The sequence below is a fragment of the Bradyrhizobium sp. LB14.3 genome (assembly GCF_040547985.1).
Lineage (GTDB): Bacteria > Pseudomonadota > Alphaproteobacteria > Rhizobiales > Xanthobacteraceae > Bradyrhizobium.
The window spans coordinates 57,672-113,797 of sequence record NZ_JBEPQT010000007.1 but is presented as its reverse complement, the minus strand read 5'-3'; the positions used below and the strand labels follow the sequence as shown (position 1 = coordinate 113,797).

Annotated in this window: 50 protein-coding genes and 3 pseudogenes (2 of these 53 cut by a window edge); 25 read left to right on the top strand and 28 right to left on the bottom strand. The window is 63.8% G+C overall.

The genetic code is table 11. The annotated features are described in order from the left end of the window. Both ABIB00_RS16260 and ABIB00_RS16255 read right to left on the bottom strand, forming a co-directional pair. Positions 1–495, bottom strand: partial view of a M20/M25/M40 family metallo-hydrolase gene (locus tag ABIB00_RS16260; protein ID WP_354105041.1) — the beginning only. The gene continues 699 nt to the left of window position 1, outside the view; 495 of the gene's 1,194 nt are visible here — the first part of the coding sequence; the start codon lies at positions 493–495; its stop codon lies off the left edge, out of view. Positions 496–519: 24 nt separating this feature from the next. Next, positions 520–1,773, bottom strand: a complete 1,254-nt coding sequence (locus tag ABIB00_RS16255) for an MFS transporter (RefSeq protein ID WP_354105040.1) — start codon at positions 1,771–1,773, stop codon at positions 520–522. 140 nt (positions 1,774–1,913) lie between these two features. Here ABIB00_RS16255 and xylB point away from each other — a divergent pair, with 140 nt between their 5' ends. The 4 genes from xylB (at position 1,914) to ABIB00_RS16235 (ending at position 7,193) form a co-directional block, all read left to right on the top strand. Continuing rightward, the gene (xylB, locus tag ABIB00_RS16250) at positions 1,914–3,359 is read left to right on the top strand and encodes a xylulokinase (protein WP_354105039.1); all 1,446 of its coding nucleotides are present in this window, start codon (positions 1,914–1,916) and stop codon (positions 3,357–3,359) included. 217 nt (positions 3,360–3,576) lie between these two features. Next, on the top strand, positions 3,577–5,100 hold the full coding sequence (locus ABIB00_RS16245) for a sugar ABC transporter ATP-binding protein (protein ID WP_354046098.1): 1,524 nt from the start codon (positions 3,577–3,579) through the stop codon (positions 5,098–5,100). Further along, the gene (locus ABIB00_RS16240; RefSeq protein ID WP_247348171.1) at positions 5,093–6,148 is read left to right on the top strand and encodes an ABC transporter permease subunit; all 1,056 of its coding nucleotides are present in this window, start codon (positions 5,093–5,095) and stop codon (positions 6,146–6,148) included. The genes ABIB00_RS16245 and ABIB00_RS16240 overlap by 8 nt, the downstream gene beginning before the upstream one ends. Before the next feature lie 97 nt (positions 6,149–6,245). Continuing rightward, on the top strand, positions 6,246–7,193 hold the full coding sequence (locus ABIB00_RS16235; RefSeq protein WP_354105038.1) for an ABC transporter substrate-binding protein: 948 nt from the start codon (positions 6,246–6,248) through the stop codon (positions 7,191–7,193). 121 nt (positions 7,194–7,314) lie between these two features. Here the strand turns inward: ABIB00_RS16235 and ABIB00_RS16230 are convergent, their stop codons facing one another. The 3 genes from ABIB00_RS16230 to ABIB00_RS16220 form a co-directional block, all read right to left on the bottom strand. Next, entirely contained in the window at positions 7,315–7,572 is a 258-nt protein-coding gene (locus ABIB00_RS16230) for a YjiS-like domain-containing protein (RefSeq protein WP_354105037.1), read from the bottom strand. A gap of 479 nt (positions 7,573–8,051) precedes the next feature. Beyond that, positions 8,052–8,240, bottom strand: a complete 189-nt coding sequence (locus ABIB00_RS16225; protein WP_354105036.1) for a hypothetical protein — start codon at positions 8,238–8,240, stop codon at positions 8,052–8,054. A gap of 64 nt (positions 8,241–8,304) precedes the next feature. Further along, positions 8,305–8,475 (bottom strand): hypothetical protein, encoded by a 171-nt coding sequence (locus ABIB00_RS16220; RefSeq protein ID WP_354105035.1) that lies wholly within the window; start codon positions 8,473–8,475, stop codon positions 8,305–8,307. A gap of 434 nt (positions 8,476–8,909) precedes the next feature. Between ABIB00_RS16220 and ABIB00_RS16215 the strand changes: the two genes are divergently transcribed. Together ABIB00_RS16215 and ABIB00_RS16210 are read left to right on the top strand one after the other, a co-directional pair. After that, positions 8,910–11,378, top strand: a complete 2,469-nt coding sequence (locus tag ABIB00_RS16215; protein WP_354105146.1) for an arylsulfatase — start codon at positions 8,910–8,912, stop codon at positions 11,376–11,378. A 233-nt stretch (positions 11,379–11,611) separates the two neighbouring features. Further along, positions 11,612–12,079, top strand: coding sequence for a nuclear transport factor 2 family protein (locus ABIB00_RS16210; RefSeq protein ID WP_354105034.1), 468 nt, complete (start codon positions 11,612–11,614; stop codon positions 12,077–12,079). Positions 12,080–12,308: 229 nt separating this feature from the next. Here the strand turns inward: ABIB00_RS16210 and ABIB00_RS16205 are convergent, their stop codons facing one another. The 4 genes from ABIB00_RS16205 to ABIB00_RS16190 form a co-directional block, all read right to left on the bottom strand. Further along, positions 12,309–12,578 carry an HGGxSTG domain-containing protein gene (locus ABIB00_RS16205; RefSeq protein ID WP_354105033.1) on the bottom strand — a complete coding sequence of 90 codons (270 nt, stop codon included), beginning with the start codon at positions 12,576–12,578 and terminating at the stop codon, positions 12,309–12,311. Beyond that, complete coding sequence (locus tag ABIB00_RS16200; protein WP_354105032.1) at positions 12,575–13,231, bottom strand: hypothetical protein; 657 nt, start codon at positions 13,229–13,231, stop codon at positions 12,575–12,577. Before ABIB00_RS16200 ends, ABIB00_RS16205 begins: the two co-directional genes overlap by 4 nt. Before the next feature lie 477 nt (positions 13,232–13,708). Next, positions 13,709–14,170 carry an NUDIX hydrolase gene (locus tag ABIB00_RS16195; protein WP_354105031.1) on the bottom strand — a complete coding sequence of 154 codons (462 nt, stop codon included), beginning with the start codon at positions 14,168–14,170 and terminating at the stop codon, positions 13,709–13,711. Positions 14,171–14,233: 63 nt separating this feature from the next. Next, positions 14,234–15,190, bottom strand: a complete 957-nt coding sequence (locus ABIB00_RS16190) for a transglycosylase SLT domain-containing protein (protein WP_354105030.1) — start codon at positions 15,188–15,190, stop codon at positions 14,234–14,236. Positions 15,191–15,383: 193 nt separating this feature from the next. Here ABIB00_RS16190 and ABIB00_RS16185 point away from each other — a divergent pair, with 193 nt between their 5' ends. Continuing rightward, positions 15,384–16,382, top strand: a complete 999-nt coding sequence (locus tag ABIB00_RS16185; RefSeq protein WP_354105029.1) for a L,D-transpeptidase family protein — start codon at positions 15,384–15,386, stop codon at positions 16,380–16,382. A 227-nt stretch (positions 16,383–16,609) separates the two neighbouring features. On the opposite strand, the gene ABIB00_RS16180 is transcribed toward ABIB00_RS16185, so the two are convergent. Then, the gene (locus ABIB00_RS16180; protein ID WP_354105028.1) at positions 16,610–17,467 is read right to left on the bottom strand and encodes a VOC family protein; all 858 of its coding nucleotides are present in this window, start codon (positions 17,465–17,467) and stop codon (positions 16,610–16,612) included. Between the two features lie 147 nt (positions 17,468–17,614). Beyond that, the gene (locus tag ABIB00_RS16175) at positions 17,615–18,805 is read right to left on the bottom strand and encodes a urate hydroxylase PuuD (RefSeq protein WP_354105027.1); all 1,191 of its coding nucleotides are present in this window, start codon (positions 18,803–18,805) and stop codon (positions 17,615–17,617) included. Positions 18,806–19,040: 235 nt separating this feature from the next. Between ABIB00_RS16175 and ABIB00_RS16170 the strand changes: the two genes are divergently transcribed. Then, positions 19,041–20,381, top strand: coding sequence for a PQQ-dependent sugar dehydrogenase (locus ABIB00_RS16170; RefSeq protein WP_354105026.1), 1,341 nt, complete (start codon positions 19,041–19,043; stop codon positions 20,379–20,381). Positions 20,382–20,433: 52 nt separating this feature from the next. Here the strand turns inward: ABIB00_RS16170 and ABIB00_RS16165 are convergent, their stop codons facing one another. From ABIB00_RS16165 to ABIB00_RS16155, 3 genes are read right to left on the bottom strand one after another with little or no spacing between them, the layout of a single operon-like run. Next, positions 20,434–21,234, bottom strand: a complete 801-nt coding sequence (locus ABIB00_RS16165) for an SDR family NAD(P)-dependent oxidoreductase (protein ID WP_247348203.1) — start codon at positions 21,232–21,234, stop codon at positions 20,434–20,436. A gap of 1 nt (position 21,235) precedes the next feature. Continuing rightward, positions 21,236–21,790: a carboxymuconolactone decarboxylase family protein gene (locus tag ABIB00_RS16160; RefSeq protein ID WP_354105025.1), complete on the bottom strand. Its 555-nt coding sequence runs from the start codon at positions 21,788–21,790 to the stop codon at positions 21,236–21,238. Positions 21,791–21,804: 14 nt separating this feature from the next. Continuing rightward, entirely contained in the window at positions 21,805–22,617 is an 813-nt protein-coding gene (locus ABIB00_RS16155) for an SDR family NAD(P)-dependent oxidoreductase (protein WP_354105024.1), read from the bottom strand. A gap of 234 nt (positions 22,618–22,851) precedes the next feature. On the opposite strand from ABIB00_RS16155, the gene ABIB00_RS16150 reads away from it, so the two are divergent. Genes ABIB00_RS16150 through cyoD form a run of 4 tightly spaced genes read left to right on the top strand, consistent with a single transcriptional unit; the run spans position 22,852 to position 26,702 of the window. Further along, the gene (locus ABIB00_RS16150; RefSeq protein ID WP_247441204.1) at positions 22,852–23,685 is read left to right on the top strand and encodes a cytochrome ubiquinol oxidase subunit II family protein; all 834 of its coding nucleotides are present in this window, start codon (positions 22,852–22,854) and stop codon (positions 23,683–23,685) included. After that, a complete protein-coding gene (gene cyoB / locus ABIB00_RS16145) occupies positions 23,675–25,675 on the top strand; it encodes a cytochrome o ubiquinol oxidase subunit I (protein ID WP_354105145.1) in 2,001 nt (666 codons plus the stop codon). Before ABIB00_RS16150 ends, cyoB begins: the two co-directional genes overlap by 11 nt. Continuing rightward, positions 25,675–26,316: a cytochrome (ubi)quinol oxidase subunit III gene (locus tag ABIB00_RS16140; RefSeq protein ID WP_354105023.1), complete on the top strand. Its 642-nt coding sequence runs from the start codon at positions 25,675–25,677 to the stop codon at positions 26,314–26,316. The genes cyoB and ABIB00_RS16140 overlap by 1 nt, the downstream gene beginning before the upstream one ends. Beyond that, on the top strand, positions 26,313–26,702 hold the full coding sequence (gene cyoD / locus ABIB00_RS16135; RefSeq protein WP_247348214.1) for a cytochrome o ubiquinol oxidase subunit IV: 390 nt from the start codon (positions 26,313–26,315) through the stop codon (positions 26,700–26,702). Before ABIB00_RS16140 ends, cyoD begins: the two co-directional genes overlap by 4 nt. Positions 26,703–26,921: 219 nt before the next feature. On the opposite strand, the gene ABIB00_RS16130 is transcribed toward cyoD, so the two are convergent. After that, complete coding sequence (locus ABIB00_RS16130) at positions 26,922–27,710, bottom strand: thermonuclease family protein (protein WP_354052359.1); 789 nt, start codon at positions 27,708–27,710, stop codon at positions 26,922–26,924. Positions 27,711–27,908: 198 nt separating this feature from the next. Here ABIB00_RS16130 and ABIB00_RS16125 point away from each other — a divergent pair, with 198 nt between their 5' ends. Genes ABIB00_RS16125 through ABIB00_RS16115 form a run of 3 tightly spaced genes read left to right on the top strand, consistent with a single transcriptional unit; the run spans position 27,909 to position 31,044 of the window. Next, positions 27,909–29,507, top strand: a complete 1,599-nt coding sequence (locus ABIB00_RS16125; protein WP_354105022.1) for a GMC family oxidoreductase — start codon at positions 27,909–27,911, stop codon at positions 29,505–29,507. A gap of 7 nt (positions 29,508–29,514) precedes the next feature. Beyond that, positions 29,515–29,964 (top strand): gluconate 2-dehydrogenase subunit 3 family protein, encoded by a 450-nt coding sequence (locus tag ABIB00_RS16120; RefSeq protein WP_354105021.1) that lies wholly within the window; start codon positions 29,515–29,517, stop codon positions 29,962–29,964. Positions 29,965–30,024: 60 nt separating this feature from the next. Next, positions 30,025–31,044, top strand: a complete 1,020-nt coding sequence (locus tag ABIB00_RS16115) for a S1C family serine protease (RefSeq protein WP_354105020.1) — start codon at positions 30,025–30,027, stop codon at positions 31,042–31,044. A 465-nt stretch (positions 31,045–31,509) separates the two neighbouring features. On the opposite strand, the gene ABIB00_RS16110 is transcribed toward ABIB00_RS16115, so the two are convergent. Next, complete coding sequence (locus ABIB00_RS16110) at positions 31,510–34,986, bottom strand: indolepyruvate ferredoxin oxidoreductase family protein (RefSeq protein ID WP_354105019.1); 3,477 nt, start codon at positions 34,984–34,986, stop codon at positions 31,510–31,512. A 164-nt stretch (positions 34,987–35,150) separates the two neighbouring features. Here ABIB00_RS16110 and ABIB00_RS16105 point away from each other — a divergent pair. The 3 genes and pseudogenes from ABIB00_RS16105 to ABIB00_RS16095 all read left to right on the top strand — a co-directional run. Next, a pseudogene (locus tag ABIB00_RS16105) lies at positions 35,151–35,581 on the top strand (hypothetical protein); the annotation flags it as partial. A gap of 221 nt (positions 35,582–35,802) precedes the next feature. Then, positions 35,803–36,522: a cysteine hydrolase family protein gene (locus ABIB00_RS16100; RefSeq protein WP_354105018.1), complete on the top strand. Its 720-nt coding sequence runs from the start codon at positions 35,803–35,805 to the stop codon at positions 36,520–36,522. Continuing rightward, positions 36,483–36,917: pseudogene (locus ABIB00_RS16095) on the top strand (regulator); the annotation flags it as partial. The gene ABIB00_RS16100 and the pseudogene ABIB00_RS16095, both read left to right, overlap by 40 nt. On the opposite strand, the gene ABIB00_RS16090 reads toward ABIB00_RS16095, so the two are convergent. The 10 genes from ABIB00_RS16090 to ABIB00_RS16045 all read right to left on the bottom strand — a co-directional run bounded on the left by ABIB00_RS16090 (position 36,918) and on the right by ABIB00_RS16045 (position 46,061). Further along, a complete protein-coding gene (locus ABIB00_RS16090; RefSeq protein ID WP_354105017.1) occupies positions 36,918–37,742 on the bottom strand; it encodes a carbohydrate ABC transporter permease in 825 nt (274 codons plus the stop codon). Continuing rightward, positions 37,739–38,677: a carbohydrate ABC transporter permease gene (locus ABIB00_RS16085; RefSeq protein ID WP_247348229.1), complete on the bottom strand. Its 939-nt coding sequence runs from the start codon at positions 38,675–38,677 to the stop codon at positions 37,739–37,741. Before ABIB00_RS16085 ends, ABIB00_RS16090 begins: the two co-directional genes overlap by 4 nt. Next, entirely contained in the window at positions 38,674–39,996 is a 1,323-nt protein-coding gene (locus tag ABIB00_RS16080) for an ABC transporter substrate-binding protein (RefSeq protein WP_247348232.1), read from the bottom strand. Before ABIB00_RS16080 ends, ABIB00_RS16085 begins: the two co-directional genes overlap by 4 nt. 78 nt (positions 39,997–40,074) lie before the next feature. After that, positions 40,075–40,857, bottom strand: coding sequence for a sulfur oxidation c-type cytochrome SoxA (soxA, locus tag ABIB00_RS16075; protein WP_354105016.1), 783 nt, complete (start codon positions 40,855–40,857; stop codon positions 40,075–40,077). Beyond that, positions 40,854–41,171 (bottom strand): thiosulfate oxidation carrier complex protein SoxZ, encoded by a 318-nt coding sequence (gene soxZ, locus ABIB00_RS16070; protein ID WP_247441222.1) that lies wholly within the window; start codon positions 41,169–41,171, stop codon positions 40,854–40,856. Before soxZ ends, soxA begins: the two co-directional genes overlap by 4 nt. After that, positions 41,171–41,638, bottom strand: coding sequence for a SoxY-related AACIE arm protein (locus tag ABIB00_RS16065; RefSeq protein WP_354105015.1), 468 nt, complete (start codon positions 41,636–41,638; stop codon positions 41,171–41,173). The genes soxZ and ABIB00_RS16065 overlap by 1 nt, the downstream gene beginning before the upstream one ends. A gap of 4 nt (positions 41,639–41,642) precedes the next feature. Then, a complete protein-coding gene (gene soxX, locus ABIB00_RS16060; protein ID WP_354105014.1) occupies positions 41,643–42,095 on the bottom strand; it encodes a sulfur oxidation c-type cytochrome SoxX in 453 nt (150 codons plus the stop codon). After that, on the bottom strand, positions 42,088–43,359 hold the full coding sequence (locus tag ABIB00_RS16055; RefSeq protein ID WP_354105013.1) for an FCSD flavin-binding domain-containing protein: 1,272 nt from the start codon (positions 43,357–43,359) through the stop codon (positions 42,088–42,090). The genes soxX and ABIB00_RS16055 overlap by 8 nt, the downstream gene beginning before the upstream one ends. A 54-nt stretch (positions 43,360–43,413) precedes the next feature. Then, positions 43,414–45,600 carry a xanthine dehydrogenase family protein molybdopterin-binding subunit gene (locus ABIB00_RS16050; protein WP_354105012.1) on the bottom strand — a complete coding sequence of 729 codons (2,187 nt, stop codon included), beginning with the start codon at positions 45,598–45,600 and terminating at the stop codon, positions 43,414–43,416. Between the two features lie 11 nt (positions 45,601–45,611). After that, on the bottom strand, positions 45,612–46,061 hold the full coding sequence (locus ABIB00_RS16045) for a (2Fe-2S)-binding protein (protein WP_247348246.1): 450 nt from the start codon (positions 46,059–46,061) through the stop codon (positions 45,612–45,614). Between the two features lie 262 nt (positions 46,062–46,323). Between ABIB00_RS16045 and ABIB00_RS16040 the strand changes: the two genes are divergently transcribed. After that, positions 46,324–47,943: a B12-binding domain-containing radical SAM protein gene (locus ABIB00_RS16040; protein WP_354105011.1), complete on the top strand. Its 1,620-nt coding sequence runs from the start codon at positions 46,324–46,326 to the stop codon at positions 47,941–47,943. A gap of 4 nt (positions 47,944–47,947) precedes the next feature. Here the strand turns inward: ABIB00_RS16040 and ABIB00_RS16035 are convergent, their stop codons facing one another. Continuing rightward, positions 47,948–49,336, bottom strand: coding sequence for an MFS transporter (locus ABIB00_RS16035; RefSeq protein WP_354105010.1), 1,389 nt, complete (start codon positions 49,334–49,336; stop codon positions 47,948–47,950). 163 nt (positions 49,337–49,499) lie between these two features. Here ABIB00_RS16035 and ABIB00_RS16030 point away from each other — a divergent pair, with 163 nt between their 5' ends. Beyond that, the gene (locus ABIB00_RS16030; protein ID WP_354105009.1) at positions 49,500–50,561 is read left to right on the top strand and encodes an isocitrate/isopropylmalate dehydrogenase family protein; all 1,062 of its coding nucleotides are present in this window, start codon (positions 49,500–49,502) and stop codon (positions 50,559–50,561) included. 360 nt (positions 50,562–50,921) lie between these two features. Here the strand turns inward: ABIB00_RS16030 and ABIB00_RS16025 are convergent, their stop codons facing one another. Continuing rightward, complete coding sequence (locus ABIB00_RS16025) at positions 50,922–51,665, bottom strand: SDR family NAD(P)-dependent oxidoreductase (protein WP_354105008.1); 744 nt, start codon at positions 51,663–51,665, stop codon at positions 50,922–50,924. A 156-nt stretch (positions 51,666–51,821) separates the two neighbouring features. Here ABIB00_RS16025 and ABIB00_RS16020 point away from each other — a divergent pair, with 156 nt between their 5' ends. The 5 genes and pseudogenes from ABIB00_RS16020 to ABIB00_RS16000 all read left to right on the top strand — a co-directional run. Beyond that, positions 51,822–52,592, top strand: coding sequence for a methyltransferase domain-containing protein (locus ABIB00_RS16020; protein WP_354105007.1), 771 nt, complete (start codon positions 51,822–51,824; stop codon positions 52,590–52,592). A gap of 211 nt (positions 52,593–52,803) precedes the next feature. Next, entirely contained in the window at positions 52,804–53,817 is a 1,014-nt protein-coding gene (locus ABIB00_RS16015) for a DctP family TRAP transporter solute-binding subunit (RefSeq protein WP_354105006.1), read from the top strand. Positions 53,818–54,152: 335 nt separating this feature from the next. Then, positions 54,153–54,398 (top strand): annotated as a pseudogene (locus ABIB00_RS16010) (TRAP transporter small permease); the annotation flags it as partial. Positions 54,399–54,701: 303 nt separating this feature from the next. Beyond that, on the top strand, positions 54,702–55,943 hold the full coding sequence (locus ABIB00_RS16005; protein WP_456664519.1) for a TRAP transporter large permease: 1,242 nt from the start codon (positions 54,702–54,704) through the stop codon (positions 55,941–55,943). A 124-nt stretch (positions 55,944–56,067) separates the two neighbouring features. Then, positions 56,068–56,126, top strand: the 5' end (the start) of a protein-coding gene (locus ABIB00_RS16000; protein WP_354052320.1) for an alkyl/aryl-sulfatase. 1,873 nt of this gene lie beyond the right edge of the window; 59 of the gene's 1,932 nt are visible here — the first part of the coding sequence; its start codon is at positions 56,068–56,070; the stop codon falls past the right edge of the window.

The following is a 56,126-nucleotide window of genomic DNA, read 5'->3' as shown; positions in this document are numbered from 1 at the left end:
CGAGCCGAGCTCGTCGAGCTTGACGTGGCGCGCGCCATAGAGCCCGCTCTCCTCGCGCACGCAGAACAGAAGCGTGATCGGCGGATGATCGAGATTCTGCTTTTCGAGCTCGGCAGCCAGCGTCACCAGCACGCCGCAGCCGCAGCGGTTGTCGCCGCCGAGCGCGGTCTTGGCATCATTTACGATCTTGCGCTTCGCGAGCTTCGGCTTGGCGCCGGCGCACAGCGGCACGGTGTCCATGTGGGTCATGAACATGATGCGCGGCTGGTTGTGCAGCGCGCCCCGGCCGGGCAGGTCGACGATGAGGTTGCCGGTCTCGGTCGGCACCGGAATGCGCGTATTGGCGTCGTCGAGCCGGATCGGCTTTGCCGGCACGCCGCTCTCCTTCAGCGCGGCCGTGAGCTCACGCCCGATCGCCGCCTCCTGTCCGGTGACGCCCTCGACGGCGAGGAAGCGCATGAGACGGTCGGTAGCGGCTTTGGTATCGACAGGCATGAGATGTCCCCTTGATGCAGGGCCTTACTCTATCGCCGGTCTTGGCGAGGTATAGACCAAAAAGATCAGCGCGCCGATGCCGAGCATGGCAGCCATGAACAGCAGCACCGCCGGCAGCCCCGCGAAGGCCGCGACCGCGCCGGTGATCGACTGCATCAGCGCCGCGCCGAGGAAGAAGGCGAGGTTGATCGCCGCAAGCGCCTTGCCCGCAACTTGGGCGTCGACCAGCTGACGCGACATGCCGAACAGCAGCGGCTGCGCGGAGGTGGCGAGCCCGATGAGCACGAACAGCACGAGGTCGTATTGCGGCGGCATCACGGGCACACCACACAGCACGGAGACTGCGTAGTGCGGCGCCCCTAACGCCATCAGCCCCAGCAGCAATGCACCGGCCAGGTGCGTTCCCGCCACCAGCTCGCGGCGGCGACTGAGCTTGCGGTCGATCATGCCGATGAGAAGCGGGCCAGCAATCATCGCCAGCGTGAACGCGCCGAGCTGGTTGCCGGCCTCGACCCGCGACAATCCCTTGACCTGCATCAGCCACGGTCCGCCCCACAATCCGCGCAGCACAAGCGAGGTCGCAAGCGACACCAGCGCCAGCGCGATCAGGCCGCGCAAGGGCCGCGACAATCCGAGTCTGAGCACCTCGATCATCTGCGACAGCGGCGAGGATTCATCCTTGTGCTCGGCCGGCTGGCTCGGCACCAGCATGAACACGGCAAACGCGACCACGACGCCGCCGAGTGCCGAGATCCAGAACCCGGCGCGCCAGCCGTAGGTGTCGACCACGAAGGCGAGCGGGCTCGACGACAGCAGCATGCCGATATTGCCGATCGAGAGGATCGCGCCCGACCACAGCCCGAAGCGGGCGGCCGACAATTGCTTGGCGGCCAACGTCATCGGGCACATCAGCATGCCGGAGGTGGCGATGCCCAGCAGCACTTGCCCGACCGCGAAGCTTTCGGGTCCAGTCGCGAACCCCGACGCGATGGCGCCGACCACGGTTCCCGCGAGCAGGCTCAGTGACACCGGCCGCACGCCAAAGCGGTCCATCGCCGCGCCGACCGGGATCTGCGCCGCCGCAAACGCGAACGGGTAGACCGAGGTGAGGCTCGCCAGCGCCTGTGGTTCGATGCCGAAATCCGCTGCCATCAGGTCGAGGCTGACCGCCGGAATGGTGCGCAGCAAGGTCGAGAGCATGTGCCCGCAGGCCAGCGCGAGCAATGCAAGGATCAGCGCGCGGGTGGCTCCCGCGTCGTTGGTGGCGGCGATGGTCATGGGCATTGCGTCCCGACAAGGTTTCGGGTGGGGGTTACATGATTGGTGGGTGCATGCCAACATCGGGAACGCCATGCCCGCAATGTCATGGACACGCAAGATCCTGGACGCGCAAGGCAACGCGCAAGGCAAGTGGCATCATGTATCTCGGCATCGATCTCGGCACCTCTGCCGTCAAAATCGTTCTGGTCGACGACGCGCAGCGCGTGGTGGCGAGCCGCAGCCGGTCGCTGACGGTCAGCTCGCCGCATCCCGGCCATAGCGAGCAGGACCCGGCGCAGTGGATCGAGGCCATTTTCGCGACGCTGGATGCGCTGAAGGCGGATCACGCGCGCGAATTGGCCGGCGTCGAGGGCATCGGCCTGTCGGGCCAGATGCACGGCGCAACACTGCTCGACGCCGGCCTCGTGCCGTTGCGGCCCTGCATTCTCTGGAACGACGGTCGGTCTGTCGCGGAATGCGCCGAGCTGGAGCGGCGCTGGCCCGCCTTGCGGACGACGACAGGCAACAAGGCGATGCCGGGATTCACCGCGCCAAAACTGCTATGGGTCGCCAGACACGAACCGGAGATTTTCGCCGCCACCAGGCTCGTGCTGCAACCAAAGGCCTATCTGCGCCTGGTGCTGACGGGCGAAACGATCGAGGATGTCTCGGACGCCTCGGGTTCGCTGTGGCTCGATGTTATCAGCCGCGATTGGTCGGATGAGGGGCTCGCCGCGTCCGCTCTGTCGCGCCGGCAGATGCCGCGTCTGGTCGAGGGCTGCGCGCCGTCGGCACGGCTGCGGAGCGAGATGGCGCAGCGCTGGGGCATGACCGGGCGGCCGATGATCGCCGGCGGGGCCGGCGACAATCCTGCGGGAGCCGTCGGCATCGGCGCCATCAATCCCGGCGCGGCCTTCATTTCGCTCGGAACCTCCGGCGCATTGCTGGTGCCGACCGACACGATCGCGGCCAACCCGGAGCGGGTCGTGCACACCTTCTGTCACGCCGTCCCCGACAGATGGATTCAAGCCGGCGCGATCCTCTCGGCGGCATCGTGCCTGGCCTGGATCGCGCGGTTGTTGGGGACCTCCGAGGCCGACCTGCTGGCGCCGCTCGGGTTGCACCCAAAGGCGCCGTCGTCCGTCAGCTTCCTGCCGTACCTCTCCGGCGAACGCACCCCGCATGATGACCCGGATGTGCGCGGCATGCTCGACGGGCTCAGTCACGCCACCGATCGTGACGCCATCGTGCAAGCCGTGCTGGAAGGCGTCGCCTTCGCGCTTGCGGATTGCCGGGACGTGCTTGCCGAGACCGGATTGGTGATCGCTGAGGCCGATGTCATCGGCGGTGGCTCGCGGTCGCGGTTCTGGCTGTCGGTGCTGGCCAATGTCCTGAACGTTCCCGTGCATCGCTTTGCCGACGGCGAGACGGGCGCGGCGTTTGGTGCGGCGCGGCTCGGCCGCCTCGCCGTCACCGGGGAGGCGATCGATACCGTCTGCACCGCGCCACGGCGCGTCGAGACGTTCGAGCCCGACCGCGCGCTTGCGCAGGCCTATGCCGAGCGACTTCCGGAATGGCGCCGCCTGTACCGGCCGCGACGCTGATCGCGCACCAGATGGTGCGCGACGATGTGGCGAAGAAAAGGCATTGCGTTCGAGATCGGTTCCGCCCGGAAAAGATAAATGCGGCGCCGGACCGTTCGTCGGCATGCGGGAGCTATTGCCCTGCGCCGCGGCCTTTTGTTTAATGCGCCACGCGCCAGGGACCGAACGAGACGCGGGTGAGATTACGATGCCGCCGTCGGCGCGCCGGGGAGGTGTGATGAGCGAGCCCATCCTCGAGATGCGCCGGGTCTCCAAATCGTTCTTCAGCATCAAGGCGCTGCGCGACGTCGACCTCACCGTCTACGCTGGCGAAATCCACGCCTTGATGGGCGAGAACGGCGCCGGCAAATCCACCCTGATGAAGATCCTGTCGGGCGCCTACCGGCCAGACACCGGCAGCGAAATCCGCATCGACGGCCAGCCGGTGCAGATCAGCGGCCCGCACGGCGGCCGCGCGGCCGGTATCGCGATCATCTATCAGGAACTCTCGCTTGCGCCCAATCTGAGCGTTGCGGAGAATATCTATCTCGGTCGCGAGGTCTCCCGCGGCGGCTTGCTGGCGCGCGAGGCGATGCAGGCCGGCGTCGGTCCGATCCTTGCGCGGCTCGGCGCGGATTTCACGGCGCAGACTCTGGTGGCCAATCTCTCGATGGGCCAGCGTCAACTGGTCGAGATCGCGCGCGCGCTGCATGCCCGCTCCAGGATACTGATCATGGACGAGCCGACCACCGCGCTGTCGGCCGGCGAGAGCGAAAGGCTGTTCGCGCTGATTCGTCAGCTGCGCGCCGAAGGTCTCGCCATCATCTACATCTCGCATCGCATGGACGAGGTCTATGCGCTCGGCGACCGCGTCACCGTGCTGCGTGACGGCACGCTGGTCGGTTCGCTCGACAAGCCGGACATCCGCGCCGACGCCATCGTCCGGATGATGGTGGGACGCGACGTCTCGTCCTTCTACAAGAAGGAGCATGATCTCAAGGCGCGGCCGGGAGCTCCCGTGCTTGCGGCCGTCGACATCGCGGACAACAGGCGCGTCAAGGGATGTTCGCTGACGGTGCATGCGGGCGAGGTCGTCGGTCTCGCCGGCCTGGTCGGCGCCGGCCGCACCGAGCTTGCGCATCTGATCATCGGCGCCGCGCCCATGATCTCGGGCCATGTCGAGATCGAGGGCCGCGCGGTCCGCATCCGCACGCCCGGCGAGGCGCTGGACGCGGGCATTGCCTATCTCACCGAGGACAGGAAGGCGCTCGGCCTGTTTCTCGACATGTCCTGCCTCGACAACATCAATCTCGCTGTGCTGGGACGCGATGCGAAATTCGGCGGCATCCTCGACCGAGACAAGGCTCGCGACCGCGCCAAACGCGCGTTCGCGGCGCTCGGAATCCGCGCTGCCAATGTCGGCGTTCCCGCCGGCGGGCTCTCCGGCGGCAACCAGCAGAAGGTGCTGCTGTCGCGGTTGCTCGCGATCGGTCCGAAAATCCTGATCCTCGACGAGCCGACGCGCGGCGTCGACGTCGGCGCCAAGTCCGAGATCTATTCGATCATCGACAATCTCGCGAAATCGGGCGCCGCGGTTCTCGTCATCTCGTCCGACCTGCCCGAGATTATCGGCATCTGCGACCGCGTCGTCGTGATGCGCGCGGGGCGGATCGCCGGGCAGATCCGGCGCGACGCGAAATCGCCGCTCAATCAGGAGGAGATCATGGCACTCGCCACCGGAACGGAGCAGCTCGATGCCTGAGAACGGCGCTTCCTCCAACACCGTACCTGCAAAGGCCGCCCCAGCCGGATCCGGTGTTGCCGCCGCGCAGGAGACGAAGCGGCAGCGTACGCGGATGATCATTCGCGCGGTCGGCATGCTGCCGGTGCTGCTGTTGCTGTGCATCGGCTTTCATGTTCTGTCGGACGGCCGCTTCTTCACCGGCCAGAACATCGGCATCGTGGTGCAGCAATCCGCGGTCAATACCGTGCTGGCCGCGGGCATGACCTTCGTCATCCTCACCGGCGGCATCGACCTCTCGGTCGGCTCCATCCTGGCGGCGTCGGCGATGGCCGGGTTGATCGTCTCCAAATTCCCCGATCTCGGGGCGCTGTGGTTGCCGGCCGCGGTGCTCACCGGCGCCGTTTTCGGCATCCTCAATGGCGCCTTGATCGCGCTGTTGCGCCTGCCGCCCTTCATCGTCACGCTGGGGTCGTTGACCGCCGTGCGCGGTGCGGCGCGCCTGCTCGGCGCCGACACCACGGTGTTCAATCCGTCTATACCCTATGCCTTCATTGGCAACGGCGCCGTGACTCTCATTCCCGGTGTCGTGTCGATACCGTGGCTCTGGGTGATCGCGTTGCTGGTCATCCTGGTGTCGTGGCTGGTGCTCAAGCGCACCGTGCTCGGGGTGCACATCTACGCGGTCGGCGGCAACGAGAGCGCCGCGCGGCTCGCCGGCATCAAGGTCTGGGCCGTGCTGATCTTTGTCTATGCAGTGTCTGGCCTGCTCGCGGGCCTCGGCGGCGCGATGCAGGCGGCGCGCCTCTACGCCGCCAACGGCCTGCAGCTCGGCCAGTCCTACGAGCTCGACGCCATCACCGCCGTGATTCTGGGCGGCACCTCCTTTGTCGGCGGCATCGGCTCGATCTGGGGAACGCTGGTCGGCGCGCTGATCATTGCCGTGTTGTCGAACGGCCTGATCCTGATCGGCGTGTCCGACGTCTGGCAATATGTGATCAAGGGCCTGGTGATCATCGGCGCGGTGGCGCTGGACCGCTATCGGCTGCAGGGCTCGGCCCGCACTTGAGCGCGGGAGAGATGCAGCCGGAGCCGCGCCCTCATGTCCATTCCGTCACGGCAACTGGTCGCCGTGCCGGAGATTCAACAGACCAGGGAGGAAGCCAATGTTGAAGACGATCTCGCTTGCCGGCGCCGCGATGGCGCTCGTCCTGAGCTCTGCTCCGTCCTTCGCCAAGGAACTCAAGTCGGTTGGCATTTCGCTGGGCTCGCTCGGCAATCCGTTCTTCGTCGCGTTGTCGAAGGGCGCCGAGTTCGAGGCCAAAAAGACCAATCCCAACGTCAAGATCACCACCGTCGGCTTCGAGTATGATCTCGGCAAGCAGGTGACCCAGATCGACAATTTCATCGCCGCCGGCGTCGACCTGATCCTGCTCAATCCCGGCGATCCCAAGGCGGTCGGCCCGGCGATCAAGAAAGCGCAGGCCGCCGGCATCGTCGTCGTTGCCGTCGACACCGCAGCCGAGGGCGCCGACGCCACGGTGACCACCAACAACGTCCAGGCCGGCGAGATCTCCTGCCAGTACATCGTCGACAAGCTCGGGGGCAAAGGCGACGTGATCATCGAAAACGGCCCGCAGGTTTCCGCGGTGATCGATCGCGTCGTCGGCTGCAAGAACGTGCTCGGCAAGAACCCCGGCATCAAGGTCCTGTCCAACGACCAGGACGGCAAGGGCTCGCGCGAAGGCGGCCTCACGGTGGCGCAGGGTTATCTGACCCGCTTCGCCAAGATCGACGCCATTTTCGCCATCAACGATCCGCAGGCGATCGGCACCGACCTCGCGGCGCGCCAGCAGCACCGCACCGGCATCGTCATCACCGCGGTCGACGGCGCGCCCGACATCGAAGCGGCGCTCAAGGACCCGCAGGCGGCGCAGATCCAGGCCTCCGCCTCGCAGGACCCGTTCTTCATGGCCCGCCGCGCCGTGCAGGTCGGCGTCAGCATCCTCAACGGCCAGAAGCCGGCGTCCACAGTCGAACTGCTGCCGTCGAAACTCGTGACGCGCGACAATGTCGGCGAGTACAAAGGCTGGACCTCGGACCGGACGCAGTAGCGGGCGAGAAACGGCCGGCGCCGGATGTGGCGCCGGCCTCTCGCGGAGTGCGAACCTGCCGCCCGTACCAACCTCGGCTGCGGCCGCCTAACTGCAAGGCCTGCCAGACAGATGGCAGATGTCATCGGCTGTCGCGCCACGCAATGAGATACAACGGGGACCTGCGCACCTCTCCAATGGTGGTCCTCGAAAGGCCCATGTCGGCAAGCAGCCGATCATCAAGTGCGAGAAGTTCCTGGTACTGCCGTCGTCGTTCCAAGGCGCACGCTAGTTCAGCCAGCCACGCAAGCGGATTCTTCCACCGTCTAACGTCCGAAAGAGACAGCGCAGTAGGGGTGATGGTACAAGTCGAATTGGAAGTCGTGCTGCCGCAAGACATGTTTCACCTCCGTATTGGAGCGAAACAACACTTGGCTACGGGAGCTCATCGGGCGGTTGTCGAATGTCCCGAGTCGTTTATGTACCATGCTGGGCTCTGGTGCTCAAGTGATACCGCGCCGAGCGTTCCTCATGGCCCACCGCGCCGTGCAGGCGGCTTCCACACTCGATCTGCTGTCCGTGAGGATAAGGGCTGGATCTCGGAGCGGACGCAGTAGGGGGCCAGGGGGTAAAAGGCGGCCGGCGCCGCGTGCGGGGCCGCCGACGCGCGTGGGGAACTGTTTACGAAGGCCTGGAGAGGTTGACGGTGGCCGGGCTAACCCGCGAGCTCGTTACGATCATGAGGTCTTAAATTCTGTCCCAAACAAATCCGCAGATTCTTGTTGAGCGAAGTCTGCTTTTTGACGTGAACCGGGCCATGCGCTTCACTAGGTTTCATCTCTGCCTTTGACCCGAAGAAGACATAGAGAAATCGCGATATTAGATGTTTTCTTTGCTTTCTGCTTGCTGTTGTTTCCGTACCATCGCTATGCAGAGCCTGATCCACAGACGGCGGTTTTCGCCGGGTGGGATATGATTGAGTGCGATGTTCAAGCCTTTCGGGTCATGCTCCCTGAGAAAAGCAATGTCTTCGTCTAAGCCATCGGCCCAATCGGTATCGTTGGTCATGTATTCTCGTCGCGTGGACAGTCAGGAGCTGCATCTGACGCGATAGCGGCGCGAACAGCGTTACCTAAGCAGGGTAGCGCCATTTCAACGCGCGGCGCAGGAAAAGCAAAGCCACAATGATTGCGACGGCGGCGAGCCAGAGGAAGGCTGGCACGGGCGATTGATTGTGAATGTGGGCGATGTACAGCACGAGGGCCAACAGAATGGCAACTAAACCGTTCGACACCCAATACAACGGCGAGCGCCCAATTCCAGTTGCTGCGAGTTCTGTCGCCCGTTCAGTCGCGTCGCCCGCCTAGTGAGCCACCAATAAAAGGCGAAAGAGGGGAGGGCAACGATCCAGGACATTCCCAAGCTTTTCTCATGCAACCTTGTAGATGACCCTATTGGGAATACTCAAATTGAATGGATCAGTTTAACGCAACCGACCGCAGCCCAGCACGTCGCCTACTGGCCCGTCGCCGACCTTCGCTTAACAGGGCCGCTATGTCTGCTTTGAGGAGAGAAGCCGACCTACGGCACCTCGGTGCGGGAGTCAGCCTGTGACCCGGAGCGGACATCTGCGTCCAAATCTTCCGAAAGTGCATAGACGTGGCCGGTGATCGGCATAGCCTACCTAAGGCGAACATTATTTCCTCGCGGCTACCGGGAGCGAGCATCGTGATCAAAATCGCGAGTTTCCTTTCATCATCAAGTATTCTCCTTTGCATATCGCTCGCACCGGGGTCGGCCCAGCAGATCACGGGCACGCCAGGTTCGCCCAGCGCGACTATGACCCTTGATGGCAAGCAACTTCCGCCTGAGCCTCCGAAGTTTGGCGGCGAGATCAACGAGGTTGCGAAGGATTCCAAGCCGTACTGGCCCCCATCGGTGGTGCCGCCCAAGGGCACGCCCAACGTGCTGCTGATCATGACCGACGACCAAGGTTATGGCGTGACTGGCACCTTCGGTGGCGTCATCCCGACCCCAAACATGGATCGCATCGCCGAGACGGGTCTGCGCTACACGCAGTTTCACTCGACGGCGCTTTGCTCGCCGACCCGAGCAGCGCTGATCACTGGCCGCAATCACCATTCGGTTGGGTTCGGCGTGATCGGTGAATTGTCGACCGGCTACCCAGGCTACGATTCCGTCATCGGACCCGAGTCCGCAACGGTCGGGACCATTCTGCGTGACAACGGCTTTGCCACCTCATGGTTCGGCAAGAACCATAACACTCCGACCTATCTATACAGCGCGGCCGGACCATTCGATCAATGGCCGGTCGGCATGGGGTTTCAGTATTTCTATGGGTTCATGGGCGGCGAGACCGATCAGTGGACGCCATATCTTTACAAAAATACGACCCAGATTTTTCCGTGGATCGGTAAGTCCAGCTACAATCTCACCACCGACATGGCGGACGAAGCCATCAACTACATGAACAGCTTAAACGCGGCCGCACCGGACAAGCCGTTCTTCCTCTATTACGTTCCTGGCGGCACCCACTCGCCGCATCAGCCGAAGAAGGAATGGATCGACAAGTTCAAAGGCAAGTTCGACATGGGCTGGGAGAAGCTGCGCGAGCAGATCTTCGCCAACCAGAAGCGACTCGGGGTCATCCCGGCGAATACCCAACTCACTGCCTGGCCGGATACCCTGCCGAAGTGGGATTCGCTCTCATTGATCCAAAAGAAAGTGTACGCGCGGGAGGCGGAGGTGTTTGCCGCTTACGCAGCCTATACCGACAACGAGATCGGCCGCGTCATCCAGGCGGTCGAGGACATGGGCAAGCTCGACAACACGCTGATCATCTATATCAGCGGCGATAACGGCACCAGCGCCGAAGGCACGCTAGAGGGCACCCCGAACCAGATGACGGCCTACAACGGCGTGCTGAAACTCCCTGAAGCCGAGCTAATGCTGCACTACGAAAATTGGGGCTCCGACAAGACCTACCCGCATATGTCGGTCGCTTGGTCGTGGGCGTTTGATACGCCGTTCAAATGGACCAAGCAGGTGGCATCGCACTTCGGTGGGACCCGGCAAGGCATGGTCATGTCGTGGCCTGGCCACATCAAGGACGTTGGCGGCATTCGCAGTCAGTTCCACCACATCATTGATATCGTGCCGACGATCCTTGAAGCCACCGGGATTCAGGCGCCAGCGACGGTCAATGGCATCGCTCAAAAGCCGATCGAGGGCGTGAGCATGGCCTACACATTTGATCAAGCCAACGCCAACGCACCGTCAAAGCGCGACACACAATATTTCGAGATGTTCGCCAACCGCGGCATCTACTCCGATGGCTGGTATGCGTGCACGACGCCGCCCGAAGCACCTTGGCTTATGGGCACGGCAAAGATGCCTGACATCAACGAGTACAAGTGGGAACTCTATAACATTGCTGACGACTTCTCGCAGAACAACGACGTCGCGGCCAAAAACCCTGACAAGCTAAAGGAGCTGCAGGCACTCTTCCTAAGCGAGGCGACGAAATACCAGGTCTTGCCGCTGGACAATTCCGTGTTGCCGCGCCTCGTCACGCCGCGGCCTAGCGCGACCGCTGGAAAAACTGTTTTCACCTACACGGGAGCGAACCCCGGCATTCCCGCCGAAAATGCGCCCAGCATCATGAACAAGGACTACAAGATCACTGCCGACATAACCGTTCCGGCTGGCGGCGCGGAGGGAATGATCGTCACGCTCGGCGGCCGGTTCAGCGGCTATGGCCTCTATTTGCTGAAGGGCAAGCCGGTCTTCGTTTACAATATGCTGGATCTGAAACGATACCGCTGGGAAGGCGGCGTAGGCGCGCGCGACTGGTTGGGCTCTGCGCTCAAGCCGGGCAAGCACACCATCGTATTCGATTTCAAATATGACGGTCCGGGACCGGCCAAGGGTGGCACCGGGGTACTCTCGGTTGATGGCAGGGAATATGCCCGCCGGTCGATTCCGCACTCTATTGGGTTCTTGATGGCCATCGACGAGTCCTTCGACATCGGCGTCGATAGCCGCACGGGTGTGGATGACAGCTACAAGCTGCCATTCCAGTTCACCGGAAAGATTGACAAGCTGACATTCAACCTCGGTCCGACGCAGATGACCGGCGATGAACAGAAGTCAACACGGCACGCACTTGAAAGAATGCGCGACTGAGCCGGCAGGCTCAATCACGCGTTTTCCGCTGTTGGCCCAAAAACGGACAGGTTTTCCGCCGCGATCAGTGTCCGCTTGCGGTCCGAAAGTAGACGTTCACATTGAGCGCGCGCGAGTCGGGGAATGCCCGTCGATCACGTCGCGAGTAACCGTGGATGCTGACATAATGCTGTCAGCAGCGGGTCGTTACATATGACCGCCCGAACCGGCACGACAAGCCAAGGAACCCCACGATGGATCATCCAACTACGCAGGGTTCGCTCCGCGACGGCTTTCTGGCGGATTGCAAGCGGATTCACCGCGAATGGGATGCGCGCACCAAGTCGCTAGATACTGACGGACTGATCTCTCTCTATGCCCAAGATGCCATTCTCGAAACGCCTCTAGTGCCGGCAATCTTTGAAGGGCGCAGCGGCGTCCTTCGTGGGCATCGGGAGATTCGTCCGTTCTTCGAAGAGGGCGCGCGCCGCCGGCCGAACGAACTCGTACGGTGGTACAGAAACGACAATTGGTTCACCGACGGTAAACGGGTTCTGATTTGGGAGTATCCCCGGCAAGCCCCCGACGGAGATCAAATCGAACTCATGGAAGTCATGGAAATCGAGCATGGTCTCATCCAACATCATCGAATTTACTGGGGATGGTTCGGCGTTAACCAGCTTACACAGAACGCGGTACGTAAGCCGACCATGACGACATAGCGGCAGGATTTCTTGCGCTGAACTGAGTCTGCTTCTGGCCCTTAGCCGACCTCTAGCCTGGCGCCGAGCATGTCCGCTCTTGACGGCGTAGCCGACTAAATCCCTCACAGACTTAAGGGAATGATCAAGGGTGCAAGTCTGTGGGGCGTCTGCTGCGTGTCCCCGCCACCGTGTTCGGCAACAACAATTGCGATTTTCGCTGGCTCGCCTTCAAGGTCTATCCGGCAACTCACGACAGCTCCCTAAGTAGCTTCCGCGCGTCTTCCAGCACGGCCCGCACCTGCTTTCGTTCAGCGGCCGCATCACGGGTGAATGCGCCATGCCTCCACGCATTCTGATTTCCTTTCGGCGCGCCCGATCTTCGCGCGCCGCCGTGCATGCGGCAGCGGGCCCTGCTTTGCACGGCCGGCGCGCGACAGGCGGAGCCGCTGCGCGTCTCGGCGCCGCAGCGCGGGCTCGTCATCATCGCGCGCGTGTTGCGGATGTGATCGCCGGTCATGCGCCGGCGCCTTGTCTGGATTCAGCCTGTTCGCATTCGCAGGTCTCGCGCGGCGGGACCGGTCCTGCATCTGTCGCAGCGCCCGGCTCCGCGACGATCATGCTCGCGTGTTGCGTGACGTTGCCCACGATCGCCCTGCCGCCGTCCTGCACCGACAAATTCCGGACCGTGATCGCGCGCTCGCCGTTGTTGCGGTGGCGGCTGAGTGCCTCGATCTGGCTTGCGAAGGTGCGGGTCAGCCGGGTCAATGCGCGTGTGATGCTTTCCTGCTGCTGGACGTCGCCGCTGCAGGCGAGGCGGCAGGCGGAGCGCATCGCCGCCGTGTGAACGGACACCATCTGCACTGCGAGCATGGCTTCGATCGAATCCTTCGGTGCGATGCTCTTCACCATCGAGATCATGAAGGCGAGATTGGCTTCATCGGGCTCTCGTCCGATCGCGCTGGCCTTCACCAATTGCCTGAGCAGACCATGTAGCGCGTCGCGGTCGGCGGCGCCGAGCGCCTCGGCGAGCAGGCGTTCGCCGGCTTGCGGGTCGGTATGGTGGATCACAATCCGCCGTTTGTAGAGTTTGATCCGCGGGTTGGCGGCAAGGCCGCTGAGATCGTTTGCCGCAACCGGCAGCATGCCGTGGCGTTTCGCTGATGTCGTCATGTGTTGTCCTTTGCCGGCGCGGGCTCATGGCGCGCGAAATCAATCGCTCGCTTGCTGCGCGCTTGGGCGATTTTCGAGATGTCGATGAAGGGCTTACGCGCAATCGCCGCTAGGCGCCCCGTGGTCGGGCGGTGTGACGCTGGCGATTGTTGCGATGATGCCATCATGCCGGTGTTTTGCCCGACGAGTCAAACGGCTTTGCGTGCTGCGCAATCCCTGTCACTGCAAGTTCTCGTCCGTGCAAGTCCTTGTTCTGACAGGGAGCGGCTACTGTGCATGGGGTTGTTTTCGCGTTTTCTGTTTCGATGCTGCCCTGACGTGCCGCCGCGCCGGCGCCAACGGCACGATCGCCTGCCGTTGGTGAAGGCCGGCAGGCTGCGCGCGCTCGCGGTGTCATCAGCCGAGCGGCTGCCATCGCTGCCTGACGTGCCGACCGTCGGGTGCGCAGTTTGCACGAAATGCCGGAGTGGCCGATCCCTATCCGATGCCGGCCATCTGAGCTAACCGCTCGAGCAGCGGCCGCTGTCCCGCGTTGATCTTCTTGTGCGCTGCTTCGAGCGTGAACCATTCGGCACGATCGACCTCGGGGAAGGTCTGTCGTTTGCCGCTACGTGGCGGCCATTCCATCTCGAACATGTTGCTGCGAATGCTGCGCACGTCGATGTCGAATTCGGCAGCGAACGCGGTGACGACCTTGCCGCCGCGCTGCTTGACCTGCCCAAGCGAGGTCAGCGGCATGGACAATGCGAAGCCGAGCTCTTCGGCAAACTCCCGCCGCGCTGCAGCTTCCGGATCTTCCCTGTCCGTATGCTCGCCCTTCGGGATTGACCATGCACCGAAGTCCTTGTTGCGCCAGAACGGCCCTCCGGGATGAACAAGGAGAACCTCGACTTCCCGCCGCTTTCGATATGCGAGGATCCCGGCACTGGTCGACGGCATGGCTGATTCCCTGCAGGCGGACCAACGGAAGCCGTTCCATCGAGCGGCTTGCGGATTTGTGCATCAGCCGGCAGATCGCTCGCGCGCGGCGAGACGGATGGCTCGGGTTTTCGCGCTCTTTCCGGCCGCGCGCGCTTCAATCATGCTGCGCCTCTTGGCGTGAGTCGAGGCGTTCTTCCGGAGCAGGGTTGCGATCCGCTTGCGTGCACGGCTGGTATTCAACCGGGCGGCCAGTTCCTCGGCCTTGCGAATGATGGTGGCGGCCGAGGGCGTCAGGTTGACCGGAACCCAGGCGACGTCTTTCGTCTTGGACAGGCTGCCGATGCCCTCGCAGGGAGCTTCGCGTGGCAGGTCGATCCGGATCGCGAGGGCCTCCGTGCGTTCGGTCCAGTCCTCGGCCTTGGTGCCCGTGATGATGCGGACATAGTCGCGCGTCTCGCGCGGCAGCTCGCTCTCCTTGGCGAGCCATTTCTGGATCCGGCCGGGACCCGCGTTGTAGGCGGCCGCGGCCAGGCCGAGATTGCCGAAATCGTCGCGCAGCTTGCGCAGGAATTTTGCGGATGCCGGCAGCGCCTTCATCGGATCGAAGGGATCATCTAACCCGACCTCCGCCGCTGTTTCCGGCATGAATTGAGCGACGCCCTGTGCGCCGGCCTGGCTGACCTCGTTGGACCTGAAGCGGCTCTCCTGCCAGATCAGGCGGGCGAAGAATGGCACCGGAATGCCGCTGGCCTCGGCTGCTCCACGAAGCGCGTGGCAGAATCGTTCCGTCCGCGAAACCGGCGCCTGCGTGACAGGCTCGTTCGCAAGCGGCTCGGGTGTCTCCTCATGGGCCGCACGTGCATTGGCGAACTCGAGGGCCTGCACGCTTGCGAGGAACAGTTCAACCACCGGAACAAGTGACGAGGCTTGCGTGTTTTCAAGAACAGCGCGTTCGAAAGCTGATGTCTGGCGGGACGCCGGATCGAGGTCGCACATCAGAATCATAAACGCGGCGCAGGCCGCGACGACAAATCGCATTGCGTGGACAACCTCGAACTGTGGGTGAACGGCCGGCGCTGCGCCGACGATGATAAGGAGTTCTTAGACGATAAGGAGTTCTTAACCGTGTGATTGCGGCAAAGCTGCGGTCTCGTCGGTTCCGCCGGTGCTACTACGGTGTTCCCGCCGGGAAGCTCTCCGCCGTTTTGCGGGACATATTGGGACGAGCGACATGATGCGATGGATTATTGGCGCGGCGATCTCACTGTCGGTGATCTGTCCGGCGCTTGCAGGGCATCTCGATGCAGCGGCGGTGAACGATGCTGTGCGTCCTGCGAAACAGCGGGCTACCGACAAGATCAGCGCGTCCGTTGTGAAGCTTCAAATCATGCTGGACCGTGCGCAGTTCTCGCCCGGCGAAATCGACGGCAAGTTCGGCGAGAACGCGCAGAAGGCGTTGAAGGCATTTTCCGAGCAGAGCGGTATCGCATCCGACAAGACGATCGCGCCGGAGCTTTGGGACAGGCTGAGCGCGGCGAGCGAAGGTCCGATGGTTGTCGACTACAAGATCACCGACGCCGATGTGAAGGGGCCGTTCCTGAAAGAGCTGCCAGGCAAGCTCGAGGACATGAAGGCGCTGAAGGCGCTGAGCTACACCAGCCCGCTCGAGGGGCTCGCCGAAAAATTCCACATGAGCGGCGACCTGCTTCGGACGCTCAATTCCGGCAAGTCGTTCGACAAGGCCGGCGAGACGATCACTGTCGCAAATGTCCCTGCACGAAGAGAGCTGCCACCCGTTGCGCGGATCGAGATCGACAAGAGGAACGGGACGCTGAGGGCGTTCGACGGGGCCGGCCGCCTGCTCGCATTCTATCCCGCGACAATCGGCAGTCCGGACCGTCCGACGCCGAAGGGGACGCTCAAGGTCACCAGCACCGACGAGAAGCCGACCTATCACTACAATCCTGACTACAAGTTCAGCAGCGTCAAATCGAAACAGCCGTTCGATGTCCAACCGGGCCCGAACAATCCGGTGGGGGCATATTGGATCGGCTTGTCGGCGCAGGGTTACGGCATCCACGGCACGGCGGAGCCCGACAAGGTCAGCAAGTCGGCGTCGCACGGCTGCGTCAGGCTGACCAATTGGGACGTGCGCGCGCTCGGTGACCACGTCAAGCGTGGCACACCGGTGGTCTTCCTGGATGCTCCGACGGAGTCGGCGTCCAAGTAGCGGGGGAAGTCCGGCGGCAGACGCGCCTCGAACTGATCCTTGAAACTAATCCTTGGGAAAGTCTTTGGGAAAGTCTTGGCGCAGCGCGATCTCGGCGGCATCGCCGGGCGACAGCACCGTCTGGTCGAACGCTGTTTGCGGTCTCGTCATGATGTCGTAGGGCGAGATGCCCCTTGATGGGCTTGTCCATGAGCTCGCGAACGCAGTCGGCGAGCGTGCCGTTCAAATCAGCCGGCAACGAATGCGAGCAGGGTGCCGTTGGCCTTGGCCGGCGGTACGCAGATCGCAGGTCCGCTGCGCACAGCTGCCGAACCGAGCGCCTTCTCGGTGGCCGCGAGATCGCCGCTCACGAGCACCAGGGCCGCGCCGCCGCGTTCGGAAAGTCCCGCGATCGGCACACCGGGATAGCGCTTGCCGAGCTGGTCCAGCGTCAGATAGACGAAATCGGCACGGTCGCCGCCGGATGGCACGGTCACTGCGCCGTCGTCCCCGGTCTTTGGCGCGCGGTCGATCAGCCGCCCCAAATGCGCGGCTTCCTTCGCGGGCTCGGGCGTCGCGATCAGCGTCTGCTTAATCCGCTTCGCCGCATTGGCGTGCTTCATTAATTCGGGAATCCACACCGTGTCGCGGGTCTTGTGCTGGCAGGCGAAGATGCGCACGCCGCCGGGCGCCTCCGCGGTCGGCCACATGAAGGTGCGGAATTTCGCCGCCGAGACCGTGCCATCAGGCAGCGTCACGGGCCGTTCGAAATCGGTCGGGCCGATCGGCGTGAGACCGCGTGCGCGAATCTGCTCCGCGCCGGCGGCTGAATCGACCGCCGTGAAGGCGATGCGCTCGATGCCCTCTCCCCGCTTGTCGAGGAAGGCGCGCGCGGGCGCATTGTGTTCGGTCGCAATGAGGACGCCGAGCAGCTCCATATAGTCCGGGTCGAACATGATGGTGTAGTTGCCGGTTCCCATATGCGCGCTGTGGGTGCCGCGCGGCGAGAGGGTGAAGCCGAGCTGTTTGTAATTCGCGGCGGCCTTGTCGAGGTCCGGAACCATGACTACGGCGTGGTCGATACCGATGACGTTCTTGAGGGCCACTGTTCTTTCCCCGAATGCAAACTAACTTCAGGCCACGACGGCGGCCACTGCTGCCTGTCTACGCCGGATAGGCGATCAAGTCATTTTCAAATCGGCGGGAAAGGCGGAATTTCATTCCGCGAAATGCTCTCTTGACGCGCGATGGCGTCAGCGAGCCTGCTCGATATAGGCGGCGAGGATGGCGCGCTCCTCGCTGGTCATTTCGGTGATGTTACCCGGCGGCATCGCATTGGACCAGGCTGCGACGCGACCGATCAGGCGGATGTTGCGATGGATATGCTCGGGCGCATCGAGCAATATGCCTTTCGGCGCGGTCACGATGCCGTCCCAGACAGGCTCGGTCGCGTGGCACATGCTGCAGCGGGACATCACGATCTCCTCGACATTGGCGAGCGTCGGTTGCACCGGAAGCACGCTTGTCCTGGCCTCGCGCGGCCCGGCCGCGGAGAGGAAGAGGATCGCGATCACGCCGACCGCTGCGACGCCCCACACCCACCATGGCGATTTGCGTCCGGCATGACTCTCGTTGAAGAAGTGGCGGATCACCGGGCCGAGCGCCAGGATGATCGCGACGATGATCCAGTTGAAGCGCGTGGCGTAGAGCAGGGGATAGTGGTTGCTGATCATCAGCACGACGACAGGGAGCGTCAAATAGTTGTTGTGGACCGAGCGTTCCTTGCTGGTCTTGCCGAGTTTCGGATCGGGTGCTTGCCCCGCGATCAGGGCGGCCACGATCTTCTTCTGGTTCGGGATGATCAACGCGAAGACGTTGGCGACCATGATGGTGCCGATGATTGCCCCGATCTGGTTGAAGGCGCCGCGGCCGCTCAGCACGTGGGTGAAGGCATAGGTCAACGCGACCAGGAACAGATAGCCGCCGATGGCGAACGGGAGTTCGCGCTGCGCAAGCCCGGTGCGGCAGGCGGCTTCATACAGCAGCCATGCCAGCGCGAGGCTGCAAAAGCTGAACAGCCCCGCCTGGAATGGCGTGAGGTCGAGGATCGACTTTTCGACCAGGAACAGATCGGCTTCGAGATAATACACCACCACCATCAGCGCGAAGCCGGACAGCCAGGTGGTGTAGGCCTCCCATTTGAACCAGGTCAGCTCGTCCGGCATCTGGGCGGGTGCAACCAGATATTTCATGATCCGGTAGAAGCCGCCGCCATGGACCTGCCAGGCCTCGCCCTGCACGCCGTCCGGCAGATCGCTGTTGGGCTTGAGGCTGAGGTCGAGGGCGATGAAATAGAAGGAACTGCCGATCCACGCGATCGCTGCCACCACGTGCAGCCAGCGGAGCAGCAGGCTCGCCCATTCCGATATGATGGATCCCCACATGATCACCCCATCAATTGCGGCAGCAATGCCGCAGCTTTGATGACCGCAACCGGCGGCCCCGCCCATACAATGTGTCGCACCGTTCGGCGGCATTTTCCAGTACGATGGGTTGCGGCTGATGCACATCGTGCGGGCATGAGCTGACGTAGGATTCGGCAGGCGTTTGACCTGTCGCAGAACGCTTGCGGGTCGATCGGCGTTGACGCCCCACACGTGAAGGCCGGAAGGAAACGACGTGAAGAACAGGATTTCGTTGGTGGCGATATCCGCGGGGTGGCTGGTCGCGATCGTGACCTGCGCACAGGCCGAGGCGGTGCTGCAGGGCAAGGACGCCTACGGCGATTGGCAGGCCGACAAGCCCGGCACGGTCAGGTTGATCCGGCCGCAGGACCTTGCAAAGCCCCGGGCCACGCCGTCGGTTGCGAGCTTCTCGCGCGTGGTGCCCCGGCCGCCGGAGGCTGCGCTTCAGGTGCCGGCCGGATTCAAGATCGAGCTGTTCGCCGAGGGCCTGCGCGCCCCGCGCATCATCAGGGTTGCGCCGAACGGCGACGTCTTCGTCGCGGAGACGCGCGCCGGCAACATCCGCGTGTTGCGCGCTGGTGAGGGCGGCAAGGTCGCGACCAACGAGGTGTTCGCGAGCGGACTGCGGCAGCCGTTCGGCATCGCCTTTTTCCCGGGCGGCGACAATCCGCAATGGGTCTATGTCGCCAACACTGACAGCGTCGTTCGCATTCCTTATCAAGCCGGTGACCTCAAGGCGCGCGGCAAGGCGGAGACGATCGTGGCGAGCCTGCCGCATGACGGCGGCCATTCCACGCGCGACATCGTCTTCACGCCTGATAACAAGCGCATGCTGGTCTCGGTCGGCTCGCTCAGCAACATCGCCGAAGGCATGGGTACGCCGCCGCGCGGATTGGAAGCGTGGTCGAAAACGCAGCCGCTCGGCGCCGCGTGGGCGAGCGAGACCGAGCGCGCCACCGTGCTCGCCTTTACTCCCGATGGTAAGGAGCGGAAGATCTACGCCACCGGCATCCGCAACTGCGTCGGCCTGGCGGTCCAGCCGCAGACCGGGCTGCCCTGGTGCTCGACCAACGAGCGCGACGGGCTCGGCGACGATCTCGTTCCTGACTACGTCACCAGCGTGAAGGAAGGCGCCTTCTATGGCTGGCCGTGGTTCTATGTCGGCGGCAATCAAGACCCGCGCCATGCCGGCGCGCGGCCGGACCTCAAGGACAAGGTTACCGTGCCTGATGTGCTGGTGCAGCCGCACTCGGCCTCGCTCGGCATGACCTTCTATCAGGGCACGCAGTTTCCATCCGAGTACCAAGGCGATGCCTTCGCCGCCGAGCACGGCTCCTGGAACCGGTCGAAGCGCACCGGCTACAAGGTGATCCGCATCCGGATGAAGGACGGCAAGCCGACGGGCGAGTACGAGGATTTCGTCACGGGGTTCGTGGTGAATGACACCGACGTGTGGGGGCGGCCCGTCGGTGTCGCCGTGGCGAAGGATGGATCGTTGCTGGTGTCGGAGGACGGCAACGGCACGATATGGCGGGTGACAAGCGTGCCGCGATGAAGGTGTACCCTCTCCCACAAGGGCAGAAGGGACAGCAGCGTGCTTGGGATGTCTACCCCCTGCGCACACTCGCGCCGCCATCCACCGGCAGCGTCACGCCCGTAATGAAGTTCGCCTCGTCCGATGCCAAGAACAGCGCGGCATTGGCGACGTCCCATCCCGTGCCCATCTTCCGGCGGAGCGGCACCTTACTGTCGCGCTCGGCTTCGACTTCGGCGCGGGTCTTGTGCCATTCGCGGGCGCGGGTGTCGACGGCCATCGGCGTGTTCATCAGGCCCGGCAGGATGACGTTGGCGCGGATGCCGTATTCGGCGTTCTGGTAGGCGAGCTGTTCGGTGAAGGCGATCATTGCCGACTTAGTCGCCTTGTAGGCGACGTACGGATACGTCGTGATCGCCGCCATCGAGGAGATGTTGATGATCGCGCCGCTGTTCTGCGCGCGCATGATCGGGATCACCTCTTTCGCCGCCAGAATGCAGCTCTTCAGATTGATGGCGACAACGCGGTCGAATGCCTCCTCGGTGATTTGCAGCAACTCGGCATCGCCGCCGGACAGGCTGACGCCGACATTGTTGTGCAGCACGTCGATGCGGCCCCAGCGCGAATGCGCGTCCGCCACCATCGCCTTGATGTCGGCGGACTTGGTCACGTCGGCCTTGAAGGCTGCGGCGGTGCCTTGCTGCGCGGCGATCATGGCGGCGGTTTCCTGCGCCGATTCCAGATGATGATCGACGCAAAGCACCTTGGCGCCCTCGCGCGCGAAGGTGAGCGCGGTGGCGCGGCCGTTGCCCATTCCCTCGCCGGGGCTTTGCCCGGCCCCGACTACGATCGCAATCTTGTCCTTCAAGCGCATGTCAGTTCACTCCGGGGATCGGGTACTGCTGGAGTACCTCTTTGTAATAAGGCTCGTTGTCGATCTTCATGGTGGCGAGCACGCGCACGACGCCGCAATAGAAAGCGATGGTCAGCACGAGGTCGACCATGTGTTCGTCCGAGAGATGCTGCTTGATCTCGGCAAAGGTCGCATCCGGCATCGCGAGCTCGCGTACCATCTCGCGGGCGCCTTTCAGGATCGCCTTGGCGAGCGGCTCGAGCTTCGAGGGCTTTCCGTTGGTCTCGGCCATCAGGCCGGCGATGTCCTCGTCGGTGACGCCGAATTCCTTGCCGATCTTCACGTGATGGGTGAATTCGTATTCCGACTTCTCCATCCAGCCGACCTGGAGGATCGCAAGCTCCCGCAGGCGCGGGTCGAGCTTGCTCTTGAAGCGGATGTAGCCGCCGATGCCGTTGAAGGCGCGCGCCATCTCCGGCGAGTTGACCAACAGCTTGTGCAGATTGGTGTTGCGCTTGAGCATGTCGCGATATTCAGGCGCGACCTGGTCGGCTTCGAGATAGGGTAGGCGGGCCATCCCTGGTGTTCCTTTCAGTGCTCTTGTGATCCACGTTCGGGGGCTTGGAGCGTCACGCCGCCGTCGACCACCAGCACCTGGCCGGTGATGTAGCGCGCGAAATTGCTGAGCAGGAACTTGACGGCATGGCCGACGTCCCAGCCGGTGCCTTCGGTCTTCAGCAGTGAGGCCATGGCGCGCTGCGCGCGCGCCTGCTCGCTCATGCCGCGGGCATAGACCATCGGCGTGTACATCGGTCCCGGGCAGATGCAGTTGACGCGGATGTTGTCGCGGCCGTGATCGACCGCCATCGCGCGGGTCAGCCCGATGATCGCGGCCTTTGATGTCGTGTAGGTCGTGAGCCCACGCGGCCGCAGCGCCGAGATCGAGGAGATGTTGACGATCGCGCCGCCTTTGGCGGTCTTGATCATGGCGGGGATCGCATGCTTCGAGAGCAGGAACATGCTCTCGACATTGACCTGCATGACGCGGCGATATTGCTCGGGCGTCTCGTCGACCACGCTGCCCCGGCTGCCGATGCCGACATTGTTGTCGAGAAAATCGAGCCGGCCCCAGCGATCGAGCGCCGCTTCGACCAGTGCCTTGCAATCGCCCTCGCTGGTGACATCGCCGCCATGGGCTGCGGCAGTGCCGCCCTCGGCTGAGATCATCTCCACGGTGCGCTCGGCGAGCTTGAGGTTGCGGTCCGCCACCAGCACCTTGGCGCCCGCGCGTGCCAGCAGGATTGCAGCAGCACGGCCATTGCCGATACCGTCGCCCGCAGCGCCGCCTCCGCTGACCATCGCTACCTTGCCGCCGAAACCGGCATCGTCCTCGGGGCCCCGCATGTCGTTCTTCCCAATTATTTTCGTGCAGATTAGCAATCGTCCCCGCCGGAGAGAAGGGCGCTCCTCCTGCATTCATGTCATTGACATCGCATGGAATTGCATGTCGCGGCCGGCGCATTGCGCAGGGCTGGTCCTTGCGGCTGAGGAACCGTTTTCCCGCGACTGCGTTTGCTGCCGGAGCCTTTCCCGCGCTAGGCTCTGTCCCGGGGCTTCCCAACCGCCAGTGGCTTGCCGATGAATCTGCTCGATCCACAAGGGCCTGTGGCTGCGGCCAACAGCACGATCCTGGTCGATTCCGTCTTCATCATGCTCGCGATCGTGGTGCCGACCATCATCGCGATCCTCGGCTTTGCGTTCTGGTTTCGCGCCTCCAATCCGAGGGCGCACTTTCAGCCGGACTTCGTCTATTCCGGGCGCGTCGAGATGGTGGTGTGGGCGATCCCCGCGCTCACCGTGATCCTGCTCGGCGGCGTCGCCTGGATCGGCTCGCACCAGCTCGATCCCGCAGCACCCGTGCCCGGCACTGGCAGCCCGGTCCGCATTCAGGCCGTCTCGCTCGACTGGAAATGGCTGTTCATTTATCCCGACCAGCGCATCGCCACCGTCAACACGCTGACGGTGCCGGCCGGCGCCGAGCTGAACTTTCAGCTGACGTCGTCGAGCGTGATGAACACGTTCTTCATCCCGCAACTCGGCAGCATGATCTACACCATGAACGGCATGGTGACGAAGCTGAACCTGCGCGCCGACAGCGAAGGCAAGCTGCAGGGCCTGTCGGCGCATTTCTCCGGCGACGGTTTTCCGGACATGATGTTCGACGTCAACGTGATCTCGCCGCTCGCCTTTCCGGACTGGGTGGCGGCGACGGCGAAGAGCGATGCCGTGCTCAACGAAGAGAGTTACAAGAAGCTGATGCAGCAGGGCATCGAAAAGGGCAGGCCGACCTACCGGCTCGACGATCCCAGGCTGTTCGACCTGATCGCGAGCCAGCACATTCCGCCAGGACCGGGGCCAGAGCTGATCTCCGATGCCGGCCGTCCGCACAGTGGAGGTCATGATGCTCGGTAAGCTCGACTGGTCGGCGATCCCGTTCGACCAACCCATTCCGCTGATTGCGGGCGCAGTCGTGCTGTTCGGGATTCTCGCGGTGCTGATCTGGGTCGTGGTGAAGGGGCATCTGCCCTATCTCTGGCACGAGTGGATCACCAGCGTCGACCACAAGCGGATCGGCGTCATGTACATCCTGCTGGCCTCGGTGATGCTGCTGCGTGGCGGCAGCGACGCCATCATGATGCGGATCCAGCAGGCGGTCGCCTATCAGTCGCAGGGTTATCTGCCGCCGGAGCATTACAACCAGATATTCTCCGCGCACGGCACCATCATGATCTTCTTCGTGGCGATGCCGTTCGTGATTGGGCTGATGAACCTGATCGTGCCGCTGCAGCTTGGCGTGCGCGACGTCGCTTTCCCGACGCTCAATTCGGTCGGCTTCTGGCTGACCGCGACCGGTGCGCTGCTGGTCAATCTCTCGCTCGTGATCGGCGAATTCGCCCGCACCGGCTGGCTCGCCTTTCCGCCGCTGTCGGAATTGTCCTACTCGCCCGGCGTCGGCGTCGATTACTACGCCTGGTCGCTGCAGATCTCCGGCGTCGGCACGCTGGTGGCCGGTATCAACCTCGTGACAACGGTGCTGAAGCTGCGCACCAAGGGCATGAACTATCTGCGCATGCCGATGTTCTGCTGGACCACGCTGGCCTCGAACCTCCTCATCGTCGCGGCATTCCCGATCCTCACTGCGACGCTGGCGATGCTGCTGCTCGATCGCTATCTCGGCTTCCACTTCTTCACCAACGAAGCCGGCGGCAACGTCATGATGTTCATGAACCTGATCTGGGCCTGGGGCCATCCGGAAGTCTATATCCTCGTGCTGCCGGCCTTCGGCATCTTCTCCGAGGTGGTCTCGACCTTTTCGGGCAAAGCGCTGTTCGGCTATCGCTCGATGGTGCTGGCGACCATGGCGATCTGCATCATTTCCTTCATGGTCTGGCTGCATCACTTCTTCACGATGGGCGCAGGTCCCGACGTCAACGCCATCTTCGGCATCGCCAGCATGATCATCGCGATACCGACCGGGGTGAAGATCTACAATTGGTTGTTCACGATGTATGGCGGCCGCATCCGCTTCGAGACGCCGATGCTGTGGTCGATAGGCTTCATGGTCACCTTCATCATCGGAGGACTGACCGGCGTGCTGGTCGCGGTGCCGCCGGCCGATTTCATGCTCCACAACAGCATGTTCCTGGTTGCACACTTCCACAACGTCATCATCGGCGGCGTGCTGTTCGGTGCCTTCGCCGGCTTCGAATACTGGTTTCCAAAGGCGTTCGGCTTCCGCCTTGACGACCGCTGGGGCAAGCTGGCGTTCTGGTTCACGTTCCTCGGCTTCTACGTCACCTTCGTGCCGCTCTATGTCGCCGGCATGCTCGGCATGACGCGGCGGATGCAGCACTATGATGTCGCGGCATGGCGGCCGTGGATGTTCGTGGCGGCCGCCGGCATGGCCGTGCTGACGATCGGGGTGATCTGCCAGATCGTGCAGATCGTGGTCAGCATCCGCAACCGCGATGCCTTGCGCGATCGCACCGGCGATCCCTGGGACGGCCGCTCGCTGGAATGGGCGACCTCGTCGCCGCCACCGGTTTTCAACTTCGCTTTCAATCCCGATGTGCGCGGCGAGGATGCCTACTGGGACATCAAGAGCCGCGCCCAGCAGCAATCGCTCGAGCATGAAGTGCCCGAGTATCATGACATCGAGATGCCCCGGAATTCCCCGACCGGCTTCGTCTGCGCGTTCTTTGCCACCATCATGGGCTTTGCACTGATCTGGCACATCTGGTGGATGGTGATTTTGGGCGGCATCGGGGCGTTCGCGACCTTCGTCGTGTTCGCCTGGCGCGACCATGACGAATACGTCATTCCGGCCGACGAAGTCGCCGCGATAGACCGCGTCAATCTCGAGGAGCGGCGCAGCCTTGTCAGCATGGCGGGGACAGTCTGATGTCAATGACCGCGACGGCCGGCCGTGCGCACGCCGATCCCCATCACATCGGGCTCGTCATCGAGCATCCCGGGCCGGCGCCGAAGCGCATCGTGACCGCCTATGGCTTCTGGGTCTTCCTGCTCTCCGACATCGTGATGTTCTCCTGCTTCTTTGCGGCCTATGCGGTGCTGGTCGGCCAGACCGCCGGCGGCCCGAAAGGTTCGGAGATATTCGACCAGCGGAATGTGGCGATCGAGACTGTCTGCCTGCTGCTGTCGAGTTTTACGTGCGGCATGGCCAGTATCGCGGCCGATGTGCGCAACCGGTTCTGGTTCTACCTCGGCATGGCCGTGACTTGCGGGCTCGGAGTGGTGTTCCTCACCATTGAGTTCCGCGAATTCGCCGATCTCGTCTCCCGCGGCTATGGGCCGTCGCGAAGCGCCTTCCTCACAGCGTTCTTCTCGCTGGTGGGATGCCACGGTCTGCACGTCTCGGCTGGCGTGCTGTGGCTGCTGACCATGATGGCCCAGGTCTTCGCCAAGGGCTTTCGCGCAGACGTCCTGCGCCGGATGATGTGCTTTGCGCTGTTCTGGCATGCGCTCGACATTGTCTGGGTCGGGGTGTTCTCCGTGGTCTACCTGCTTGGGAGTGGCGTATGAGCGATCAGGCGCATGTGCGGACCGAACGCGACCTCGCGCCGGGCGAGGAAGAGCAACACAGTGTCGGCGCACGCATCCTTGGTTACGTGGTCGGCCTTGTGCTTGCGCTGCTGCTGACGGCGACGTCGTTCTTCATCGCCGGCACCGATCTGGTCTGGCAGCCTTCCATTCCCGTTGCGCTGATCGTGCTGGCGATCGCGCAGATGGGCGTGCACCTCGTGTTCTTCCTGCACATCACCACCGGCCCCGACAACACCAATAACGTGCTGGCGCTGGCGTTCGGGCTGCTGGTGGTCTTCCTGGTGGTCGGTGGCACCGTCTGGATCATGGCGCATCTGAATGCGAACATGCCGCCGATGGATCAGATCATGCCAATGCGCCGTTAGCGCATTGTGCAAAAAAGAAGAGCCGCTTGTTGTGACAAGCGGCCCAAGTCTAGGGAGGAAACGCCCGAGCAAAGCAATCGGGCCGGAACCGGATTGCCGCCAAGGAAACGCCCGCGCAAAGCGCTTGCGTACACATTTAAATGCAGCAACTCCCGATAGAGTTCAATTCCGGATGAATACTGTCTCCGGCTACCGCTCACGGCTGCGTGACCGGCTTCCTCATTTCGGCCGGCGGCAATTATAGGCCTTGCGGAAGCCCGCGGCCTGGGCGTCGTCCTCCGAGCAGAACCAGCGATCCGGCTTGGTGGTCGCGGGGTAACTCGGGCAACCCCGTAGATGGTAGATGCCGATATTGCCGGTGACGCGCGCGCGCACCGCAAGCTTACCCTTAATGCTACAGCTCGGCGGCATGTTCAGATCCTCGGGAAACAACGCCGTGCGAATCTCCTTGTCGCGGTCGGCGCGGCAGGCGGCACCCAGGAGCGCGCCGTCCTTCTTGCCAGCGCGGAATTCTTGCGGTGCAACAAAGCAGCCCTTCCAGATCCCGGCCGAGGCCGATTTCGCGTCGGCTGCCGCCGACTTGACGTTCGCCTTGATCGGCTCGCGCGCGATGGCAAAGCCGAGCTTGACTAACTGCTCGTTCAAGCTGGTCTTGTCGCCCTCGGCCGTGCAGATCGCGCGGTGCCGCTTGCCGAAGCTTTTTTCGGGGCCGACATCGTCGCAACGCACGGATCGTTTGCCGATCAGCTTCGCGAGCTGGTCGCGGGCCTCGATGCCGCAGGTCCAGGGATCGGCGTGATCGTCGATACAGACCTGGTCCAGCTCGGGCGCGTCGACGCCGTCGAGGCGGTAGGTGACGTCGCCGAGCTGGATGGCGTTGCCGTCGCGGACCGTCGCGGCGGCGGTCAGTGCAGAGGCGGGGCCGGAGGTGCCCAGAAATCCGGACAAAGCGAGAAAGAAAACCAGCGCGAAAGCGCGAGCGGCGGAAAATGAATTCTCGAAGGACATACGGTCTCGCTATCGATTGGTCTTTCGCCTTGTTCCTAGCATCCGGATGTGGCGATACCAATGGTCTGCGCCCTGCGAAGTGCGACATTCCGGCCCCGCGGCTTTACTCAGCCGTAGCTCTGATCCTATCGTTGCCCGGCCTCGCGGACCGCGGAGGCCGAATCGCCCGTGAAGCGGCGAGGGAGGGAAAAGGTTGCGATGAAAGACCCCGTGGACGTCCTGATCATCGGTGCCGGCGCTTCAGGCGCGGCGGTGGCATGGTCGCTGGCCGAGACCAAAATGCACATTCTCTGCCTGGAGCAGGGTGGCTGGATGAACCCGGCGGAATATCCCAGCACGGGCCGGGACTGGGAGGCCAAGTTCTACGGCGAGTGGTCGTCGAGCCCCAACATCCGCGGCCGGCCCGAGGACTATCCGATCAACGACGACAATTCGCCGATCAAGGTCGTCAACTACAATGCGGTCGGCGGCTCGACGGTGATGTACACCGCGCATTGGCCGCGGCTGCATCCCTCCGATTTCAAGGTCAAGACGCTCGACGGCGTCGCCGACGACTGGCCGATCGACTACGACGCGCTGACCCCGTTCTTCGAAGAGAATGACCGGATGATGGGGACGTCAGGCCTGTCGGGCGATCCGCTCTCGCCGCTGACGCATCCGCCGATGCCGCAACAGCCGCTCGGCCTGTCCGGCGCCATCATCGGCAAGGCCATGAACGAGCGCGGCTGGCACTGGTGGCCGTCGGACACGACGGTCGCGACCATGGATTATGAGGGCCGCGCGCGCTGCATCAATCTCGGCCATTGCACGCCGGCCTGCGCGCAAGGCGCAAAATCCTCGACCGACATCACCTATTGGCCGCACGCGGTCCGCGCCGGTGTCGAGCTGCGCACCCATTGCCGGGTGCGCGAGATCACCACCGACGAGAACGGCTTGGCCACGGGCGTGGTCTACTACGACAAGGATGGCGTCGAGCAGTTCCAGCCGGCGCATGTCGTCATCATCGCCTGTAACGGCGTCGGCACGCCGCGGCTGCTGCTGAACTCGGCATCGAACCGCTTTCCGAACGGGCTTGCCAATTCGTCCGGCTTGGTCGGCAAGAACCTGATGTTCCATCCCTATGCGCAGATCTACGGCTACGTGAAGGAGCCGACCGATAGCAACCGTGCGCCGCCGACCTGCCTCTGGAGCAAGGAGTGGTATGACACGGACTTGTCGCGCGGCTTCGTGCGCGGCTACGGCGTCCAGTTCGTTCGCGGCGCGGGGCCGGTGTTCGAGGCTGTCGTCAGCGAGCAGAAGGGGATCTTGCCGTGGGGCGCCGATCATCACCGCATCTTCCGCAAGCTCAACGGCCACCGCCTCGGGTTTTCCGCGATTTGCGAGGACCTGCCGGAGGCGCATAACCAGGTCACGCTCGATCCGGTCTTGAAGGACTGCCACGGCATTCCCGCGCCGAAGATCGACTACACGATCAGCGAGAACAGCCGGAAGATGATGGAGCATGCGCTGGCGCGCGGCCGGGAGATTCTCGAAACGGCGGGGGCGAGTGACATCTGCGTCAACTCGCCGATCCCGTGGGGCGGCTGGCACCTGCTGGGCACGGCACGCATGGGCGCCGACCCCGAACGCTCCGTCGTCAACGAATGGGGCCGCTCGCACGACGTGAAGAACCTCTTCATCGTCGATGGCAGCGTCTTCGTCACCTCGGGCGGCGTCAACCCGACCTCCACCATCCAGGCCATCGCGCTCTACGTCGCCGACCAGATGAAGCAACGCCTCGCCAATTTGTTCGATTGAGAATGATATGTCCGCAGAAAATCAACTGACACGCGCCCAACGCGACGACCTTCGCACCATCGCCGCGATGATCGTTCCCGCCAGCGACGCGTACAAGGTGCCCGGCGCCGATGATCCCGCGATCCAGGCCGACATGCTGGCGACGCTTGGCCGTGACAGCAAATTGGTGGCAGCGGCGCTCGACCATCTGGCGCGGCTTGTGGGCCAGCCGTTCGCCGAGCTCGATGAGGCAAAGCGCGACGCGGTGGTGCAGGAGTTTCGCAATTCCGGCGGCGCGGCCGCGGTGACGCTCGTCCGCGTGGTGCTGCAATGCTACTACCGCGACGACCGTGTGCTGCACTCGCTAGGGCTCGAGCTGCGCGCGCCGTTCCCCAAGGGTTACGTGCTTCCGGATGGCGACTGGTCCCTGCTCGACCCGGTCAAGGCAAGGGCGGGCTCGCTGCGGCGGGTGCCCTAAGCGGCCACTTGCGCTGGAGGGAACAGGCCACCATCTGTGTGACCCTCAAGGACTCTTGCCATGCTGGATTTTACCTCAGACATCGTCGATGACGCATCGTCATCGCGAGCGACAGCGGCTGCCCCGGACAATGACCGGGTCCTGCTGGACGCCTATTCCAATGCCGTGATCGACGTGACCGATCGCGTCGGCCCTGCGGTGGTGCGCGTCGAAACCGGGCCGAAAGTGCCGAACGGCCGCGAGCGCGGCGGGCTCGGCTCCGGCATCGTGATCTCGCCGGACGGGCTCGTGCTCACCAATAGCCATGTGGTCGGCTCGTCGAAGGAGATCCGGCTGCGGGACGTCGAGGGTAATGTCGGCGAGGCCCGCGTGCTCGGTGTCGATCCCGATACCGACCTCGCGCTGCTGCGCGCCAACGGCGTGCGTGACTTGCCCTATGCCGCGCTCGGCAACTCCCAGAACCTGAAGCGCGGCCAGCTCGTGATCGCGATCGGCAATCCGCTCGGATTCGAGTCGACCGTCACCGCTGGCGTGGTCTCCGCGCTGGGGCGCTCGATCCGCTCGGTCAGCGGCCGCACCATTGAGGACGTGATCCAGACCGATGCCGCGCTCAATCCCGGCAATTCCGGCGGGCCGCTGGTGTCGTCGAATGCCGAGGTGATCGGCATCAACACCGCCATCATAAATGGCGCGCAAGGCATCTGCTTCGCGGTCGCCAGCAACACCGCGCAATTCGTGCTGTCGGAGATCATCCGCCACGGCTATGTCCGCCGCGCCTATATCGGCGTTGCCGGGCAGACCGCGCCGATCCCGCGGCGGCACGCGGTGCTGGCCGGCGTCGAGAACAAGATGGGCGCGCTGCTGGCGCAGATCGAGCCGGACGGGCCGGCGGCGAAGGCGGGCCTGTTGTCCGGCGATGTCGTGATCAGCCTCGACGGCGTCGGGATCAATGGCGTCGACGACTTGATCCGCGTGCTCGACCGCGACCGGATCGGCCGGCGGCTGGCCATGGACGTCCTGCGGCTTGGCCGGCTGCGGGCGATCGACATCGACCCGGTCGAGCGCAAGCCGGCCCGCTAGCTGTGGTCTTTCAGGAGGTTGTCCATCTGGCCTGAACCGAGGAAGCTGAGGTTGCGAAGCTTCAGTGTTCCAAGGAGAGACCAGATGAACGTCCACAAGAATGCGCCTTTGACGCCCAAAGGTCGAGAGGCGATGGTCCGAAGCGTGGTCGAGGGCGGGCTGACCCAAGCCGCCGCGGCCGCGACCCCGAGTTCGACCGCGGCAGCACCAACTACCAGCGGCATCTTGGGGACGCTGCTCGCAAGCCCAACCCTGCGTCGCGCCGATCCTTCGTGGTCCCTTCGCCGCGAAGGCATCTGCCTGATCGCGTCCGCTATCTCCGTCATTGCGAGCCAACGGGTCCGGCGAAGCGCGGCCCGATGACGGGCTCCGCGAAGCAATCCAGACTGTCTCCGGGGAAAGACTCTGGATTGCTTCGTCGCAAGGGCTCCTCGCAATGACCAGGAGAGAGTTCGGGCCTAACCGCTACTCCGCAGCCACCGCAAAGCGGCTGTTCTCCAGCTCCGCTTCCAGCCGCGCCTTCTCGGCCGCGGCCAGCTTGATGTTGGCCTCCTTGACGTGGCCGAAGCCGCGGATCGTCTCCGGCAGTCGCGCAAGCTTTGCCAGCAGCGGGATCTGCTCCGCCTTCAGCCCGGCGATCCGCTGATCGATCATGCCGAGATAATCCGCGACCAGCTTCCGCTCGGTCCGGCGCTCCTCAGTGCGGCCGAACGGATCGAACGCGCCGCCGCGCAGGAATTTCAGCTTGGCCAGAACGCGGAAGGCGTGGATCATCCAGCCGCCGAATTCCTTCTTCTGGAGATGTCCGGTGGTCTTGTCGCGCTGTGCGAAGATCGGCGGGGCCAGATAGAACTTCAGCTTGAAGTCGCCGTCGAATTTCTCCGAGACCTTCTTGGAGAAGCTGCCGTCGGTATAGAGGCGTGCGACCTCGTACTCGTCCTTGTAGGACATGAGCTTGAACAGATTTTTGGCGACAGCCTCAGTCAGCTCCACGGACGCGGGCGAGGCAGCTGCTTCCGCCTTGCGCACCTTGGCGACGGCCGCGAGGTAGCGGTCGGCGTAGGCCTTGTCCTGGTAGCCATTCAGAAACTCCGCGCGGGTCGCGATGACGTCGTCGAGCGACTTCGCCGGCGCGGACGCCCGGCTCCTGAACTGGAGCACGCTGCGCACCCGCGACATGTCATGGGCGGCGAGACGTCCCCAGGTGAAGGCAAGCTTGTTCATCTCGATGGCGGCGCCGTTGATCTCGATGGCGCGGAGCAGCGCTTCCAGCGACAGCGGGATGGCGCCCTTCTGGAAGGCGAAGCCGAGCATGAAGGGATTTGTCGCAATCGAATCGCCCATCAGCGCCGAGGCAATGCCGGTGGCATCGATGATGTCGAGGTTCTTGTCGCCGACGGCGTCGCGCAGCACGGTCTGCATCGTGCCCATCTCGAAATCGAGATCGGGGTTTTGCACGAAGCTCGCGGTGGGCTGCAGGTCGGCGTTGACATAGGCCTTGGTCACGCCGCGCTCGGCACGACTGAGCGCGGAGGGACCGGCCGAGACGATCATGTCGCAGCCGAGGATGACGTCCGCGCCGCCCGTGGTGATCCGGACCGCGGAGATGTCTTCCGGCTTCGCGGCGATGCGTACATGGCTCATCACCGCGCCGTTCTTCTGCGACAGGCCGGTGAAATCCAGCGCCGAGCAGCCGCGGCCATCGACATGGGCGGCCATGCCGAGCAGCGCGCCGATGGTGATGACGCCGGTGCCGCCGATGCCGGTGACGAGGATGTTGTAGGGCGCCTCCAGCTCGCGGGCAGGTGGCAGCGGAAGGTCGGCGAACAACTGGCCTGAGTCTACTGCCGAGGTCTTCATGCGCTTCAGGCTGCCGCCATGCACGGTGACAAAACTCGGGCAAAAACCTTCGACGCAGGAAAAGTCCTTGTTGCAGTTCGACTGATCGATCTGGCGCTTGCGGCCGAATTCGGTCTCGAGCGGCTGCACCGAGACGCAGTTGGAAGCCTGCGAGCAGTCGCCACAGCCTTCGCAGACCAGCTCGTTGATGAAGGCGCGCTTGGCGGGATCGGGATAGAGTCCACGCTTGCGGCGGCGGCGCTTTTCGGCCGCGCAGGTCTGGTCATAGATGATGACCGTGAGGCCCTTGATGTCGCGCAGCTCGCGCTGAACGGCATCGAGCTCGCGGCGGTGATGAATGGTCGCGCCCTGCGGGAAGTAATTGCCTTCAGGGTATTTGGCGGGATCGTCCGAGACGATCGCGAGCCGCTTGACGCCTTCGGCCCAGACCTGGTGCGCGATCTGCGCGACGTTGAAGCCGCCCTCGGCCGGCTGGCCGCCGGTCATGGCGACGGCGTCATTGTAGAGGATCTTGTAGGTGATGCTGATGCCGGCGGCCGATGCCGCGCGAAGGGCGAGAAGCCCGGAATGGGTATAGGTGCCGTCGCCGAGGTTCTGGAAGATGTGCTGCTCGGTGGTGAAGGGCGCTTGTCCAATCCAGTTCACGCCTTCGGCGCCCATATGCGAGATCAGATCGGTGCGGCGCGTCGGCATGCTCAAAGCCATGCCGTGACAGCCGATGCCGGCCATAGCGCGGCTTCCTTCGGGCACGCGCGTCGAGGTGTTGTGCGGGCAGCCCGAGCAGAAGAACGGCGTGCGCGCGAGCTTGATCTGCGTGCTGGTGGTGACGGGGTTGTCGAAGGCCTCGAGCCGCGCGAGCCGCTGCTCCAGCACCGGGCTGTGATGGCCGAGCTTGCGCAACCGCGCCACCAGCGCGGCCGCGACCAAGGTCGGCGTCAGTTCGCCCTCGCTCGGCAGCAGCGGTGCGCCGCGCTCGTCGCGTTTGCCCGTGACGGTCGGGCGGCGGGACGCATCGATATTGTAGAGGATGCGCATCAGCTGGTCTTCGATGAAGCCGCGTTTCTCCTCGATCACCAGGACGTCTTGAAGCCCTTCGGCAAAACGCTTGGCGCCGCTTTCCTCCAGCGGCCAGGTCATCGCGACCTTGTAGATGCGCAGGCCGAGGTCCTGCGCGTCCTTGTCGGTAATGCCCAAATCGGCGAGGGCCTGCCGCAGATCGAGATAGGCCTTGCCGGTCGCGACGATGCCGAGACGTGCTGGCTTGGAGTCGAGCACGATGCGGTCGAGCTGGTTGGCGCGGGCGAAAGCCTGCACCGCCGCCATCTTGGGGCCGAACAGGCGCCTCTCCGCGTCCAGCGGCGGATCGGGCCAGCGGATGTTGAGGCCGCCGGGCGGCATCTCGAAATCGTCGGGGAGCTTGATCTGGATGCGTTCGGGATCGCTATAGATCGAGGCCGAGCTCTCCACGGTCTCGCTGATCGCCTTGAAGCCGACCCAGCAGCCGGAGAAGCGCGACAGCGCAAAACCATAGAGGCCGAGATCGAGATAATCCTGCAGCGTCGCCGGATTGATCACGGGGATCAGCGCCGCTGCGAACACCTGCTCGCTCTGATGCGCCAGTGTCGAGGACTGGCAGCCGTGGTCGTCGCCGGCAAGCGCTAGCACGCCGCCATTGAGCGAAGTTCCGGCCGCATTGGCGTGCTTGAGCGCATCGACCGAGCGGTCGACGCCGGGTCCCTTGCCGTACCAGATGCCGAACACGCCATCGACCTTGGCGCCGGGAAACAGGCCGACCTGCTGGCTGCCCCAGACGGCGGTCGCCGCGAGGTCCTCGTTGAGGCCGGGGACGAAGGCGATGTCGTGCTGCTGGAGGTGCGACTTGGCACGCCACAGCGCGTGGTCGTACATGCCGAGCGGGGAACCGCGATAGCCCGAGATGAAGCCGCCGGTGTTGAGGCCCTGGAGCCGGTCGCGTTCGCGCTGCAACATGGGCAACCGGACCAGCGCCTGCGTGCCGGACAGGAATATCCGCTTCGATTCGAGCCGGTATTTGTCTTCCAGCTCGACCTGCATCAGCGTCATTTCAGAAGTCCTTGTCTCTCGTTCGACTTTATTCGACTTGGGGTTTGCGCTGCGGGAGGGATTGCGGCTGCGCGACGCGAATTGTGACAGTCAAAGGCATGGGCCAGCGAAGTCAATATCGCTGGCCGCATTCGTGGCGCTCCTGCTAGTCATGGCTTCCAGTGGAGAACACCATGGGCGACCTCTATCCGTTCTCGCTGCAGCAAAAGATCGCCGTCATCACCGAGAACTCGCCGTATTGCTCAGGTGCCGACAATGCTTCTTCGAATCCCTGGGGCATGGCGATCATCCCGATGGAAATGCTGAGCGTGCTGTTCCAGTACCGCTCGAAGAGCGATCGTTGCCGGCGAAGGGACCAGCCGTCGGCCTGTTCGCCGATCAGGAGATCAGGTTGGTGAAGGGCCCGCTCTTCGTCGAGGAGTACGAAGTCGAGTGCGAGGTGGTCGCGCTCTCCGGCAGCCGCCGCACCGAGAGTGCGTGGGTCAAGACGCGCGTGTTCGACAAGACGAATTCGGCGGTCGCGACCATGCTGCTGAACATGGCGACGCTGAAGGATTCCTACGCGCCGTATGAGGAAGAATATCGGTGGCTGTAGGGAGAGACTGCCCGCTAAAAGTGAGCTTCGTTGTCGCTCATCCTCTAGGCAAATGCCCGTTGCCAAGCCGTCGCACAGCGAATAAGCAGCCGCGAGCACTCTCGATAACGCGCTGATAGCGCAGCGAATTTGCGCGCTTCGTCTTCCCGATCGTCATTGTACACAATGGCACGGCGCTTGCAGAACTCCTGGCACTGAGAGTTCTCGCGAGGGGCGGCGTCATGTTGAACTCAAGCAAGCCGACATTGGGCGTCATCAGCGCCGAACCCGGGCCGATCGAGCTCGACTTGTCCGCCACCGCGCTCGTGATCATCGACATGCAGCGCGATTTCATGGAGCCCGGTGGCTTCGGCGAGACGCTGGGCAACGACGTCAGCCAGCTCGCGCGCGCGGTGAAGCCGATCGGTGCGGTGCTGAAGGCCGCGCGCGACACCGGCATGCTGGTGATCCACACGCGCGAAGGCCATCTGCCCGATCTCTCCGACGCGCCACCGGCGAAACTCGAGCGCGGCGCGCCATCCTTGCGCATCGGTGACCCCGGCCCGATGGGCCGCATTCTCATTCGCGGTGAGGCCGGCCACGACATCATCCCGGAGCTCTATCCGCTCGACAGCGAGATCGTGATCGACAAGCCCGGCAAGGGCGCATTCTACGCCACCGAGCTCACCGACGTGCTGGAGAAATACGGCATCGAAAATCTGCTGGTGTGCGGCGTCACCACCGAAGTGTGCGTCAACACCACCGTGCGCGAGGCCAATGACCGCGGCTATCGCTGCGTCGTCATCTCGGACGGCTGCGCATCCTACTTCCCTGAATTTCACGAGATGGGCCTCAAGATGATCAAGGCCCAGGGCGGCATCTTCGGCTGGGTCGCAAGCTCAGCCGCGGTACTGGAGGCGATGCCAAGCTCCAGATCGACACTATGCTGGGCTCGACCATGAATGCGGCTGCGATCGTCGGCGGAATGGCCGCCGACAAGGCCGACGCGGTCAAGGCTGCCGCGATCGCAGCACTTCCGCAGCAGGGCGTATTCTATCACGGGTTGGACGTGATGGGTGGCGGCTCCATTCTCGGCGGCCTGATCCTGGGTGCCATCGGCGTCTTCATCATCGAGCGTGATTTCGAGAAGGCCGCGGCGTTTGCCCTGGTTGGCGCCGTGCTCACCTATTTCGGCTTCATGCACGGCGAGGCCGTGGGCATCGGCGGTGGGTTCGGCGTCACGCCGTCCGTCGCTTTCGCCTACGCCGTGATGGCAGCCGGGCTGTACGCTCTCAGCCGGCGCAGCAGCGAGAACTACATGCCGCATGCGGAGATGACGGCCGCGCCGGCGGAGTAGCTATCCGCCCTTGACGGCCCCCGCGGTGAGCCCGGCGACGATCTGTCGCTGGGCAAACACCGTCAGCAGCAGTACCGGGAACGTCACGATCAGCGCCGCGGCCGCGAGCGGCCCCCAGCTAAGCTGGTCGAACGAGATCATGTTGTAGACGGCAACCGGCAGGGTGCGTGTCTCGCGTCCCGCCAGCACGATGCCGAACACAAAATTGTTCCAGGAGAAGATCACGGCCAGGATGAAGGCGACGGCGATGCCGGGCTTGGCGATCGGCAGCGCGACATGGCGGAAGACCTGCCAGCGTGTGGCGCCGTCGATGAGGGCTGCTTCTTCCAGCTCCATCGGCGTCGTCTCGAAATAGCCGATCATGATCCAGATCACGATCGGCACCGTGACCACGAGGTGGATGATGATCTGCGGCACCAGCGTGCCGAGCAGTCCCAGCCACTGGAACATGAGAAACAGCGGGATCAAATAGGACAGGCCGGGCGTGATCCGGGCGATCAGGATCACGATCGCGGATTTGTGCGCGGCCATGCGTGCGATGCCGTAACCGGCGGGGACACCGACGATCAGCGCGTGCAACGTCGCGCCGCCTGTCACGATCAGGCTGTTGATGAAATAGGTCAGGAAGCGGTTCGAGGCGAGCACGTCCGCGTAGTTCTTCCAGGCGATATGCTCGGGGAAGAACACCGGCGGGTAGGCGGCGTTGTCGATCTCGAATTTGAGCGACAGCGACAGCATCCAGAGAAAGAACAGGATTGCCGGCGATACGATGACGAACACCGAAAGCCACAGGCCGATTTTGCCGATGATCTGACGGGGTGTCATGCGTCGCTCGAGATTTCTGTCCACAGCATGCGCTGTCGGGCATAGAGCATCACGGCCGCAAGCGCGACGATCAGCAGGAAGAACACCACCGCGATCGCCGAGCCGTAGCCGAGGTCGTAATAGGAGAAGGCGACGCTGTAGAGATAGATGTTGATGGTCTCCGACGCCGATCCCGGTCCGCCCTGCGTGATTGCGAAGATGATGTCGAAACTTTTCACGGCGTCGATCATGCGGATCATGCCGGCGATGAACAGGAACGGCATGATCAGCGGCAGGGTGATGAAGCGGAAGACCTGCCAGATATTGGCGCCGTCGATCTGTGCACTTTCATAAGGCTCGGTCGGAATCGCGGCGAGGCCGCCGAGCACGATCAGCATGACCAGCGGCGTCCATTGCCAGGTCTCAACCAGCACCAGCGAAGGAATGACGGTCGCGGGATGGAACACCCAGAGCTGCGCAGGGATCCCGACCAGTGACAGCAAATAGTTCAGCACGCCGAGCTGCGGGTGGAACATCATGGTCCAGACCAGCGCGATCGCCACCGGCGTCGCCATCATCGGCATGATGAAGACGCCGCGCAGGAAGCCGCGGCCGGGGAATTTCTGGTGAAACACCACGGCCGCAAACGTGCCGAGCACGAGCGGCAGCAGCACGGACAGTGCGGTGTAGAACAGCGTATGCCCGATGGCCTCGATGAAGCGGGGATCGCTCGTCAGCCGCAGATAATTGGAGAATCCAGCGAAGGTGGTCGCCGAGCCGACCTTCCACTCGTTCAGGCTCATCCAGATCGTGAAGACCCACGGGAAGATGATGATCGCGAGCACGACGACCAGCGCCGGCACCACGAACGGCCAGTAGGACGGCGGCCGCAACTCTTTCTCCGGCGCGGCATCAGACTTTGCCGCGCCCGGAGTCGATTGTGTCAACGCACTCACGTCTTCTCGCTACGCTCCAGGATCGGCCGGTACTGATCGTTGGCCTTCTTCAGCTCGGCGGCAGGATCGGCGCCGGACAGGGTCGCGGTGACCGCGGCGCCGACGATGTCGCGGAATTCGGCGACCGGGATCACGACGGGCAGGCCCAGCTTGCTGATCTTGCCGGAATCGATCACCGATTGCAGCCACTCCTTGGTCTTCACGCCCTTCTGGACTTCGGGATCGCCGAGGATCGAGTTGCGGAACGGCACGCCGCCACCGGCCTGCAGCAGCCGCGCGCCCTGGGTCTTCGAGACCACCCATTGGCAGAGCAGATAGGCGGCTTCCTTGTTCTTGCTCGCCGCGGCAATGCCGATGCCGTCGCCATAGGTCGAGGAATATTGTCCCTTGGGGCCGGCGGGTACGACGGTGTAGCCGACCTTGCCGACAACGCGCGAAGCGGCCGGATCTTCCAGCGGCGGCGCCCAGCCGACGCCGTCGATCCACATCGCGGACCGGCCTTGCGTGAACGAGGCCATCGACTCCATCCAGTTGAAGCCGGCGACGCCTGGAGGCGCCGATTTCGTCAGGAGTGTCTGATACAGCTTGGTCGCGGCAATCGCTTCCGGACCGTCGGTCAGGATGTTGCCCTTGGCGTCGAGGAATTCCCCGCCATAATCGAGGAAGAAGTTGCTCCACATCGCCATGTTGGCGTTGCGCAAGCCGCGCCCGACAAAACCGTAGATGCCTTCCTTGGCATCGGTGAGCTTCTCGGCCGCCGCGGCCATCTCGTCGAGTGTCTTGGGCACGGCGACGCCCTTCTTCTCGAACAGCTCCTTGTTATAGTAGAGGATGAAATAATCGACCGACCACGGCAGCGACAGCATCTGGCCCTTGTCGTTCTTGGCGTATTGCAGGCCCGCGGCCGAGAAATCGCTCTCCACGAGATCAGGGGCGGTCAGCGTCGGATCCTTCATGAAGGGCGTCATGTCGGCGAGCCAGCCGCCCCTCTCGAACTGCCGCTTCTGCACGTGATAGCTGAGATGGACGACGTCGAAGCTCGGCCGTCCCGAGGTCAGCTCGATCACCACCTTCTGGCGCTGCTGCTGCTCGGGAATCTGCTCGGATTCGACCTGAATGCCGGTGAGCTCGGTGAACTCCTTGACGTATTTTTGCAGATTGTCGCCGCGGGGCCCCTTGGCGAGGATCACCTCAAGCTTGGTCCCGGCGTATTTCTTCCAGTTCACCTCGGCGCGCGCCGGCAATCCCGTCAGGCTGAGCGCGCCAGCGGCGGCAGTGCCCGTTAAAAGCGTACGACGCGAGATTTTGTGGTTGACCACTTTAGGTCCCTCCCTGTGACTCAATTTGGGCGGATACTAGCGGCCGTTCTGCGTCTGCCTAGTCCTAATCTGCGGAATTCAGGGCCGCACGGCCGGCGTTTCCACACTCAGGCCGCGCGCCCGCGACATCAGATAGAGTTCGAGCGCAACGAGCTCGGGCGAACCGTAATCATAGGCCTGGGCGCGAACGCCGGTCATGCAGCTGCGCAGCCGCCGCTCCAGCGAGCCCAGCGTCTGCCATTCCAGGCGATAAAGCGGATAGCCGGTCGGCTGTCCTTGCGTGATCGGCGCGCCGGCAAGACGCTTGTTGTAGTTGTCGTCGTGGCAATTGGTGCAGGCAAGGTTGAGCTGGCCCTCACGCTGCATGAAAAGGTCGCGGCCCTGTTCGACAAACGGCTTCAGCTGCGGATCGTCGCCAGCCGTGATCGCCGCGCCGCGCGATTGGTGCGCGACGAAGGCGGACAGGGCCAGCAGGTCGCGGCTCTCGTACGGCAGCGGCGTTGCCTGCTGATGATTGCTGCGGCAAAGATTGATGCGCTGGTCGAGCGTGACGGGGCGCGTCAGCGCCTTGTCGAAGGCCGGATAGCGCGCCGCGACGCCCTTCATGCTGCTGCGCGCATCGCCGTGGCAATCCGCACAGGCTTTGTCGGCGCTGCCGGTCTTCTTCGTCCACAACGCCTCACCGTCGAGCACGAACAGCATGCCGGGATTTGACGTGTCGTCATCCTGCATCGCACGTGTGTCAGGCCCCATGAACGAATAGCCGGAGCGGCGCGCGTCCGGCGGAATCTCGCCGGCGAGCAGGGCAGGGGTGGTGGCGAGGAGCGCCGCCGCCGTCGCTATCGCGCACCAAAAATTCATTCGACGGTGATCGACGCCGATGCGCTCGACGAATAGCCGTTGTCGCCGGTCCACTCGAACTCGAACTTGCCGCTCTCCTTCGCGACCGTGAAGAACGACAGATAAGGGTTGGCCGCGATCGCCGGAAACAGGTCAGCACGAAAAATCTCGGCGCCGTTGTAGCGGCACGTAAAACTCGTGATGATGTCGCGCGGCACCGGCGCGCCGTCCGCGGTGTGCCGGAAGCCGGTTTCCATGATGTGCGAGGTCAAAGTGCGGATCTCGACGACATCGCCGCGCCGGGCTTTTGCCGGAACGTTGATCAGCGCGGCCATCAGTTCATCTCCTCGGTGCAGGCGGCCAGCGTCACGACGATTTCGGTCGTGACCTGCCAGAACGAGTCGTCGGAAAGACGCGCGATCGCCACCACCTTCTGGGTGTCGGCGAGCCGGATCCGGGTCGAGATTTGGGCGCGGCCGGAGGAGGGGCCGAGATAGAAATTGCCGATGTTCGGCTGCGGGTTCTTCTCATTGAAGACGTGGATGCTCTTGACGTAGTCGTCCGCCCTCATCGGGCTGGCGACGCTCACGGTCATCGGCACCGTGTTGCCGTTCTCGACCAGCGGCGGAATGTCGAGCTTCACCCTGCCGGTGCGCACAGGTGCTTCGCCGACCACGTTGCGGATCGCGGTGGTGAGCATCGCGGGCGTCGCTTGCAGCGGCCGCAGGGTGACGATCGGGATCGTCCCGGCGGCCGCGACGCCTCCGGCGATACTCAGGAAATGTCGTCGCGTGGTTTGCATGGACCTAGTCCCGAAGCGCTGCAAGAAAGGCCACGATGTCCTCGATCTCCGTGGCCGACAATATCGGCCTGCCGGCGAAATTGCGCCCGACGCGCATGAGGTGGTCGTTGCGATAATAGGACGGCATGATGGTCTCCGGGTTGAAACGCGCCGCATCGACCAGTCGAAGCCGCAACTGGCTCGTGGTCCAGCGGTTCCCCGCACCTGTGAGATCAGGCGCGAGGTCGCCCTGGAACCGCGTTTCGGAGAAGGGGCCGGAATGGCAGAGGATGCAGGTGGTGGTGCGCGCGAGCACAAGCGCGCGGCCGCGCGCGGCATCGCCGGGCGCGCCGGTGAGCGATTCCGCAATGCCGTCGCCGGCGATGTTGTAGGGCAGGAGTTCCTCTGCCCCTGCATGGCAGGCGAAGGCGAAACTGGCGGCGATCAGCGCTGCGATATGGATCGATGATCTAGCCAAAGGTGTCTGCCGTGATGGTTTGAAACCAGCGCTCGGCTTCAGTCGCTTCCCGGGCGCGCAACTCGCGCGGAGCATCGACCGGGCTGGTCGCGCCGCCCTCGACCTCGGCGAAGATGTCGCCCTTGGGCTGGTAATTGCCGGCGAGTGAAAAGCCGTAACCGGGCGCGACAATGTTGTAGCAGATGCCTGTCAATCGCGGCGTTTCCGGCGCCCGACCGGCGAGGAGATTCACGATGGCGGCAGCACAGGCCTTGCCCTGTGCGCCTGCAGCGGACGCCGATTTGGGAATGCCGCCGCCGAGGCAGGCATCACCAATGACGTGGATGTTCCGGACGAGTTTTGACTCAAAGGTAACAGGATTGATCGGGCACCAGCCGGTTGCATCCGCAGCGCCCGCGATCTCGGCAATACGCCCGGCGCGCTGCGGCGGGATAACATTGGCGACGTCGGGGGTGTAGTTGCCGAACTCGGTGACGATGGTCCTGGTCGCGGGATCGACCGAGGTCACGCGGCCGCCTTGCGACAGTCCGATGCGTTCGATCATGTCGCCGTAGAGCTCCTTCCACGCCTTCTCGAACAGCCGCTGCTGCGAGAAATTGTCCTTGGCATCGAGGATCAGAACCTTCGAGCGCCGCTTCTTCGTCTTCAAATAATGCGCGATCAGGCTGGCGCGCTCGTAAGGCGCCGGGGGACAGCGCGAGGGATTGGCGGGGATCGCAATGGCGACAGTGCCGCCGTCCGGCATTGCCTCCAACTGCCGGCGCAGCAGCAGCGTCTGCGCGCCTGCCTTCCAGGCGTGCGGCATTTTTTCTGATGCCGCGTCGTCGTAGCCGGGCAACGCTTCGAAATGGAAGTCGATGCCGGGGGAGAGTACGAGACGATCATAGGGCAGCGCAACGCCATCGGCCGTGATGACGCTGCGCAGCTGCGGCTCGATCGTGGTCACGGCCTGGCCGATCACGGTGACGCCCTCGGCGCGGAGCCTGTCATAGCCAAACTGCTGCGCGTCGATCTCGCGCAGGCCGGCAATCACCGCGTTACTGAAGGGGCAGGAGGTGAAGATCGCATTGGGTTCGATCAGGATGACTTGCAAGTTTGCCTGCGCGCGCTTCAGCGCGCGGGCGCACGCAGCGCCGCCAAAGCCGCCGCCGATCACGACGACGCGGCCCGCTGATTGCGCGCGCAGGATGGAAGGTACGGCGAGCGATGTTGCCGCGACGGTGATGCCGAGGACGGCATTCCGCCGTGTCATCGGCGCTTTCATGGGCCTCATCCGAAAAATGCTGCGGCGGCCATGGTGGCCGCCGCAGCTGTCGTCTCAGGCGAAGGTGATGTTCTGGTCGCGCAGCGGCACCGAGCGGATGCGCTTGCCCGTCGCCGCGAAGTACGCATTGAGCACCGCCGGCGCCGCGACGCCGATGGTCGGCTCGCCGACTCCGCCCCAGAACCCGCCGCTCGGCACCATCACCGATTCGACCTTCGGCATCTCATTGATGCGCATCGAATTGTAGGTGTCGAAGTTGGTTTGCTCGATCTTGCCGTCCTTGACGGTGCAGCCGCCGTAGAACAACGCGCTAAGGCCATAGACGAAGGAGCCCGCGATCTGCCGCTCCACCTGTGCCGGATTGACGACGTAGCCGGGATCGGTGGAGGCGACGATACGAAGCACCTTGATCTTGTTGCCGTCGGTCACCGAGATTTCGGCAGCGCCGGCGACATAGCTGCCATAGCCCATCACCTGCGCGATGCCGCGATAGACGCCCTGCGGCGCCGGCGTGCTCCAGCCGATCTTCTCGGCCACGGCATTGAGCACCGCGAGATGCTTGGGGTGATTGCCCATCAGCTTGCGGCGGAATTCGAGCGGGTCCTGGCCTGCGGCCTGGGCCAGCTCGTCCATGAAGCATTCCATGTAGATCGCGTTGTGATTGACGTTGACACCACGCCAGAAGCCGGGCGGAACGTGCGGGTTGCGCATCGCGTGCTCGACCAGCAGGTTCGGCACGGAGTAGCCGAACGCGGCTTCGCCGGTCTGGGCGACGCCCTGGAATGCGGCCGGATCCATGCCGTTCTGCAGCGCTTCGGGACGCAGCGAGAACAGGATCGACTGCCCGGACAGACGGTAGTGCAGCGCGACCAGATTGTTGTCGGCATCGAACGCGCCGGTCATCTTACACTGGGTGATCGGGTGATACTTGCCGTGCGCCATGTCCTCTTCGCGAGACCACAACAGCTTGATCGGCGTGCCCGGCATCTCCTTGGCGATGATGACGGCCTGGCGAACATAGTCGGTCTGGCCGCGCCGGCCGAAACCGCCGCCGGGCATCACCTTGTACACGTCGCACTTCTCCGCCGGCAGGCCGGAGGCTTCCAGCACCGCCGCGAAGACAGCTTCTCCGTTCTGTGTGCCACACCAGACCTCGCATTTGTCCGCCGTGTAGAGCGCCGTGGCGTTCATCGGCTCCATGGTGGCGTGGTTCTGGTAGGGATAGCTGTAGACGGCCTCGACCTTCTTGGCGGCAGTTGCAATCGCCGCCTTCGCGTCGCCGTTCTTGTTGCCGACATAGGCCGGCTGCGCGTTGTCGAGGCCCTCGGCCAGCCACTTTGCAATCGATTCGCTCGAGACCTTGGCGTTGTCGCCCTCGTCCCAGACGATCGGCAGCGCCTCCAGCGCGGTCTTGGCGTGCCACCAGGTGTCGGCAACGACCGCGACCGCGGTATCGCCGACCTTGACGATCTTCTTGACGCCCTTCATCCCGGCGATCTTGGCTTCGTCAAAGCTCTTCACCTTGCCGCCGAACACCGGGCAGTCCTTGATCGCGGCGTTCAGCATGCCCGGCAGCTTGACGTCGATGCCGTAGATCATGGTGCCGGTGGTCTTCTCGGCGGTGTCGAGCCGCTTCACGCCCTTGCCGATCAGCTTCCAGTCCTTGGGGTCCTTCAGCTTGACGTCGGCCGGTGGCGTCAGCTTGGCCGCGGCCTCGGCGACCTTGCCGTAGGTCGTGGTCTTGCCCGAGGGCGTATGGGTGATGACGCTGTTGGCGGCCGTGCATTCGGATGCCGGCACTTTCCACGCTTCGGCGGCGGCCTGGATCAGCATCACGCGCGCGGTGGCGCCGCCCTTGCGGACGTAGTCTTGCGAAGAGCGGATGCCGCGGCTGCCGCCGGTCGAGAAATCGCCCCAGACGCGCTTGCGGGCGACGCTTTGGCCGGGCGTCGGATATTCGGTCGAGACTTTCGACCAGTCGCATTCGAGCTCCTCGGCGACGAGCTGGGCGAGGCCGGTGAGCGAGCCCTGGCCCATCTCGGAGCGGGCGATGCGGATGACGACGGTGTCGTCGGGCCGGACCACGACCCAGGCGCCGATCTCGGGGGAGCCGTCGGCGGCGCGGACCACGGCGGGGCCGCCGAAGGGGATATCGAGGCCGATTGCGAGACCTGCGCCGACCGCGGCGGTGCCGATGACGAAGGCGCGGCGGTTGAGCCGCGGTGAAACATGCTTATTCATGTGGCGGCTCCTTACGCGCTTGCGATCGTGTGGATCGCTTCGCGCACCTGCTGGAAGGTGCCGCAGCGGCAGATATTGGTGATAGCCTCGTCGATGTCAGCGTCGGTCGGCTTGGGCTTCTCGTTGAGGAGCGCCGCCACCGCCATGATCATGCCGCTCTGGCAATAGCCGCATTGCGGCACGTCCTGGGCGATCCAGGCTTCCTGCACCTTGTGCAGCGACTTGCCGGAGGCGAGCCCTTCGATGGTCGTGATCTTCTTGCCCACGGCCTCGCTGACCGAAACCCCGCAGGAGCGGGTGGCGACGCCGTCGATGTGAACGGTGCAGGCGCCGCATTGTGCAATGCCGCAGCCATATTTGGTGCCGGTCAGACCGGCATTCTCGCGGATTGCCCACAGCAGCGGCGTATCCGGCTCGACGTCGAGCGTGAAGGCTTTTTCGTTGATTGTAAGGTTTGCCATCGCAGTCCCCTGATTGGTCCAATCCACCGATAGGACTCAGGGGCGCAATGTGTCCGGCAAATTGGAAACCTTCAAATCAACAGTCTGAGGGGTGGCTGGACCTGGCTGGACCCTCCTTGGACGCCCGCGGCACGGCTTGGGGCGACGTATGCCGGCGTCCGCGTGCAGACACCCTTGGAACCGAGAGCGACAGTTTGTCCGTTTTGCCGGGGTGCAAGTCGACAATGCTCTGCTACAGTGGGATCAAGCCAAAAGGGGTTCCATGAACGCACCGCAGCCTTGCAACGTCCTGATGCTCTATCCGCTGTTCTCGGCAGAATCCTTCTGGAGCTTTGGCGAATCCTGCAAAGTGTTGGGCGTGAAGCGCCCCGCCGCCCCCTTGGGCCTGATCACCGTTGCCGCGATGTTGCCCGAGAGCTGGACGGTCCGGCTGATCGATTGCAACACGCAATCCTTCGGCGACGAGGATCTGTCCTGGGCCGACGTCGTCTTCACCGGCGGAATGATGCCGCAGCAGGCCGACACGCTGCGCCTGATCGAAACGTGCCGTGCTGCGGGCAAGCCGGTGGTGGTCGGCGGTCCCGATCCCACCTCGAGCCCCCACATCTATAAGAGGGCCGACTTCCAGGTGCTCGGCGAGGCCGAGAGCGTCATCGACGAATTCATCGCGGCCTGGGACAGTGGCGCACGGTCCGGCGTCTTCATCGCACCGAAATTCCAGGCCGACGTCACCAAAACGCCGGTGCCGCGCTTCGACCTGCTGAAGTTCGAGGACTACCTTTATCTCGGTGTGCAGTATTCGCGCGGCTGTCCGTTTACCTGCGAGTTCTGCGACATCATCGAGCTCTATGGACGCGTGCCGCGGACCAAGACAAACGCGCAGATCCTGATCGAGCTCGATACGCTCTACGCAATGGGTTACCGCGGCCATCTCGACTTCGTCGACGACAATTTCATCGGCAACAAGAAGTCGCTCCGGCTGTTCCTGCCCCAGCTCGCCGAATGGCAACGCGCTCACGGCTATCCCTTCGAATTGTCGACTGAAGCCTCGGTCAATCTGGCCGACGATCCCGAGCTATTGGACCTGATGGGTGCGGCGAACTTCTTCGCCATCTTCGTCGGCATCGAAAGTCCGGACCCGGCGACGCTGGTCGCGATGCGGAAAAAGCAGAACACGCGGCGCAACATCGCCGAGAGCATCCACAAAATCTACGCCGCTGGCATGCTCGTCACCGCGGGTTTTATCGTCGGCTTCGACAATGAGAAGCTCTCGATGGCGGATGCCATGATCGACTTCATCGAAGAGGCGGCGATCCCCGTCAGCATGGTCGGCCTGCTCTATGCCTTGCCGAACACGCAGCTCACGCGCCGGCTGGAGCGCGAAGGCCGGCTGCACCCGGGCCACGACCTGGCGCCGACCATCGGCGCCGATCAGTGTACCGCCGGGATCAACTTCGATCCGGTGCGCCCGTTGCGCGACATCCTGATGGACTATAAGCGCGTGCTGGAGCACATCTACAGCCCGGCTGCCTATGCGAGGCGCATCGACCGTCTGATGACGCTGCTCGACCGCTCTCGCCAGCGCCAGGAGCTCGCCGAAGGCGATATCCGCGCCCGGATCGGCGCGATGGAAACGGTGCACAAGGTGGTCACAGCCCTTCCCGAGGCGCGCGGGCCGCTGTGGCAGACCTTCATGAACTGCGCCAAGCGCGACACGTCATCGGCGCGAATCGCCGTGCAGATGATCGCTGCCTATGCGCATCTCGGACCGTTCTCGCGCAAGGTCATCGATGCGATCGACGCACGCCTCGCTGCGCTCGACGAGGAGACGGTCATTCCGGTGGCGACGATTGACGCGACGGCGGCTCGACATCTGGCTTGAGGGTCTACTTCACCGCCAGCCGCAAAAAGCTCATCACGCTGCCGAGCGCGGCGAAACCGGCGCCAAGTGCCAATGCGACGATGGCGCCATCGCGACCTGCCAGCGCGAAGCAGAGGGCGGCAAGTGCCGCTCCGGTGGTCTGCCCGGTCAGGCGCGCGGTTGCGACGATGCCCGAGGCGCTGCCGCTGCGGTGAGGCGGCGCGCTCGACATCACCGCCTTCATGTTCGGCGCCTGGAAGAACCCGAACCCCATGCCGCAGATCACCATCCGCCAGATGATGTCGGGGATAGCGGGATTGGCCGGAAGCATCGCGAGCAGCGCCATGCCGATGCCGAGCAGCACGAGGCCGATGCCGCCCAACAATCCGACCGCATGCCGGTCGGAGAGGCGCCCCGCGATCGGCGCCATGATGCCGACCACCAGCGGCCACGGCGTCATGAAAAATCCGGTCTCGACCTGCGAGCGGCCCAGCACGTCCTCGAAATAGAACGGCAGCGAGACGAAGGCGAGGCCCTGCACCGCAAAGGAGCACACGGCCGTCGCCGCCGACAATGCGAACATCGGCCGGCTGAACAGGTCGATCGGCAGCATCGGCGCCGGATGGTCGGCATGGCGGCGCGTCAGGACGAAGCCGAGCACGAGCGCCGTGACCAGCTCGATGCCCACGACCACAGGCGAGAGATTATGCGCGGCGCTGCCGATGCCCGTGATGAACAGGCCGAGGCAGGCCGACGCCAGGATCGCGCCGAGAAAGTCAAAGCCGTGATCGGCGCGCGGCGTCTTCGGCAGCATCGCAAAGCCGATGCCGATCGCGACGAGGCCGAACGGGATGTTGACGGCGAACAGCCACGGCCATGGGCCGACCGCGAGAATGGCGGAGGCAATCGACGGCCCGAAGGTGAAGGCGGTCGCGACCACCAGCGCGTTGTGACCGAAGCCGCGGCCGAGCATCCTGCTGGGATAGACGAAGCGCACCAGCGCCGTGTTGACGCTCATGATGCCGCTGGCGCCGAGCCCTTGCAGCGTGCGCGCAACCAAGAGACTGTCCAGCGACCACGCCTCCGCGCAGAACAGCGAGGCGATGGTGAACAGGATCAGGCCGCCGAGATAGATGCGCTGGTGCCCGACGATCTCGCCGAGCGCCCCGAGCGGCAGCAGCGTCGCCACCAGCGCGATCTGATAGACGTTGACCACCCAGACCGACTGCTCTGGTGTGACATGCAGATCGGCGGCAATGGCGGGCAGCGCGATGTTGGCGATCGCGGTGTCGAGCGAGGCCATCGCCAGCGCGGTGAAGATCGCGGCGATCGCCCAGCGCCGCCGCGCGACCGGCAGGCCGTCGGAAATGGTGTGGTCGGGCTCGCGCGCGGCGGCAGGTAACGTGATTGTCATTGCCTTGCGCGTTGCTCCGGCGGCGGGGCTGATAAGGACTCGGCATGTACTACGGCCGGGGCGCCTGCCACAGGCATATGCTTGCATGCTGTGTATGCGCGAAGGCTGGGCGATGAGCCTGCGCGCCGGCGTATGATCGCTGCTGCAATTTCAGGGGATCGCCATGCACATCGTCGTTCTGCCCGGTGACGGCATCGGACCAGAGATCACGACCGCGACATCAGGCGTGCTGCGCGCGGCCTCCGAGCGCTTTCAGCTCAATTTGCGGCTGGAGGAGCACGCGATCGGGCATGCGAGCCTCAAGCAGTTCGGCACGACCGTGCGTCCCGAGCTGCTCGACATCGTCCGCGCCGCCGACGGCCTGATCCTGGGGCCGACCGCGACGTTCGATTTCAAGGACGAGGCGCATGGCGAGATCAATCCGTCGGGGCACTTTCGCAAGAACCTCGACCTCTATGCCAATGTCAGGCCCGCGCGCACTTACGCAGGGAGGCCCGGCCGGGTCGGCGATTTCGACCTCGTCGTGGTGCGCGAAAACACCGAGGGGTTTTACGCCGACCGCAACATGGAGCAGGGCAATGGCGAGATGCTGGTTACGCCAGACGTCGTGATCTCGCTGCGCCGGATCACGCGCCTGTGCTGCGAGCGCATCGCGCACGCCGCCTGCCGTCTCGCGATGAAGCGGCACAAGCATCTCACCATCGTGCACAAGGCCAACGTGCTCAAGATCGGCGACGGCATGTTTCTGGATATCTGCCGCGAGGCGGCGAAAGGCTATCCCGGCCTCGCGGTCGACGACATCCTGGTCGACGCCATGATGGCGCATGTGGTGCGCAACCCCGATCGTTTCGACGTCATCGTCGCCACCAACATGTTCGGCGATATCCTGTCCGATCTCACGGCCGAGCTCTCCGGAAGCCTCGGCCTCGGCGGCTCGCTCAATGTCGGTGACCGCTACGCCATGGCGCAGGCGGCGCACGGCTCGGCGCCTGACATTGCAGGCCAGGACGTCGCCAATCCGGTGTCGCTGATCCTGTCGACGGCGCTGCTGCTCGGATGGCACGGCGAGAACAGCGGCGCGGTACGTTACGAGGAAGCCGCGCGAGCGATCGAGGCGGCGGTGGCGACGGCGATCGGCGAGGGCAGGGCGACGCGCGACGTCGGCGGCAAGCTCGGCACGATCGCGGCCGGGGCTGCGATCGCGGAGATATTGCAGGCGGGGTGAGGTGCTTCTGCGGGTCCTTGCGCTTTTTTCTTAGGGGCCAAAACAAAAAACGCGAAAACAACCCCATGCATAGTAGAAGGCCCCTTGATCGATAAGGGATTTTCGAACCGCGTCACGACGACATTCGCGGCCGCGATCACGTTGATGCGTCGGGCAAAACACTGGCAGGATGCTAGAGTGGCAGCGGTCGGGGAAAAGACCGGGGCCTGCGCTCATGAATGCGCGACGTCCGCTTCGAGAGCGTAGGATGGGTTGAGCACTTGCGAAACCATCGCGTGTCACGTTGGATGCTGTCGGCTTCGCTGCGCTCTACCATCCCACAAGCTGAACTCTCCGGCAGCCTCGGCCTCGTCGGCGCCCTCAGAACTGATACCTCCTCAGTCCCCCATCCACCGGGATCACCGTCCCCGTGATATACCGAGCCACGGGCGAGGCCAGAAACACCGCCAACGCCGCCAGATCTTCCGGCTCGCCCCAATAGCCGACCGGGATCTCTTCCTCCGCAAAGCGCTCGCGATAGTCCGGCGCGTAGTTGCGGCGGATCTGTTCGCTCATGATGCGGCCGGGCGGAATGCTGTTGATGGTGATGCCGTGCTCGCCGATCTCGCGCGACAGGCCCTTGGCCCAGGCGTGCACGGCGGCTTTCGCCGCGAATGCGGCGTTGAGGCCTTCCGGCTCGGACTTGCCGGTGATGTTGACGATGCGGCCCCATTTGCGTTCGATCATCTGCGGCAGCAGGGCATGCGCGATGCGGCGGTAGCTGGTGAAATTCAGCGCGATCGCTTCGTCCCATTTGCTGTCGGGCGCATCGACGGGGAGGGGGCGGCTGCCGCCGGCATTGTTGATGAGGATGTCGACATGGCCGAGCTCTTTTAGCGCGAAGGCCGAAATCTTCTCCGCCGCGTCCTTTTCCATCACGTCCTGCTCGAACGGCGTGATCAGGCCGGAGCCGACTTCCTTCACCAGCTCGACGAGCAGATCGGCGCGCCGTGCCACGCCGACCACGCGTACGCCTTCGGCAGCCAGGCCCTTGGCGATGGCGCGGCCGATGCCGACGCTCGCGCCTGTGACGACAGCGGTTTTTGATTTGAGCCCGAGGTCCATGATCACACGCTCTCTTGTTTGCTTTTGCTTGTTGCTGTTGGTTTTGTTGTTCGTTTCCTGCCCTGTCCACGTCAGGGTGATTTGCCCGACCGGGACGAGCAGTGGTAACCAAGAGCCGCGTTGAAGGAAACACGAAAAAAGAAAAGGCGCTGAGCGATGGTCTGGGATCCGCAGCAATATCTGAAATTCTCCGGCCACCGGCTCCGGCCCGCCGTCGACCTGTTGATGCGGATGCCGGATTCTGGTCCGCGTGCGATCGCCGATCTCGGCGCCGGCGCCGGCAATGTCACCAAGCTGATCAAGGAGCGCTGGCCCGACGCGACGGTGACGGGTGTCGAGGGCTCGGCCGAGATGGTTGCCGCCGGCCGCAAGGCAGCACCGGACGTGGAATGGTCCCATGAAGACCTCGGCCACTGGCGCCCGACGAAGCAGTATGACGTCATCTATTCCAATGCCGCACTGCACTGGCTGCCCAATCATGCGGCACTGTTTCCTTCGGTCATGGAGAAGGTGACGCCCGGCGGCATGCTTGCGGTGCAGATGCCGCGCAACTTTCTGGCCCCCTCGCATGTGCTGATCGGCGAGACCGCGCTCAACGGTCCGTGGCGGTCCAAGGTCGAGCATCTCGTCACGCCGCCGCCGGTCAAGGGGCCGGCCTATTATCACGGTCTGCTTGCTCCGATGTCGGCCAATATCGACATCTGGGAGACCGAATACCTGCAGGTGCTCGAAGGCGAGAATCCCGTGAAGGAGTGGACCAAGGGGACCTGGCTGACGCGCTATCTCGACATCTTGCAGGGCGACGAGAAGGCCGCGTTCGAAGCGGCCTATGGCGAGCGGGTCGCGAAGGCCTATCCGAAGAATGCCGCCGGGCAGACGCTGTTCCCGTTCCGGCGTCTGTTCATGGTCGCCCAGCGCAAGGGCTGATTGCACCGCCGCAATGCGACATAAGCGCTCGCTTCCGGCAGTGGGAGCGGGGGGCGGGTTGCGCATTCAGCAGCCGTCAAGATAGCTTGGCTGCGGCAAATTGGGCTTAGGTCTAGTTGTTCGGGTGGCGGTTTGCTGCCACTACTGGACTGCAAAACTGGGCTGCAAAACAAAAAAGACCCCGTTTTAGAGGTTGTTGGGAGGTTACTTTATGCGCAAGCTGCTTCTTGCGGTCGCCGCCGCGTCTGTTCTCTTGGCTCCTGCCTTGTCTCCCGTCCCGGCCCAGGCCCAGAGCCCGATCGTCATCAAGTTCAGCCACGTCGTCGCCAATGACACCCCGAAGGGCAAGGGCGCGCTGAAGTTCAAGGAGCTTGCCGAGAAGTACACCGACGGCAAGGTCAAGATCGAAATTTATCCGAACTCCACCCTCTATAAGGACAAGGAGGAGATCGAAGCGCTTCAGCTCGGCTCGGTGCAGATGCTCGCGCCCTCGACCGCGAAGTTCGCACCGCTCGGTATCAAGGAGTTCGAGGCGCTCGACCTGCCCTGGCTGTTCAAGGACGACGCGACCTATTCCAACGCGATGAAGGGCACCATCGGCAAATGGCTGTTCCAGAAGCTCGAGACCAAGGGCATTACCGGGCTCGCCTATTGGGACAACGGCTTCCACATGCTCTCCGCTAACCGTGCCCTGATGAAGCCGACCGATTTCCAGGGTCTCAAGTTCCGCATCTCCGGATCGAAGGTCGCCGACCAATATCTCCGGATCATGGGCTCGATCCCTCAGATCATGGCGTTTTCCGAAGTCTACCAGGCTTTGCAGACGGGCGTGGTCGACGGCTGCGAGAACACCGCGTCCAACTACCTGACGCAGAAGTTCTACGAGGTGCAGAAGGACATCACCGTGTCCTATCACGCGCATCTGCAATACGCAGTCATCGTCAACTCGAAATTCTGGTCGGGCCTGCCGCCTGATATCCGCGCCCAGCTCGAAAAGGCGATGAACGAGGCGACCGACTACACCAACTCGATCGCGCGCCAGGAGAACGAAGATGCGCTGGCCGAGATCAAGAAGACGGGCAAGACCACGTTGCATTATCTGACTGACGCCGATCGCAAGGCATGGCAGGAGGCGATGCAGCCGACCTACAAATGGGCGAAGGGGCGGGTCGGGCAGGAGGTGCTCGATCTCCTCGCCAAGGAACTCGACGTCAAGATGAACTGACGCCGGCGCCGTTATAAGAACAACCATAACGGTCGGGGGTGATCGCACTCCCGGCCGTTGCTCTTGATGATGAGCCAAGCTGGGGGACTAAGTTGCTGCGTGTACTGAATCGTGTGCTCAATCATCTCGAGGAATGGCTGATCGCGACGTTGATCGCGGCTGCGACATTGCTCATCTTCGTTGCCGTGCTGCACCGTTATGGCGCCGGGCTGTCGATCGACATCGCCAAATGGGCGGAGGCGCGCAACCTGGCCTTGCTGGCCGTTCCCGCGCGAGCCGCGTTCGTCTGGCTTGCCGCTCTCGACCTGTCCTGGGCGCAGGAACTCTGCATCTACATGTTCATCTGGATGGCGAAATTCGGTGCGGCCTACGGGGTACGCACCGGCATCCATGTCGGCGTCGACGTCCTGGTCAACATCCTTCCCGGCGGATCGCGCCGCCGCGTCATCACTTTCGGCCTGATGTGCGGCGCCCTTTTCACCGCCATCGTGTGCTATTTCGGGGCCGCGTTTGTCGGCCAGATGTGGCAGACCGGCCAACAATCCAACGATCTCGAAGCGCCGATGTGGCTGGTGTATCTCACCATCCCGCTCGGCTCCGGGCTGATGTGCTTCCGTTTCCTGCAAGTCGCCTGGTCGTTCTATCGCACCGGCGAGCTGCCGCATCACGACATGGCCGGCGTCGAGGGCGTCGAGACAGACCCGGTTCATCCGGCCCCGGTCACGCGCACTCAGGTCGCCCGCGACGAACGCAGCCCGCTCGGCTGGGTCCTGATGCTGTTGCCGGTCCTGATCGTCGCCGTGTGCTTCGCGCATTCGGCGCACGTGATCACGCTGCCGCAGGGCCTGCGTGTCGCCGTGGTCTTCGGTCTTCTGCTGTCGTTGATGCTCACGGGCATGCCGATTTCGATTGCGCTCGGTCTGACCGTGCTCAGCTTCATGTTCACGCTGACCGACGTGCGAACGGAATCGGTGGCGCTGAAGCTGTTTACAGGCATCGAGAGCTTCGAGATCATGGCGATCCCGTTCTTCATCCTTGCCGGCAACTTCCTGACCCATGGCGGCGTGGCACGCCGGATGATCGCCTTTGCGACCGCGCTGGTCGGCCATTGGTACGGCGGCCTTGCGCTCTCGGGCGTGGTCGCCTGCGCGCTGTTCGCCGCGATCTCCGGCTCATCGCCGGCCACGGTGGTGGCGATCGGATCGGTGATCCTGCCTGCGATGGTCGCGCAGGGGTTTCCGAAGCGGTTCGGGGCGGGCGTGATCACGACCTCCGGCTCGCTGGGAATTCTCATTCCACCCTCGATTCCGATGGTCCTTTTTGCCGTCTCCACCAATACCTCCGTCGGCAAGCTGTTCATCGCCGGGATCGTGCCGGGGCTCGTGCTCGCCATGCTGCTCGGCGCCACGACGTTCTATCGGGCCTGGCGTAACGACTATCCGAGGATGCCGAAAGCAACCCTCGTCGAGCGCTTCGATGCGTTCCGCAAGTCGATCTGGGGCATCCTGCTGATCGTGATCGTGATCGGCGGCATCTACAGCGGCCTGTTCACACCGACCGAAGCTGCCGCCGTCAGCGCGGTGTACGCCTTCATCGTCGCAGTGTTCATCTACAAGGATCTGAAGCTGCGAGACGTGCCGCGCGTGCTGCTGTCGTCGGCAAATCTGTCGGCGATGCTGCTCTACATCATCACCAACGCCGTCTTGTTCTCGTTCCTGATGACTTACGAGAACGTGCCGCAAGCGCTCGCGCAATGGATGATCGACCAGGGCCTCGGCTGGATCGGCTTCCTCCTCGTCGTCAATCTCCTGCTGCTGGTGGCGGGCAACGTGATGGAGCCGTCCTCGATCATCCTGATCATGGCGCCGATCCTGTTTCCGGTTGCGATCAAGCTCGGCATCGATCCGATCCATTTCGGCATCCTGATGACGGTCAACATGGAGGTCGGGCTGTGCCATCCGCCGGTCGGCCTCAATCTCTACGTCGCCTCGGGCATCGCCAAGATGGGTATCACCGAGCTCACGGTCGCGGTGTGGCCATGGCTCCTGACCATGCTGGCGTTCCTTGTGGTCGTGACCTATTGGCCGGGCCTGTCGCTGTGGCTGCCCAGGCTGTTGGGCATGTAGCTGCGAACACGCTGCATCCTCTCCGCCTGTGGGCGCGGGGCTACGCATCACGCCGTCCTCCCGCCATGGCAATCGACCGCGAGATGCGGTTAGATGCCGCGCAACAGGCCGGGAGGAGATCAAGATGACAGACACGTCCAGCAGCGAGCCGAAGGACGCAACGGCGTCCGTCATCGCGCAGCA

What these genes read in the sequence shown, in the direction of transcription:
- ABIB00_RS16165 (WP_247348203.1), bottom strand. Translation starts at nt 21,234, where the DNA reads ATGCGCTTGAAGGACAAGATTGCGATCGTAGTCGGGGCCGGGCAAAGC.
- ABIB00_RS16230 (WP_354105037.1), bottom strand. Translation starts at nt 7,572, where the DNA reads ATGTCTTGCGGCAGCACGACTTCCAATTCGACTTGTACCATCACCCCT.
- xylB (WP_354105039.1), top strand. Translation starts at nt 1,914, where the DNA reads ATGTATCTCGGCATCGATCTCGGCACCTCTGCCGTCAAAATCGTTCTG.
- ABIB00_RS16155 (WP_354105024.1), bottom strand. Translation starts at nt 22,617, where the DNA reads ATGCGGGGCCCCGAGGACGATGCCGGTTTCGGCGGCAAGGTAGCGATG.
- ABIB00_RS16140 (WP_354105023.1), top strand. Translation starts at nt 25,675, where the DNA reads ATGTCAATGACCGCGACGGCCGGCCGTGCGCACGCCGATCCCCATCAC.
- ABIB00_RS16065 (WP_354105015.1), bottom strand. Translation starts at nt 41,638, where the DNA reads ATGCAAACCACGCGACGACATTTCCTGAGTATCGCCGGAGGCGTCGCG.
- ABIB00_RS16040 (WP_354105011.1), top strand. Translation starts at nt 46,324, where the DNA reads ATGAACGCACCGCAGCCTTGCAACGTCCTGATGCTCTATCCGCTGTTC.
- ABIB00_RS16050 (WP_354105012.1), bottom strand. Translation starts at nt 45,600, where the DNA reads ATGAATAAGCATGTTTCACCGCGGCTCAACCGCCGCGCCTTCGTCATC.
- ABIB00_RS16210 (WP_354105034.1), top strand. Translation starts at nt 11,612, where the DNA reads ATGGATCATCCAACTACGCAGGGTTCGCTCCGCGACGGCTTTCTGGCG.
- ABIB00_RS16030 (WP_354105009.1), top strand. Translation starts at nt 49,500, where the DNA reads ATGCACATCGTCGTTCTGCCCGGTGACGGCATCGGACCAGAGATCACG.
- cyoD (WP_247348214.1), top strand. Translation starts at nt 26,313, where the DNA reads ATGAGCGATCAGGCGCATGTGCGGACCGAACGCGACCTCGCGCCGGGC.
- cyoB (WP_354105145.1), top strand. Translation starts at nt 23,675, where the DNA reads ATGCTCGGTAAGCTCGACTGGTCGGCGATCCCGTTCGACCAACCCATT.
- ABIB00_RS16005 (WP_456664519.1), top strand. Translation starts at nt 54,702, where the DNA reads ATGCTCACGGGCATGCCGATTTCGATTGCGCTCGGTCTGACCGTGCTC.
- ABIB00_RS16235 (WP_354105038.1), top strand. Translation starts at nt 6,246, where the DNA reads ATGTTGAAGACGATCTCGCTTGCCGGCGCCGCGATGGCGCTCGTCCTG.
- soxA (WP_354105016.1), bottom strand. Translation starts at nt 40,857, where the DNA reads ATGAATTTTTGGTGCGCGATAGCGACGGCGGCGGCGCTCCTCGCCACC.
- ABIB00_RS16175 (WP_354105027.1), bottom strand. Translation starts at nt 18,805, where the DNA reads ATGTGGGGATCCATCATATCGGAATGGGCGAGCCTGCTGCTCCGCTGG.
- ABIB00_RS16205 (WP_354105033.1), bottom strand. Translation starts at nt 12,578, where the DNA reads ATGACCGGCGATCACATCCGCAACACGCGCGCGATGATGACGAGCCCG.
- ABIB00_RS16025 (WP_354105008.1), bottom strand. Translation starts at nt 51,665, where the DNA reads ATGGACCTCGGGCTCAAATCAAAAACCGCTGTCGTCACAGGCGCGAGC.
- ABIB00_RS16160 (WP_354105025.1), bottom strand. Translation starts at nt 21,790, where the DNA reads ATGGCCCGCCTACCCTATCTCGAAGCCGACCAGGTCGCGCCTGAATAT.
- ABIB00_RS16110 (WP_354105019.1), bottom strand. Translation starts at nt 34,986, where the DNA reads ATGACGCTGATGCAGGTCGAGCTGGAAGACAAATACCGGCTCGAATCG.
- ABIB00_RS16150 (WP_247441204.1), top strand. Translation starts at nt 22,852, where the DNA reads ATGAATCTGCTCGATCCACAAGGGCCTGTGGCTGCGGCCAACAGCACG.
- ABIB00_RS16200 (WP_354105032.1), bottom strand. Translation starts at nt 13,231, where the DNA reads ATGACGACATCAGCGAAACGCCACGGCATGCTGCCGGTTGCGGCAAAC.
- ABIB00_RS16045 (WP_247348246.1), bottom strand. Translation starts at nt 46,061, where the DNA reads ATGGCAAACCTTACAATCAACGAAAAAGCCTTCACGCTCGACGTCGAG.
- ABIB00_RS16195 (WP_354105031.1), bottom strand. Translation starts at nt 14,170, where the DNA reads ATGCCGTCGACCAGTGCCGGGATCCTCGCATATCGAAAGCGGCGGGAA.
- ABIB00_RS16120 (WP_354105021.1), top strand. Translation starts at nt 29,515, where the DNA reads ATGTCCGCAGAAAATCAACTGACACGCGCCCAACGCGACGACCTTCGC.
- ABIB00_RS16185 (WP_354105029.1), top strand. Translation starts at nt 15,384, where the DNA reads ATGATGCGATGGATTATTGGCGCGGCGATCTCACTGTCGGTGATCTGT.
- ABIB00_RS16015 (WP_354105006.1), top strand. Translation starts at nt 52,804, where the DNA reads ATGCGCAAGCTGCTTCTTGCGGTCGCCGCCGCGTCTGTTCTCTTGGCT.
- soxZ (WP_247441222.1), bottom strand. Translation starts at nt 41,171, where the DNA reads ATGGCCGCGCTGATCAACGTTCCGGCAAAAGCCCGGCGCGGCGATGTC.
- ABIB00_RS16055 (WP_354105013.1), bottom strand. Translation starts at nt 43,359, where the DNA reads ATGAAAGCGCCGATGACACGGCGGAATGCCGTCCTCGGCATCACCGTC.
- ABIB00_RS16190 (WP_354105030.1), bottom strand. Translation starts at nt 15,190, where the DNA reads ATGCGATTTGTCGTCGCGGCCTGCGCCGCGTTTATGATTCTGATGTGC.
- ABIB00_RS16115 (WP_354105020.1), top strand. Translation starts at nt 30,025, where the DNA reads ATGCTGGATTTTACCTCAGACATCGTCGATGACGCATCGTCATCGCGA.
- ABIB00_RS16240 (WP_247348171.1), top strand. Translation starts at nt 5,093, where the DNA reads ATGCCTGAGAACGGCGCTTCCTCCAACACCGTACCTGCAAAGGCCGCC.
- ABIB00_RS16020 (WP_354105007.1), top strand. Translation starts at nt 51,822, where the DNA reads ATGGTCTGGGATCCGCAGCAATATCTGAAATTCTCCGGCCACCGGCTC.
- ABIB00_RS16035 (WP_354105010.1), bottom strand. Translation starts at nt 49,336, where the DNA reads ATGACAATCACGTTACCTGCCGCCGCGCGCGAGCCCGACCACACCATT.
- ABIB00_RS16100 (WP_354105018.1), top strand. Translation starts at nt 35,803, where the DNA reads ATGTTGAACTCAAGCAAGCCGACATTGGGCGTCATCAGCGCCGAACCC.
- ABIB00_RS16225 (WP_354105036.1), bottom strand. Translation starts at nt 8,240, where the DNA reads ATGACCAACGATACCGATTGGGCCGATGGCTTAGACGAAGACATTGCT.
- ABIB00_RS16090 (WP_354105017.1), bottom strand. Translation starts at nt 37,742, where the DNA reads ATGACACCCCGTCAGATCATCGGCAAAATCGGCCTGTGGCTTTCGGTG.
- ABIB00_RS16255 (WP_354105040.1), bottom strand. Translation starts at nt 1,773, where the DNA reads ATGACCATCGCCGCCACCAACGACGCGGGAGCCACCCGCGCGCTGATC.
- ABIB00_RS16125 (WP_354105022.1), top strand. Translation starts at nt 27,909, where the DNA reads ATGAAAGACCCCGTGGACGTCCTGATCATCGGTGCCGGCGCTTCAGGC.
- ABIB00_RS16130 (WP_354052359.1), bottom strand. Translation starts at nt 27,710, where the DNA reads ATGTCCTTCGAGAATTCATTTTCCGCCGCTCGCGCTTTCGCGCTGGTT.
- ABIB00_RS16245 (WP_354046098.1), top strand. Translation starts at nt 3,577, where the DNA reads ATGAGCGAGCCCATCCTCGAGATGCGCCGGGTCTCCAAATCGTTCTTC.